General features: G+C 73.6%; 47 protein-coding genes, 1 tRNA gene, 2 pseudogenes and 1 riboswitch (2 of these 51 cut by a window edge). Of the genes and pseudogenes, 27 read left to right on the top strand and 23 right to left on the bottom strand.

Annotated features, from left to right (window positions below; genetic code table 11):
* Together QMF80_RS03810 and QMF80_RS03805 are read right to left on the bottom strand one after the other, a co-directional pair.
* On the bottom strand, positions 1–320 hold the 5' portion of the coding sequence (locus QMF80_RS03810) for a hypothetical protein (protein ID WP_283449416.1). The gene continues 232 nt to the left of window position 1, outside the view; only the first 320 of its 552 coding nucleotides appear in the window; its start codon is at positions 318–320; its stop codon lies beyond the left edge, outside the window.
* A 196-nt stretch (positions 321–516) separates the two neighbouring features.
* On the bottom strand, positions 517–1,227 hold the full coding sequence (locus QMF80_RS03805; protein ID WP_283449414.1) for a FadR/GntR family transcriptional regulator: 711 nt from the start codon (positions 1,225–1,227) through the stop codon (positions 517–519).
* A gap of 163 nt (positions 1,228–1,390) precedes the next feature.
* On the opposite strand from QMF80_RS03805, the gene QMF80_RS03800 reads away from it, so the two are divergent.
* Entirely contained in the window at positions 1,391–1,936 is a 546-nt protein-coding gene (locus QMF80_RS03800; RefSeq protein WP_283449606.1) for a gluconokinase, read from the top strand.
* A gap of 14 nt (positions 1,937–1,950) precedes the next feature.
* Positions 1,951–3,360, top strand: coding sequence for a GntT/GntP/DsdX family permease (locus tag QMF80_RS03795; protein WP_283449413.1), 1,410 nt, complete (start codon positions 1,951–1,953; stop codon positions 3,358–3,360).
* Between the two features lie 102 nt (positions 3,361–3,462).
* On the opposite strand, the gene QMF80_RS03790 is transcribed toward QMF80_RS03795, so the two are convergent.
* The 3 genes from QMF80_RS03790 to QMF80_RS03780 form a co-directional block, all read right to left on the bottom strand.
* Positions 3,463–4,260, bottom strand: a complete 798-nt coding sequence (locus QMF80_RS03790; protein WP_283449412.1) for a serine hydrolase — start codon at positions 4,258–4,260, stop codon at positions 3,463–3,465.
* A gap of 198 nt (positions 4,261–4,458) precedes the next feature.
* Positions 4,459–4,695 carry a S8 family serine peptidase gene (locus tag QMF80_RS03785; protein ID WP_283449410.1) on the bottom strand — a complete coding sequence of 79 codons (237 nt, stop codon included), beginning with the start codon at positions 4,693–4,695 and terminating at the stop codon, positions 4,459–4,461.
* Positions 4,696–5,029: 334 nt separating this feature from the next.
* Positions 5,030–5,524, bottom strand: coding sequence for a hypothetical protein (locus QMF80_RS03780; protein WP_283449408.1), 495 nt, complete (start codon positions 5,522–5,524; stop codon positions 5,030–5,032).
* Between the two features lie 96 nt (positions 5,525–5,620).
* Between QMF80_RS03780 and QMF80_RS03775 the strand changes: the two genes are divergently transcribed.
* On the top strand, positions 5,621–7,177 hold the full coding sequence (locus QMF80_RS03775; protein ID WP_349372171.1) for an MFS transporter: 1,557 nt from the start codon (positions 5,621–5,623) through the stop codon (positions 7,175–7,177).
* Positions 7,178–7,290: 113 nt separating this feature from the next.
* Here the strand turns inward: QMF80_RS03775 and QMF80_RS03770 are convergent.
* Positions 7,291–7,683, bottom strand: a pseudogene (locus QMF80_RS03770) (carbohydrate-binding protein); the annotation flags it as partial.
* A 163-nt stretch (positions 7,684–7,846) separates the two neighbouring features.
* Here QMF80_RS03770 and QMF80_RS03765 point away from each other — a divergent pair.
* Entirely contained in the window at positions 7,847–8,401 is a 555-nt protein-coding gene (locus QMF80_RS03765) for a DUF6629 family protein (RefSeq protein WP_283449406.1), read from the top strand.
* Here the strand turns inward: QMF80_RS03765 and QMF80_RS37985 are convergent.
* From QMF80_RS37985 to QMF80_RS03750, 3 genes are all read right to left on the bottom strand, one after another.
* The gene (locus QMF80_RS37985) at positions 8,365–8,586 is read right to left on the bottom strand and encodes a DUF6126 family protein (RefSeq protein ID WP_349372170.1); all 222 of its coding nucleotides are present in this window, start codon (positions 8,584–8,586) and stop codon (positions 8,365–8,367) included. The two genes, QMF80_RS03765 and QMF80_RS37985, sit on opposite strands and share 37 nt — an antisense overlap.
* A 19-nt stretch (positions 8,587–8,605) precedes the next feature.
* Positions 8,606–9,343: a helix-turn-helix domain-containing protein gene (locus QMF80_RS03755; RefSeq protein WP_349372169.1), complete on the bottom strand. Its 738-nt coding sequence runs from the start codon at positions 9,341–9,343 to the stop codon at positions 8,606–8,608.
* 76 nt (positions 9,344–9,419) lie between these two features.
* On the bottom strand, positions 9,420–11,027 hold the full coding sequence (locus QMF80_RS03750) for an ATP-dependent DNA ligase (RefSeq protein ID WP_283449405.1): 1,608 nt from the start codon (positions 11,025–11,027) through the stop codon (positions 9,420–9,422).
* 130 nt (positions 11,028–11,157) lie between these two features.
* On the opposite strand from QMF80_RS03750, the gene QMF80_RS03745 reads away from it, so the two are divergent.
* Entirely contained in the window at positions 11,158–13,893 is a 2,736-nt protein-coding gene (locus QMF80_RS03745; RefSeq protein ID WP_283449403.1) for an alpha/beta fold hydrolase, read from the top strand.
* Positions 13,890–14,753, top strand: a complete 864-nt coding sequence (locus QMF80_RS03740; RefSeq protein ID WP_283449402.1) for an ABC transporter permease — start codon at positions 13,890–13,892, stop codon at positions 14,751–14,753. Before QMF80_RS03745 ends, QMF80_RS03740 begins: the two co-directional genes overlap by 4 nt.
* Before the next feature lie 209 nt (positions 14,754–14,962).
* On the opposite strand, the gene galK is transcribed toward QMF80_RS03740, so the two are convergent.
* The 3 genes and pseudogenes from galK to QMF80_RS03725 all read right to left on the bottom strand — a co-directional run bounded on the left by galK (position 14,963) and on the right by QMF80_RS03725 (position 18,824).
* Positions 14,963–16,198 (bottom strand): galactokinase, encoded by a 1,236-nt coding sequence (gene galK / locus QMF80_RS03735; protein WP_283449401.1) that lies wholly within the window; start codon positions 16,196–16,198, stop codon positions 14,963–14,965.
* Positions 16,199–16,218: 20 nt separating this feature from the next.
* Positions 16,219–16,983 (bottom strand): annotated as a pseudogene (locus QMF80_RS03730) (galactose-1-phosphate uridylyltransferase); the annotation flags it as partial.
* 11 nt (positions 16,984–16,994) lie between these two features.
* Entirely contained in the window at positions 16,995–18,824 is a 1,830-nt protein-coding gene (locus QMF80_RS03725; RefSeq protein ID WP_283449398.1) for a glycoside hydrolase family 35 protein, read from the bottom strand.
* A gap of 189 nt (positions 18,825–19,013) precedes the next feature.
* Between QMF80_RS03725 and QMF80_RS03720 the strand changes: the two genes are divergently transcribed.
* The 5 genes from QMF80_RS03720 to QMF80_RS03700 all read left to right on the top strand — a co-directional run bounded on the left by QMF80_RS03720 (position 19,014) and on the right by QMF80_RS03700 (position 24,828).
* Positions 19,014–20,186, top strand: a complete 1,173-nt coding sequence (locus tag QMF80_RS03720; RefSeq protein ID WP_283449397.1) for a substrate-binding domain-containing protein — start codon at positions 19,014–19,016, stop codon at positions 20,184–20,186.
* A 127-nt stretch (positions 20,187–20,313) separates the two neighbouring features.
* The gene (locus tag QMF80_RS03715; RefSeq protein ID WP_502962757.1) at positions 20,314–21,639 is read left to right on the top strand and encodes an ABC transporter substrate-binding protein; all 1,326 of its coding nucleotides are present in this window, start codon (positions 20,314–20,316) and stop codon (positions 21,637–21,639) included.
* A gap of 416 nt (positions 21,640–22,055) precedes the next feature.
* A complete protein-coding gene (locus QMF80_RS03710) occupies positions 22,056–22,904 on the top strand; it encodes a carbohydrate ABC transporter permease (protein WP_283449598.1) in 849 nt (282 codons plus the stop codon).
* A gap of 158 nt (positions 22,905–23,062) precedes the next feature.
* Positions 23,063–23,812, top strand: a complete 750-nt coding sequence (locus QMF80_RS03705; RefSeq protein WP_502962765.1) for a carbohydrate ABC transporter permease — start codon at positions 23,063–23,065, stop codon at positions 23,810–23,812.
* Positions 23,813–23,838: 26 nt separating this feature from the next.
* Positions 23,839–24,828, top strand: coding sequence for a hydroxyacid dehydrogenase (locus tag QMF80_RS03700; protein ID WP_283449594.1), 990 nt, complete (start codon positions 23,839–23,841; stop codon positions 24,826–24,828).
* Here the strand turns inward: QMF80_RS03700 and QMF80_RS03695 are convergent.
* Positions 24,816–25,625: a sugar phosphate isomerase/epimerase family protein gene (locus tag QMF80_RS03695; RefSeq protein ID WP_283449396.1), complete on the bottom strand. Its 810-nt coding sequence runs from the start codon at positions 25,623–25,625 to the stop codon at positions 24,816–24,818. The genes QMF80_RS03700 and QMF80_RS03695 overlap by 13 nt on opposite strands.
* Positions 25,622–26,698, bottom strand: a complete 1,077-nt coding sequence (locus QMF80_RS03690) for a LacI family DNA-binding transcriptional regulator (protein WP_283449395.1) — start codon at positions 26,696–26,698, stop codon at positions 25,622–25,624. Before QMF80_RS03690 ends, QMF80_RS03695 begins: the two co-directional genes overlap by 4 nt.
* Before the next feature lie 184 nt (positions 26,699–26,882).
* Between QMF80_RS03690 and QMF80_RS03685 the strand changes: the two genes are divergently transcribed.
* From QMF80_RS03685 to QMF80_RS03660, 6 genes are all read left to right on the top strand, one after another.
* Entirely contained in the window at positions 26,883–28,034 is a 1,152-nt protein-coding gene (locus QMF80_RS03685) for a Gfo/Idh/MocA family protein (protein ID WP_283449394.1), read from the top strand.
* On the top strand, positions 28,031–29,185 hold the full coding sequence (locus QMF80_RS03680) for a dihydrodipicolinate synthase family protein (protein ID WP_283449393.1): 1,155 nt from the start codon (positions 28,031–28,033) through the stop codon (positions 29,183–29,185). Before QMF80_RS03685 ends, QMF80_RS03680 begins: the two co-directional genes overlap by 4 nt.
* On the top strand, positions 29,182–30,015 hold the full coding sequence (locus QMF80_RS03675; RefSeq protein ID WP_283449391.1) for a sugar phosphate isomerase/epimerase family protein: 834 nt from the start codon (positions 29,182–29,184) through the stop codon (positions 30,013–30,015). The genes QMF80_RS03680 and QMF80_RS03675 overlap by 4 nt, the downstream gene beginning before the upstream one ends.
* A gap of 33 nt (positions 30,016–30,048) precedes the next feature.
* A complete protein-coding gene (locus tag QMF80_RS03670; protein WP_283449390.1) occupies positions 30,049–32,442 on the top strand; it encodes a polysaccharide lyase 8 family protein in 2,394 nt (797 codons plus the stop codon).
* 61 nt (positions 32,443–32,503) lie between these two features.
* Positions 32,504–34,138 (top strand): N,N-dimethylformamidase beta subunit family domain-containing protein, encoded by a 1,635-nt coding sequence (locus tag QMF80_RS03665; protein ID WP_283449389.1) that lies wholly within the window; start codon positions 32,504–32,506, stop codon positions 34,136–34,138.
* Positions 34,139–34,259: 121 nt separating this feature from the next.
* Positions 34,260–34,706 carry a VOC family protein gene (locus QMF80_RS03660; RefSeq protein WP_283449388.1) on the top strand — a complete coding sequence of 149 codons (447 nt, stop codon included), beginning with the start codon at positions 34,260–34,262 and terminating at the stop codon, positions 34,704–34,706.
* On the opposite strand, the gene QMF80_RS03655 is transcribed toward QMF80_RS03660, so the two are convergent.
* The 5 genes from QMF80_RS03655 to QMF80_RS03635 all read right to left on the bottom strand — a co-directional run bounded on the left by QMF80_RS03655 (position 34,694) and on the right by QMF80_RS03635 (position 38,282).
* Positions 34,694–35,485 (bottom strand): ABC transporter ATP-binding protein, encoded by a 792-nt coding sequence (locus QMF80_RS03655; protein WP_283449387.1) that lies wholly within the window; start codon positions 35,483–35,485, stop codon positions 34,694–34,696. The genes QMF80_RS03660 and QMF80_RS03655 overlap by 13 nt on opposite strands.
* Complete coding sequence (locus QMF80_RS03650) at positions 35,482–36,510, bottom strand: FecCD family ABC transporter permease (RefSeq protein WP_283449386.1); 1,029 nt, start codon at positions 36,508–36,510, stop codon at positions 35,482–35,484. Before QMF80_RS03650 ends, QMF80_RS03655 begins: the two co-directional genes overlap by 4 nt.
* Complete coding sequence (locus tag QMF80_RS03645; protein WP_283449385.1) at positions 36,507–37,520, bottom strand: ABC transporter substrate-binding protein; 1,014 nt, start codon at positions 37,518–37,520, stop codon at positions 36,507–36,509. The genes QMF80_RS03650 and QMF80_RS03645 overlap by 4 nt, the downstream gene beginning before the upstream one ends.
* Positions 37,521–37,565: 45 nt before the next feature.
* A riboswitch (cobalamin riboswitch) is annotated at positions 37,566–37,693 on the bottom strand.
* A 326-nt stretch (positions 37,694–38,019) separates the two neighbouring features.
* Positions 38,020–38,092, bottom strand: a tRNA-Trp gene (locus tag QMF80_RS03640).
* A 58-nt stretch (positions 38,093–38,150) separates the two neighbouring features.
* A complete protein-coding gene (locus tag QMF80_RS03635; protein ID WP_283449384.1) occupies positions 38,151–38,282 on the bottom strand; it encodes a hypothetical protein in 132 nt (43 codons plus the stop codon).
* A gap of 1,232 nt (positions 38,283–39,514) precedes the next feature.
* Here QMF80_RS03635 and QMF80_RS03630 point away from each other — a divergent pair.
* The 5 genes from QMF80_RS03630 (at position 39,515) to QMF80_RS03610 (ending at position 47,304) form a co-directional block, all read left to right on the top strand.
* Entirely contained in the window at positions 39,515–40,027 is a 513-nt protein-coding gene (locus tag QMF80_RS03630; RefSeq protein WP_283449383.1) for a hypothetical protein, read from the top strand.
* A 219-nt stretch (positions 40,028–40,246) separates the two neighbouring features.
* A complete protein-coding gene (locus QMF80_RS03625) occupies positions 40,247–41,581 on the top strand; it encodes a glycoside hydrolase family 18 protein (RefSeq protein WP_283449382.1) in 1,335 nt (444 codons plus the stop codon).
* 34 nt (positions 41,582–41,615) lie between these two features.
* Positions 41,616–42,797: a serpin family protein gene (locus QMF80_RS03620; protein ID WP_283449381.1), complete on the top strand. Its 1,182-nt coding sequence runs from the start codon at positions 41,616–41,618 to the stop codon at positions 42,795–42,797.
* Between the two features lie 322 nt (positions 42,798–43,119).
* Complete coding sequence (locus QMF80_RS03615; RefSeq protein WP_283449380.1) at positions 43,120–44,748, top strand: sigma-70 family RNA polymerase sigma factor; 1,629 nt, start codon at positions 43,120–43,122, stop codon at positions 44,746–44,748.
* A 153-nt stretch (positions 44,749–44,901) separates the two neighbouring features.
* Positions 44,902–47,304, top strand: a complete 2,403-nt coding sequence (locus tag QMF80_RS03610) for a DEAD/DEAH box helicase (RefSeq protein ID WP_283449379.1) — start codon at positions 44,902–44,904, stop codon at positions 47,302–47,304.
* A gap of 29 nt (positions 47,305–47,333) precedes the next feature.
* On the opposite strand, the gene QMF80_RS03605 is transcribed toward QMF80_RS03610, so the two are convergent.
* Together QMF80_RS03605 and gad are read right to left on the bottom strand one after the other, a co-directional pair.
* Positions 47,334–48,236: a DUF1906 domain-containing protein gene (locus QMF80_RS03605; RefSeq protein ID WP_283449378.1), complete on the bottom strand. Its 903-nt coding sequence runs from the start codon at positions 48,234–48,236 to the stop codon at positions 47,334–47,336.
* 103 nt (positions 48,237–48,339) lie between these two features.
* A complete protein-coding gene (gad, locus tag QMF80_RS03600; protein WP_502962764.1) occupies positions 48,340–49,758 on the bottom strand; it encodes a glutamate decarboxylase in 1,419 nt (472 codons plus the stop codon).
* A gap of 200 nt (positions 49,759–49,958) precedes the next feature.
* On the opposite strand from gad, the gene QMF80_RS38220 reads away from it, so the two are divergent.
* The 3 genes from QMF80_RS38220 to melC2 all read left to right on the top strand — a co-directional run bounded on the left by QMF80_RS38220 (position 49,959) and on the right by melC2 (position 51,600).
* Positions 49,959–50,177, top strand: coding sequence for a histidine kinase dimerization/phospho-acceptor domain-containing protein (locus QMF80_RS38220; RefSeq protein WP_502962756.1), 219 nt, complete (start codon positions 49,959–49,961; stop codon positions 50,175–50,177).
* A gap of 197 nt (positions 50,178–50,374) precedes the next feature.
* The gene (melC1, locus tag QMF80_RS03590) at positions 50,375–50,764 is read left to right on the top strand and encodes an apotyrosinase chaperone MelC1 (RefSeq protein ID WP_283449377.1); all 390 of its coding nucleotides are present in this window, start codon (positions 50,375–50,377) and stop codon (positions 50,762–50,764) included.
* A complete protein-coding gene (gene melC2, locus QMF80_RS03585; protein WP_283449376.1) occupies positions 50,764–51,600 on the top strand; it encodes a tyrosinase MelC2 in 837 nt (278 codons plus the stop codon). Before melC1 ends, melC2 begins: the two co-directional genes overlap by 1 nt.
* Here the strand turns inward: melC2 and QMF80_RS03580 are convergent.
* Positions 51,567–52,298 (bottom strand): response regulator, encoded by a 732-nt coding sequence (locus tag QMF80_RS03580; protein WP_283449375.1) that lies wholly within the window; start codon positions 52,296–52,298, stop codon positions 51,567–51,569. The genes melC2 and QMF80_RS03580 overlap by 34 nt on opposite strands.
* Positions 52,295–53,878 carry a sensor histidine kinase gene (locus tag QMF80_RS03575; protein ID WP_283449374.1) on the bottom strand — a complete coding sequence of 528 codons (1,584 nt, stop codon included), beginning with the start codon at positions 53,876–53,878 and terminating at the stop codon, positions 52,295–52,297. The genes QMF80_RS03580 and QMF80_RS03575 overlap by 4 nt, the downstream gene beginning before the upstream one ends.
* Positions 53,879–53,983: 105 nt before the next feature.
* Here QMF80_RS03575 and QMF80_RS03570 point away from each other — a divergent pair, with 105 nt between their 5' ends.
* Entirely contained in the window at positions 53,984–55,393 is a 1,410-nt protein-coding gene (locus QMF80_RS03570; protein ID WP_283449373.1) for a cation:dicarboxylate symporter family transporter, read from the top strand.
* A 276-nt stretch (positions 55,394–55,669) separates the two neighbouring features.
* A protein-coding gene (locus tag QMF80_RS03565) for a S8 family serine peptidase (RefSeq protein ID WP_283449372.1) crosses the window boundary here: on the top strand, positions 55,670–56,397 show its 5' end (the start). It continues 1,030 nt past the right edge of the window; the window shows 728 of its 1,758 coding nt (coding positions 1–728); its start codon is at positions 55,670–55,672; the stop codon falls past the right edge of the window.

Here is a 56,397-nt window from a genome sequence, read left to right as displayed (position 1 = left end):
CTCGACGGCCACGGCATGGTCGGGCCGGTGCTGGGTGAGGTGCGCGACCGGCTCCTCGCCGCGTCCGCGCTGAAGCCGAGGTGACCGGCGTCGGGCGCGGAGGCGGCCGGGGCCGCTCCCGCCTCCCCCGGAAAACGGTCCGGCAGCTGTTGGCCGAGCAGTCGCGCGGCCAGCAGGGACGCCTGTTCGGCGACTTCGCCCGTGGCCAGCCGTAAGGAGGCCAGCAGCAGGGCGAGTCGGCGCGGCGTGGGCGGGGTGAGGCGGGGCCGGAGATCGTCCCACTCGGCGGCCGCGGTGGCCAGCCGCGCGTAGGGGTTCATCACGGGGAAATCCGTTCACCGGTACCGGAGTTGGCGGACGCGCCGGTACGCGCGCGGGTCCGGGCGTCGAAGGACCGCACCGCGCACGCACGCACGCCGACAACCCCGCCCCCTTGGGCCGGGTGGGGACCGGTCCGGTCGTTTCCGGCCCTTCCTCGCATCGCACCCCCGCACCGGAGCGGACCCCGGAGCGGACCTACGGCGCGAGCACGTCCAGCTCCTCCAGAGCCCCCGTCGCGATCTCCCGGGTCAGCGACTCCGCGCGGGCCGCATCCCCCTCGCGTACCGCCTCGGCCACCCGCACGTGCAGGGTGACGGCGGCCGGATCGGGATCGTGGAACATCACCGCGTGCTGGGTGCGGCCGGTCAGCACCTCGGCCACGACATCGCCCAGGCGGGCGAACATCTCGTTGCCGGAGGCGTTCAGCACGATCCGGTGGAAGGCCACGTCGTGTGCGAGGTAGCCCTCCAGCTGGTGCCCCCGCGAGGTGCGGACCATGCCGAGGGCCGCCTCGGTGAGGGCCGCGCACTGCTCGGGGGTGGCCCGTACGGCGGCGAGGCCCGCCGCGACGGGCTCCACGGCCGAGCGCAGCACGGTCAGCGAGCGCAGTTGGCGGGGCCGGTCGCTGCCGGCCAGTCGCCACCGGATCACCCGCGGGTCGTAGACGTTCCACTCCTCGGCCGGGCGCACGGTGACCCCGACCCGGCGGCGGGACTCGACCAGTTGCATGGATTCCAGCACCCGGACCACCTCGCGGACGACGGTGCGGGAGGCGCCGAAGTCCCGGGCGAGTTCGTCGGTGCGCAGCACGCTGCCCGGGGGGTGGCCGCCCTCGGTGATGGCGAGGCCGACGGCGTCGAGCACCTGTGCGTGGAGTCCCTGCGCGGGACCGCCGTCGATCGTCATGGCGCAAGCGTACGGGGGGCGCGTCGGGCAGCACCCGGCGGACAAAAGATGTGATGTTTTACCGACCACCTCTTGAATAAGTAGTACTTAATAGGTTTCAGTGGTCCCCAGATGTCGATGAGGACATCGCCGAGAACAGCGAGGTACCCCCATGGGCTACGGAGTGAGCACCGCGCGCGTCATCGTGGTGATGGGCGTGGCCGGGACGGGCAAGACGACCGTGGGGCAGCTGCTCGCCACCGCGCTCGCCCTTCCCTACGCGGAGGGCGACGCCTTCCACCCGGCGGCCAACGTCGCGAAAATGGCGTCCGGCGTCCCCCTGGACGACACGGACCGGTGGCCGTGGCTCGACGCCATCGGCGAATGGGCCCGCTGCCGGGGCGAGCGGGGCGGGGTGGTCTCGGCCTCCTCCCTCAAGCGCGCGTACCGCGACCGGCTGCGCGCCGCCGCGCCCGGCGCGCTCTTCGTCCACCTCACCGGTGAACGACCACTGATCGAGAGCCGGATGGCAGCCCGTACCGGCCACTTCATGCCCACCACCCTGCTGGACTCGCAGTTCGCCGCGCTCGAACCGCTCCAGGAGGACGAACCGGGCATCGGCGTCGACGTGTCCGGCTCTCCCGAGGAGATCACCGAACGGGTCCTGGCCGCCCTGCGCCGGACCACCACGCCGCCTCACCTCCCCACCCCCACCCACCCCAAGGGATGAAAGGAACCGTCACCGTGACCAGTCTCAGCGTCGAGACCCTGGCAGCGGCCGCCGAACCCATCACCTCGGCCGGAAACGCGCGCCTGGGCATAGCCGTCCTCGCGGGCATCGCCGTCATCGTCCTGCTCATCACCCGGCTCAAGGTGCACGCCTTCCTGGCGCTGACCATCGGTTCGCTGGCCCTCGGGGCCTTCGCGGGCGCGCCGCTCGACAAGACCATCGCGAGCTTCACCGCGGGCCTCGGATCCACGATGGCGGGGGTCGGCGTGCTCATCGCCCTCGGCGCGATCCTCGGCCGGCTGCTGGCCGACTCGGGCGGGGCCGACGAGATCGTCGACACGATCCTCGCCCGCGCCAAGGGGCGGGCCATGCCCTGGGCGATGGTGCTGATCGCCTCGGTGATCGGGCTGCCGCTCTTCTTCGAGGTCGGCATCGTGCTGCTGATCCCGGTGGTCCTGCTGGTGGCCAGGCGGGGCAACTACTCGCTGATGCGGATCGGCATCCCGGCGCTGGCCGGGCTCTCCGTGATGCACGGGCTGATCCCCCCGCACCCGGGACCGCTGGTGGCGATCGACGCCCTCCACGCCGACCTCGGCATCACCCTCGCGCTCGGCGTGCTGGTCGCGGTCCCGACCGTGGTCATCGCCGGGCCGCTGTTCTCCCGGTACGCCGCGCGGTGGGTGGACATCCCGGCCCCCGTGCAGCCGGCCGCCCCGCAGGGTGCCGCCGCGGGGAACGACGAGGCGCCCGTGCACCGGCCGCGCTTCGGCGCGACCGTGGCCACCGTGCTGCTGCCGGTGGCGCTGATGCTGGTGAAGGCGCTCGTCGACATCGTGGTCGACGACAAGGCCAACGGCGTGCAGAAGGTCACCGACGTCATCGGCTCCCCCCTGATCGCCCTGCTCGCGGCCGTCATCGTGGGCATGTTCACCCTGGGCCGCGCGGCGGGCTTCACCCGGGCCCGGCTGTCGGTGACGGTGGAGAAGTCCCTGGCCCCGATCGCGGGCATCCTGCTCATCGTGGGCGCCGGCGGCGGTTTCAAGCAGACCCTGATCGACGCGGGCGTGGGCCGGATGATCCTGGACCTGTCGCAGCACTGGTCCGTTCCGGCCCTGCTGCTCGGCTGGCTGATCGCGGTGCTCATCCGGCTGGCGACGGGCTCCGCGACCGTCGCGACCATCTCGGCCGCCGGTCTGGTCGCCCCCCTGGCGAGCGGCCTCCCGGCCACCCAGACCGCCTTGATGGTGCTGGCGATCGGCGCGGGTTCACTCTTCTTCAGCCACGTCAACGACGCTGGGTTCTGGCTGGTGAAGGAGTACTTCGGCATGAGCGTCGGCCAGACCCTGAAGACCTGGTCGGTGATGGAGACCATCATCTCGGTCGTCGGCCTGGTCTTCGTCCTGCTCCTCTCGCTGGTGCTGTGACCCTCCCGCCCTGATCCGCCCCGATGCCCTGCCGCGCCCACCGCGGCGGGGCATCGCGCCGTCAAGGGCTCGGGGCGGCGGGGCGCGGTCCGGTGGAAGCGGTCAGCCGAACACGGCCGCGCGGAAGGCGTTGCGGCCCTCGGCGCAGGCGGTGGGCGCGAGCAGGAGGGCCCAGCGGCCCCGGCGCGGGGAGACCCACAGGCAGGTGCCGTCGGGGCCGTGGTGCACCCAGGTGTCCTGTCCGCGGTCGGTGCCCGGGGCCGGGTGCCACAGCAGTCCGCGGGCGGGGACGAGTTCGCCGGTGCGGATCCGGAGCGATTCGGTGATCCAGGCGCGGGTGAGCGGCTGGTCGGGGCCGGCGAGCAGGTGGCGCAGGAACCGGCTGAGGTCGGCGACGGTCGAGTGGAGCCGTCCGGGCCCGCTGAGGACCGTACGGGCCATGCCGAGCGGATGCCAGACGCGGGTGGCGGCCAGCTCGGCGAGCGAGTGGCCCGTGAGGTGTTCGGCGATGCCGCCGAGGGTCACGCAGGAGCCCTGGTCAGCGGCGTGGGTGAGCAGGTGGTGCGCGGTGGCTCCGCCGGTGGCCTCGTCGCAGTAGGCGGCGAGGGGGGTGTGCAGGCTCAGCGTGCCCTCCGCCACCAGGGTGCCGATGACGGGCCAGAGGGCGACGGCGGCGCCCAGGCCGCCGACCTCGAAGGGGGTGCCGGGCGGGTCGGAGTCCGCGAGGGTGCCGTCCTGGTCGCCGACGGCCCATACGGCGCCGGGGCCCGCGGCAGCCGCGGCCGCGGCCGGGAGGTCCGCCGCGGCCGGTGGCTGCTCTACGCGGGGCTCCGGGTGCTCGGCCCGGTCGTCGGTCGGCGGCGTCGCAGGGGTGAGCGGCGTCAGCGGTGTCGGTGCCATGGAGGGGCCTCGGCTTTCCGATCCTGGACGGGCAGCGGTCGGGTCACGGTAGCCACGCCCCGGGCGCCGGTCCGGGCGCGCCTGCGCGCGTCGGCGGGTGCCACCCGAATGCCCGCACCGGCGGGGCGGGGTGCCGGGCGCCCCGCCCCGCCGGTTCCGGTCAGCCCTTGTCGGGCCGGTCGGTCACCCGCAGGGTGTTCAGCAGCGGCTGTACCAGTCGTCGTGCGTGGCGCTGCCCCAGGAGTTGTTGACGATGTCGGGGGCGAGGCCGGGGCGCGGGTTCTGGCCGTTCAGGTCGGTGGGGGCCACGACCCACTGGCCGGAGGCGAGGAGGGAGGCCTCGGAGCAGGAGTTGGTCTCGCAGCCCTTGGCCGCGATCCACTTCGCGCCGGGCGCCACACCGGTCTCGTTGGCGCCGCCGTCGTCGCCGACCATCGTGCCCATGGTGTGCGGTGCCGTGGTCGTTGTTGTCGCAGGGCGCGGCCGCGGCGCAGATCCCGCCGGGGTCGAACCAGTTGTAGTGGTGGTCGTAGGTGCCGTCGGCGGCCCGGCCCCGGTACTGGGCGGCCACGGCCGGGTGGGTGCAGTCCACGCCGCTGTCGATGTCGGCGACGACGACGCCCTCGCCGCGGACGCCGAACTGGTCCCAGACCTGCGGCGCCTTGATCCGGTCGATGTTCCATTCGACGGCGTCGGCGGCGGCCTTCTCCCGCTTGCCCTCGGCGGGCTCGGGGAGGGTGACCTCGTCATCGGCGTCGATGCGGGAGACCTATGGGCGCCGGGCGAGGGTGCCCGCGAGCTTGTCACCGCCGACGACGCGTACGGCGTTCACGATCCAGTACGAGGTGTACTCGGCCCTGGCTCCGTCGAGGGCCTTGAGCAGCTGGGCCTGGGTGCGGGCGGCGTGGTCCTTCTTGGCCCGGAACACCGCCTCGGCCTTCGTGGCGCGGGTGGGCTGCTTCGCGGCGGCGGTGAGGTCGGCCGCACTGCCGAGGCAGACCCAGGAGGCGGCCTTGCCGTCGTCGAGCCGGGTCCGGAGCGCGGGTTCGATCTTCTGCTCGGCCCCGCTCCCGGCGGGAGGGGTTCCGGCGCGGCGGCGGCGCCCGCGCCCAGGGGGAGCAGCAGGATCGAGGTGAGCGCGGCGAGTGCCGCGCTCGAGGGCCTGTTCGGCTGTGCCACGTGGGGTCTCCTCGTACGACGGGTGCAGGTGTGTGCCGGGTGTACGGGGTGTGCGGAAAAGGCGTGCGTGACGTGCGCGGGTCATGGTGATCCGACGGTCATGCGCATTACAAGGCAGCCTTTTGCGCCGTCCCGGTCCGCCGGGTGGCCCGTACCAGCCGCGCACGCCAGCCTTGGGGGCATGGACAACTCCGAGAGCGGAACCGGCCCGCACCGCGCGGCCGCGGCCGACGGCTCGACCACGCCCGACCGCCAGGACGGCGCGGGCGGGGTGCGCCTCGCCTCCGCGCGGGGCCGGTGGATCCTGCTCGCCACCGTCCTCGGCTCGTCCATGGCGCTGCTCGACTCGACCGTGGTCAATGTGGCGCTGCCCCGGATCGGGCGTGACCTGGGCGCGGACCTGGCGGTGCTCCAGTGGACGGTCAACGCCTATCTGCTCACCCTCGCCGGGCTGATCCTGGTGGGCGGGGCACTGGGCGACCGGTACGGACGGCGGCGGATCTTCGTGCTCGGCGTGGTGTGGTTCGCCCTCGGCTCGCTGCTCTGCGGACTCGCCCCGAACGCGGGGGTGCTGATCGCCGCCCGCGCCCTCCAGGGCATCGGGGGCGCGCTGCTCACCCCCGGCTCGCTCGCGCTGATCCAGGGTTCGCTGCACCCGGCGGACCGGGCCCGGGCGGTCGGCCTGTGGTCCGGGTTCGGCGGGGTGGGCGCGGCCGTGGGGCCGTTCCTGGGCGGCTGGCTGGTGGACGGGCCGGGCTGGCGGTGGGTGTTCCTGCTGAACGTGCCGGTGGCCGCGCTGTGCGTACCGGTCGCACTGCGCCACGTACCGGAGTCCAGGGATCCGCGGGCGCACGGGCACTTCGACGTCCTCGGGGCGGTGCTGGCCGCGGCCGCCCTGGCGCTGGTGACCTACGCGCTGATCGAGGCCCGCTCGGGCTCGGCCCTGGTGGTGGGGGCGGCGGTGGCGGGCGTGGCACTGGCCGTGGCGTTCGTCGTACTGGAGCGGCGCCGGGCGGATCCGATGGTGCCGCCCGGGATGTTCGCCTCGCGCCAGTTCACGGCCGTCAATCTGGTCACCCTGTGCGTGTACGCGGCCTTCGGCGGGTTCTTCTTCCTGGCCGTGCTCCAGCTCCAGGTGGCCGCCGGGTACTCGGCACTGGCCGCCGGGGCCGCCCTGCTGCCGACGACCGCGCTGATGCTGCTGCTGTCGGCCCGCTCCGGTGAACTGGCCCAGCGGATCGGCCCCCGCATCCCGCTGACGGCCGGTCCACTGCTGTGCGCGGCGGGGATGCTGCTGATGCTCCGGGTGGGGCCGGGGGCCTCGTACGCACGGGACGTGCTGCCCGCGCTGCTGGTGCTCGGGGCAGGCATGGTGACCCTGGTGGCCCCGCTGACCGCGACCGTCCTGGCCTCGGTGGACCCGGGCCGGGCGGGCCTGGCCAGCGGGATCAACAACGCGGCGGCCCGGGCGGCCGGCCTGCTGGCCGTGGCGGCGCTGCCGCTGCTGTCCGGGATGGGCCCGGGCGCCTACCGCTCGGCCGTTCAGTTCGACGCCGCCTTCGGGCGGGCGATGACCTGGTGCGCGGGGGTGCTGGTGGTCGGCGCCCTGGTGGCGTGGGCGACCGTACGCACTCCCGCGCCCGGGGCCGCCCGCCCGCAGTGCCGCACCCAGTGCGCGGTGAGCGCTCCGCCGCTGGAACCTCCTCGGGCGGCGGAGCGGCCGGACTCACCAGCCTGAGGGGGCGGGCGGGGCCACCACGGGCGGCCGGTCGTCGCAGGTGAGGGTGTTGGGCAACTCCCAGGAGGCGAGCCAGGGGCCGGTGGCGCCGCCGCCGTCGTTGCCGCCGAGGGCGGGGCGGTGATCCCGCCGCCCGTCGCCGCGTCCGGGAGGCTGTAGCGCACGGTGATCGCGTCGGCGGCCGCGGGCAGGGTGAACTCCACGTACCGGCCGGGGGGCAGTTTCACCGCCTTGCGGCCGGAGGCCTCGGCGGGCAGCGCATAGGCGGAGCGGTCGGGTCCGATGACCGATGCGTCGGTCACCGCGTTCTCCGCCTCCTGCTCGGCGAAGTCCACGCGGGCGCCGCGGCCTTCGACGAGTGCGGGGTCGAGGGCGGCCCGGGTGACCACGGGACCGGCGGCGGAGGTGGTGCTCGAGGCGGGCGCCGCGGGCGCGGTGGGAGCGCCGATGCCGAGCGCGGAAGCGGTGAGCGCCGCCAGCACGGCGGCCGTTCTTCTTCGTGACATGGCCCGGACAGTAGGGCGCTCGCCGCAATCACAGCATGGGTCCTGCCAAGAATTCTCTCGAACCTGTCGGGTTCTTGCGGTAATCTGTGGCGTGGCGGACGCCCGGAAGTATTCGTACGGTCTCGTACGGTGGAGGCCGTCCCCTACCTGGCGCGGGAGTCCCATGTGCTGGAGCGCGACGGCCGACCTCACGACCGGTACGGCGGTCTCCGCCGTCGGACTGCTCTGCCTGGCGCGGACCCGGCGTGTCCGCGATCTGCCCCTGGCCGCCCTGCCCCTGCTGGCGGTGTGGGTGCCGTGGGGAGCGCTGCTCGCGGCGGCCCCGGCGGCGCGGCGGCGGCTGCTCGGGCCCGCCGCCGTGGGGCTGGCCACGGCCGCGGTCCTCGCGTACTGCCTGACCGCCCGGCCGGTCACCGCCGAGATCCGGGGGCACGTCATCGGCTACGGCGTGAGCGTGCCGTACGTCCCGCTGGTGCTCGCGGGCTATCTGTTCGCCACCCTCGGCTCCCTGCTGCTGGCCGGGGACCGGACGCTACGGGTGCTCGGGACCGTACTGGGCGCCGGGGCGGTGGTGTGCGCGGTGGTGTGGCGGCTGGAGTTCGCCTCCACCTGGTGCGCCTTCGCCGCGATCGCGTCCCTGCTGGTCCTGGGCTGGGTGCGGCGCGACGGGGGCGGCCGGGCTCACTGGTTCTTGGCGCCCAGCACGAAGAGCAGGTAGACGAAGAAGGCGAAGAGGTGACCGACGAACAGGTAGACGGTCAGCCGTATGACCAGACCGCGCGGGAACTTCGACTCGATGCGCTTCTGCGCCGTCGGCGCCGCCGGGGCGGCGGGGGCGACCGCCGCTTCCTCGGGCGCTGCGGCGGCTGACACGTCGACCGGCACGTTCTCTCCTGGGGACACGGGTGCGACTCCTCGGCTCTCAGTGGTGCGTGGTGCTCGCGCCGCCGAGGCACAGCCCGGCGAGGCTGCTCTGCAGCAGGGTGTGGACGAACAGCAGATCGGCCCCGCCGGACGCGGCGGCCCCGATCCGGTGCGGGGTGAGCGAATCGAAGTGCGCGCTGTCCCCGGGTTCCAGCAGGTACCGGGTCTCCCCCAGGTACAGCCGCAGCCGCCCGGTGAGGACGTACAGCCACTCCTCGCCCGGATGTACGCGCACCAGCTCGCCCCGCTCACGGGCGTACGGCACGTGCACGCGCAGCGCCTGCATCCCGCGCCCCGAGCCGCCCGCCTGCCAGTACGTCCAGCCGTCGGCCTCGCGGGCACCCGGCCCCCCGGCCCGTACGATGGGGTCGGCGACCGCCGGTGTCTCGCCGAGCAGCTCCGAGACCGTCGTGCCGTAGGTGCGGGCGAGTTCCAGGAGCAGGGGCAGCGAGGGCTGGCGGCGGCCGGTCTCCAGGCGGGACAGGTGGGCGGGCGAGAGCCGGGCCCGCGCGGCGGCGGCCTCCAGGGTCAGCCCGGCGCGGCGGCGCAGTTCGCGCAGCTGGGGGGCCACGACGGCGGTGGCCGCGGGGGTGTCGGCGTCGGAGGCATCCGCGTCCGTGGTGGTGTTGGCGGCGGTGGCGGTGCTGATGGCGTCGTCGCCGCCGGTGGGCCGCTCGCCGACCGTGTCGGCCGGTGCGCCGTCGGGGCCTGTGACAGGTCCGGGACCGGGGTTCATGTCCCGATTGAGCCAGATTCATGCCCCGGGGGCAATTTTCTTGCCTCAGAGGCAAAATCGGCCTTCCGGCCGGACCTCAGCCCGCCGGATCCAGGGCCGTCCCGGACGCGGCCGCGGTATCCGCCCCGGTATCCACTCCGGTATCCGCCCCGGCTCCCGGCCCCTGGGCCAGTACGTTCTCCACGGTGTCCGCCTCCGCCGCCGACTTGTCCGGGCGGTAGCGGAGCACGCGCGCGAAGCGCAGCGCCACTCCGGCCGGATAGCGCGAGGAACGCTGGAGCCCGTCGTAGGCGATCTCCACCACCAGCTCGGGCCGCACCCGCACGGTGAACCCGTCGTCCTCGACGGCCAGCTCCCCGAGCCGTTCGGTCTGCCAGCGCAGCAGTTCGTCGGTCAGCCCCTTGAAGGTCTTGCCGAGCATCGCGAACGTACCGTCGGCGGCCCGGGCCCCCAGGTGCAGGTTCGACAGCAGGCCGGTGCGCCGCCCGTGGCCGCGCTCCACCGCGAGCACCACCAGGTCGAGGGTGTGCACCGGTTTCACCTTCAGCCACTGCTTGCCGCGCCGCCCGGCCGCGTAGGGGGAATCCAGGGCCTTGACCACCACCCCCTCGTGCCCCCGCTCCAGGGCCCCCGCCGAGAACTCCTCGGCCACCGCGCCCGAGGCCACCGGATCCTCCACCACCAGACGCCGGACCCGCGCGTCCTCGGGGACCAGCGCGGCCAGCGCCTCGTACCGCTCGCGCACCGGCAGGTCCAGCAACGGCTCGCCCCCGGCCGCCAGGACGTCGAAGAAGACCGGGGTCACCGCAAGCACCCGCCGGGCGGCCGCCACGTCCGTCCGCGAGCCGACCCGGCTCGCGACCTCCTGGAAGGGCACCGGCCGGCCGTCCGCGCCGAGCGCGATCACCTCGCCGTCCAGCACGAACCGGTCCCCCGGCAGCGACCGGGCCAGCTCCACCACCTCCGGCAGCCGGTCGGTGATCTCGTCCAGCGACCGCGTGTATACCCGGACGCCGTCCCCCTCCCGGTGCACCTGCACCCGGATCCCGTCCAGCTTCTCCTCCACCGCGCACGGCCCGAGCGCGGCGACCGCCTCCGCCACCGACCTCGCGGTCCCGGCGAGCATCGGCAGTACGGGCGTGCCCACGCGCAGCGTGAAGGCGCCCAGCGCTTCCGCGCCCCCGGCCAGCACCGCCCCGGCGACCCGGGGCAGCGACCCGTCCAGCATCACCGCCCGGCGCAGCGCGGCCTGCGGCACCCCCGCGGCCTGGGCGACGGCCGCCAGCGCCACCGCGTCCAGCGCCCCCTGGCGCACCTCCCCGGAGAGCAGGCTGCGCAGGAACCGCTGCTCGTCCGGGGTCGCCGCGCCCAACAGCTCCGCGAGGATCCGCCGCCGTTCCCCCTGGGCTCCCGCGCCGGCCACCGCGGCCAGCGCGGTCACCGCCGTGTCCACGGCGCGCACGGTCAGCGCGGGCTCCCCGGCGGGCGCCGTCTCCTCGCTCAGCGCCCGCCAGCCGATGCCGGGGCGGCCCTGCGGCAGCCGCCCGGAGAGGTAGGAGATGACCAGCGGCGCCTCGTCGGCGGGGGCAGCCTCGAAGAGGGCGGCCAGCAGCGCCACCTTCCCGGAGCGGGCGGAGGTTTCGGCGACTTCCCGGGACACGCGCGCGACGTCGGCCAGCAGCATGCGCCCATCCTGCCGTGACCCCGCGTACCGCGCCTGCGGTAGGCCCGGCGGCCGGAGTACTCCTGGAGGAGGTGCGCAGGTCCACCTCCGGTCGCTCCGGCGGGGGCGCCCTTACGTTTAGGGTCTCTGTATGAAGCTCCGACTGCCCCGGCGCCGCCGGGGCCGCCTGCTCGCGGGCGCGGCCGCGCTCGCGATCGTCGCGGTCGGCGGCACCTGGACCGCCGCCGCGTCCGACGACGCCCCGGCCGTGCACCGCCAGGACCGCGTGCTCGACCTGCCCGGCGCCGCCATCGACACCTCGTACTTCACCGCCGGGGGCGGGGAGAAACGCCCCGCCGTCCTGCTCGCGCACGGTTTCGGCGGGAGCAAGGACGACGTCCGGGCCCAGGCCGAGCAGCTGGCACGTGACGGGTACGCCGTCATGACCTGGTCGGCGCGCGGGTTCGGCCGCTCCGGCGGCAAGATCGGCCTCAATGATCCCGAGTACGAGGTCAAGGACGTCTCCCGGCTCATCGACTGGCTCGCCACCCGGCCCGAGGTCCGCCTGGACGCCGCTGGGGATCCGCGCGTGGGCGTCACCGGCGCCTCGTACGGCGGAGCGGTCTCGCTGCTCGCCGCCGCCTACGACCCCCGGGTGGACGCGATCGCACCGGAGATCACCTACTGGAACCTCGCGGACTCGCTCTTCCCGAACGACGTCTTCAAGAAGCTGTGGGCCGGGGTGTTCTTCACCACCGGTTCGGCGGGCGGTCTCCAGCCCGGCGGCCAGGCGGGCGCGGGGGCCGGGCCGGTGGATCCGCTCGCCGCGCCCGGCTGCGGGCGGTTCCAGCCGGAGCTGTGCGCGATGTACGAGCGCGTGGCGGTCGCGGGCGCACCCGACCCGCAGGCCCGTGAGCTGCTGGAGCGGCGCAGCCCGTCCGCGGTCGGGGACCGGATCAAGGTCCCCGCGCTGATCGTGCAGGGGCAGGCGGACTCCCTCTTCCCGCTGGACCAGTCCGACGCCATGGCGGCGGCCCTCGCGAAGAACGGGACGCCGTTCGCGGTGGACTGGGCGGCGGGCGGCCACGACGGGGGCATGCGGGAGAACGGGCGGATCCAGAGCCGGGTCACGTCCTGGTTCGACCGCTACCTCAAGCAGGACGCGTCGGCGGACACCGGACCGCGGTTCCGGGTCTCGCGCACCGGGGGAATCGATTCCACGGACGGCACGGTCACACTGCGCGGCGCCTCCGACGACAGCGGCTACCCGGGGCTGACCTCCCCGGGCCGGACCGTCGAGCTGACGGGCCGCGAGCAGACCTTCGCCAATCCGGCGGGCGGCGCGCCGCCCGCGCTCTCCTCGCTGCCGGGGCTCGGCGGCCAGCTCGCGGGCCTCGGCGCCGGCTTCGCCCTGGACTTCCCCGGGCAGTTCGCGAGCTTCGAATCGAAGCCGCTGGAGGAGGAACTGCGGGTCACCGGCACACCGACCGTGAAGCTCAAGGTGAGGTCGAGCGCCGCGGACGGCTCGGCGGTGCTCTTCGGCAAGGTGTACGACGTCGGACCCGACGGCCGCCAGCAGGTGCTGCCCAGCCAGCTGGTCGCCCCGCTGCGGGTGCGGAACGCCGGTCAGGGCGCCGAGGTGAAGCTCGCGCTCCCGGCCGTCGACTACGGCGTCCAGCCCGGCCACCGGCTGCGGCTGGTCATCGCCGCGACCGACCTCGGCTACGCCACCCCGGCCGCTCCGGCGACGTACACGGTCTCCGTCACCGACGGCGCCCTCACGGCGCCGGTCGCGGACGCCGTACGGACCGCCACGGCCGGGCTGCCCGCCTGGACCTGGGGGCTGCCGCTGGGCGCGGCCGTGCTGGCCGCCGCGCTGCTGGGCATCCGGCGCCGGGGCCCCGGCGCGGGCGCCCCGGGCGCCCCGGGCGGCGGCGCGCCCGGCGGCCCGGAGCGCGAGGACGCGCTGGCCGGCGTACCGCTCCAGATCACCGGTCTGAGCAAGCGGTACGCGAAGTCGCAGGACCGCTACGCGGTGCGCGACCTGTCGATGCGGGTGGAGAAGGGCCAGGTGCTCGGGCTGCTCGGGCCCAACGGCGCCGGGAAGACCACCACCCTGCGGATGCTGATGGGGCTGATCACACCGGACGCCGGAGAGATCCGGGTGTTCGGGCACGTGATCCGGGGCGGGGCCCCGGTGCTGTCCCGGGTCGGGGCGTTCGTCGAGGGCGCGGGCTTCCTGCCGCACCTGTCGGGCCGGGCCAACCTGGAGCTGTACTGGCAGGCCACCGGCCGACCGGTCGAGGACTCGCACATGGCCGAGGCGCTGAAGATCGCGGGGCTCGGCGACGCGCTGGAGCGCGCGGTACGGACGTACTCGCAGGGCATGCGGCAGCGGCTCGCCATTGCGCAGGCCATGCTCGGCATGCCGGACCTGCTGATCCTCGACGAGCCGACCAACGGGCTGGACCCGCCGCAGATCCGCGAGATGCGGGACGTGATGATCCGCTACGCGGCGGCCGGCCGGACCGTGATCGTGTCCAGCCACCTCCTGTCGGAGGTCGAGCAGACCTGTACGCACCTGGTGGTCATGGACCGGGGTCGGCTGGTCCAGGCGGGTCCGGTGGCCGAGATCACCGGCGGCGGGGACACCCTGCTGGTGACGTTGGCCGGGCCGGTGGACGACACGGCCGTCGAGAAGCTGTCGGCGCTGGAGGGAGTGGACTCCGTGGTCAGGGCCGAGGACGGGTTGCTCGTCCGGCTGGACGGGGCCACCGCGGGCCGGCTGATCGCCGAACTCGTCCGGCTGGAGGTGCCGGTGTCCGGAGTCGGACCGCACCGGCGCCTGGAAGACGCGTTCCTGACCCTGATCGGAGGTGCGGCGTGAGCGCCGTACAGGAGGTGGCTCCCGGATACCAGGCGAGCCGGACGCTGCCGCTGCGCGTGGAGGCGCTGCGGCAGTGGCGCAGGCGCCGCACCCTGGTGATGGGCGGGGTGCTGGCCGCACTGCCCTTCATCATGATCATCGCCTTCGCGGTGGGCGGTTCGCAGGACGGCGGGCGGGGCGGCGACGGCCGGGTCACCCTGATCGACACGGCGACGGCGTCCGGCGCGAACTTCGCGGCGACCTGCCTGTTCGTCTCGGCGGGCTTCCTGCTGGTGGTGCCGGTGGCCCTGTTCTGCGGGGACACCATCGCCTCGGAGGCCAGCTGGTCCTCGCTGCGCTACCTACTGGCCTCGCCCGTGCCGAGGGCGCGGCTGCTGTGGAGCAAGCTGGTGGTGGCCCTCGGGTTCAGCCTGGCGGCGATGGTGCTGCTGCCGGTGGTGGCGCTGGCGGCGGGTACGGCCGCCTACGGGTGGGGGCCGCTGAAGCTGCCGACGGGCGGGGCGCTGCCCGCCGCGGACACCGTGCCGCGGCTCGCGCTCGCGGTCGCCTTCATCTTCGTGTCGCAGTTGGTGACGGCGGGGCTGGCGTTCTGGCTGTCCACCCGCACGGACGCGCCGCTCGGCGCGGTCGGCGGGGCCGTCGGCCTGACGATCGTCGGGAACGTCCTGGACGCGGTGACCGCGCTCGGTTCGTGGCGGGAGTTCCTGCCCGCGCACTGGCAGTTCGCCTGGGCCGACGCCCTGCAGCCGCAGCTGGAGTGGGGCGGCATGGTGAAGGGGGTCGCGGTGTCGGTGTCGTACGCGCTGGTGCTGTTCGCCCTGGCCTTCCGGGGGTTCGCGCGCAAGGACATCGTGTCCTGAGAGGTCCGAGTGCCGCACGCACCTGCCATGAATAGCCAGGTACGTACCTGAAAAGTGCCTGAGGGCCCGGATAAGTACCTGAGGGCCCGGGGTGAGTGCTGAGGCCCGGGTGAGTGCCTGAGGGCCCGCGTACGCCGCCTTTCCCGGCCGGGGGAGGCGGCGCACGGCTTTTCCGCGTGGGCGGGGCGGCCCGGGCGGGCCCGTTTCGCTCAGGCCAGTCGCCCGGCCCCGGCGGAGGGAGCCGCGACCAGCGTCCGGGGCGAGGTGAAACCGGAGCGCGCGAAGGCCTCCGTCACCGCCCGGGCCACGGCCGCTTCGGCCTCCGCGTCGATCAGGGCGAGGGCGGAGCCGCCGAAGCCGCCGCCCGTCATCCGGGCCCCGTACGCCCCGGCCGCCGTCGCGGTGGCCACGGCCAGGTCGAGTTCCGGGCAGGACACCTCGTAGTCGTCGCGCAGCGAGACGTGCCCCTCCGTCAGCAGCGGTCCCGTCTCGCGCAGCCGCCCGGCCGTCAGCAGGGCCGCCACCCGGGCCACCCGGTCGTTCTCGGTGACGATGTGGCGTACGCGGGCCCGCTGCTCGGGGTCGGCGAGCCGGCCCAGCGCCTCCTCCAGCCCGGCCGGGGGCAGGTCCCGCAGGGCGTCCAGCCCGAGGGCGGCGGCCGCCGCGTGGCAGGACGCCCGGCGGCGCGCGTAGGCCCCGTCGGCGAGGTCGTGGGTGACCCGGGTGTCGATCACGAGCAGCGCCAGGCCCTCGGCGGCGCAGTCGAAGGGCAGGTGGCGCTCCGCCAGCGTGCGGGTGTCCAGGTGGAGGACGTGGCCGTCGGTGGCGCAGGCCGAGGCCGTCTGGTCCATGACCCCGCAGGGGACGCCCACGTACGCGTTCTCCGCGCGGCGGGCCAGCCGGGCCACTTCGGGGCGGCTGAGCCGCAGGCCCGCCGCCTCCGTCAGGGCCAGCGCCGTGGCCACTTCGAGGGCGGCGGAGGAGGAGAGTCCGGCCCCGGCGGGGACCTCGGAGCGGATGTGCAGGTCGGCGCCCGCGCTGACCGGAAGGTCAGCGTCGAGCAGGGCCCAGAGCACCCCGGCCGGGTAGCCCGCCCACCCGTCGGCGCCCTTCGGCGAGTGGGCCGGGTCGAGGCTGGAGACGTCCAGGGTGACCACCCCGGAGCGGGTGTCGGCCGAATGGATCCTGAGGATTCCGTCAGTGCGCCGGGAGGCGGCGACCTCGGTGCGCTGCGGGAGCGCGAAGGGCAGGACGAAGCCGTCGTTGTAGTCGGTGTGCTCCCCGATCAGGTTGACCCGGCCGGGGGCGGCCCAGACCCCCTCGGGCGCGGCTCCGTACAGCCGCTGGAACTCCCCGGCGGTCCGGCTCCCGGCGGTCCGGGGCGTGGTGGGGCCGCTCGACGCGGGGCCGGTCCGGGCGGGGCCGGTCCCGGTGGTCCGGGTCACGGGGTCGCCACCTCCCGCAGCCGGGCGGCCGCGTCCTCGGGGCGGACGTCGTTCATGAAGGCCTCCATGCCGGACTCCGTCCCGGCCACCCAGCGCGCGGCGTAGGGCACGAAGGCCGTCCAGTGCTCCCCCGCCAGCACCACGCGGCTGCCGTCGGCGCGTTCGGCGGCGAGGACCTCGTCGAAGAGGTTGCGACCGGTGCTCGCGCGGTGCGCGGCCACGGTGGCGGTCATCCGCGCGGTGCGCGGGGTGGCGAAGGGGAACGCGTAGATCTGGCCGTGCGGGTGGGCGACGGTGACGCCGATCTCGGGGCCCCGGTTCTCGAAGCAGTACACCTGGCGGACGCCCTCCCGCGCGGAGAGTCCGGCCGTGCGGTCGGTCCAGACCGCCAGGACGAGCGCGGCGCGCTCCTCGTCGAGTTCGGCGAAGGAGGTCAGGTGGTCGGGGGTGAAGCAGATGACCTCGCAACGGCCGGCGCCGCCCGCGAGGGAGGGGAACCGGTTCTCGAAGACGGCGACCTCGTAGTCGGGGGCCGGGATCTCGCTGGCGCGCTCCGGGGTGGAGGGGCAGAGGGGGCACTCGTCGGCCGGGGGGTGGTACGTGCGCTGCTGGCGGTGCGAGGCGATGACCACGGCGTCGCCGAGCAGCGGATCGCGGCGGACCTCCGAGGTGGTGACGGCCGCCTCCAGCGGGCGGGAGTCGGGAAAGGCCCGGGCCGGGCCGCCGTCGGCGTCGTAGTACATGATCTCGCGGCCGTGGGCGAGGCGGCTGCTCGTGCGCTTCACGCTGGTTTCTCTCACTGGAGGGTGACGACCTTCTGCGGGCCGAGGTCGGGCGTGTCGCGCAGCGGGAGAGTGGCGCCGGGGCGCTCCAGTTCCAGTACCACGATCTCGTTCTCGCCGGCGCGCCAGAGCGGCGCGGGGGCGTAGAGGGTGCGCTGGGGGCCGCGCGGGGTGTCGTAGTGGCCGAGGAGGAAACCGTTCAGCCAGATGAGGCCGGTGCGCCAGGCCGAGAGGTCGAGGAAGCCGTCGGCGGGGGCGGGGACGCGGAGCGCGAAGCGGTGGAAGGCGGGGTGGTGGAAGGCGGACTCCGGGGCTCCGGGCGCGTCGGGCGCGGGCCGGGCGTCGGGCGCCGGCCTCGGGGCCGACCAGGTGAGCGCGGTCAGGTCCGTGAGCGGCAGCGGCCTGATCTCCCACTCGAACAGGTGCTGGTGGCCGTGGCGTACGCCGCGCCAGATGCCCTTGCGGTCGTCGAGCAGCGGGCCGTAGTTGACCCGGCCCTGGGCGCGGACGAGCACGTCGAGGACCACCCCGGCCTCGCCCACCGCGAGGTCGAGTCCCTCGTCGGGCGCGTTCCGGTCGAGGATGCCGAGCGGTACGCCGTCGGCGAAGACGTAGGCCCGGTCGCCGAGCCCGTCGATCCTGACCGCCATCGCGGGGCGGGGCCCGGTGATCGACGTACGGTAATGGATCATCCCGAAGTCCTGGCCGAGCTTCTCCATGGGCTCCGGTGCGGGCCGGTGCAGCACGGTGGAGAGCGCGTCGAGGTGGGCCGCCAGCGGGGCGTGGCCCGTGGCGGTGGCGAGGGCGGCCGCGAGGCGGGGCCGGGGCTCGGGCAGCGGGCCCTCGGGCAGCGGCGCGTACTTTCCGATGATCTCGCGGAACGCGTGGAACTTGGGGGTCAGTTCACCGGCCTCGCCGATGGGGGCGTCGTAGTCGTAACTGGTGACGGTCGGCTGGTAGCCGGGCTCGCCGGGGCGGGAGCCGGTGTGGTTCGCGCCCGCCCAGAAGCCGAAGTTGGTGCCTCCATGGGCCATGTAGAGGTTGACGGAGGCGCCGGTGGCGAGGAGTTCGTCGAGCGATGCCGCCACTTCCTCGACGGCGCGGACGTGGTGCTCCTCGCCCCAGTGGTCGAACCAGCCGAGCCAGAACTCCATCGCGGCGAGCGGGCCGGTGCGCTGGTAGCGGCGCAGCAGTTCGAGGCGTTCGGCGGGGCGGGCGCCGAAGGTGGCGGTGGCGAGCCGGCCGGGGACCATGCCGCCCTGCTGCATCGCGTCCTCGGCGCCGTCGGCGGTGAACAGCAGGCAGTCCACGCCGCGTTCGATCAGGCCCCGCTCGACATGGGCGCGGTAGCGGGTGTCGTTTCCGTACGAGCCGTACTCGTTCTCTATCTGTACGGCGACCACCGGACCGCCCCGGCTCGCGAGCAGCGGCAGCAGCTCGGGGACGACGAGGTCGAACCAGCCGTCGACCTCGGCCTCGAACCGAGGGTCGGAGCAGCGCAGGCGCAGCCCGTCCTGGGCGAGCAGCCGGGCGGGCAGTCCGCCGAAGTCCCATTCGGCGCAGATGTACGGGCCGGGCCGGACGATCGCGTCGAGACCGAGACCCTGGGCGATGCGCAGGAAACGGGCGAGGTCGCGGGGACCGGTGAAGTCGGCCTTGCCGGGGGCGCTCTCGTGGAAGTTCCAGGGGACGTAGGTGTCCACGGTGTTGCAGCCGAGGGCGCACAGCCTGGTGAGCCGGTCCTCCCACAGGTCCGGGTGGACCCGGAAGTAGTGCAGGGCCCCGGAGATGACGCGGTGGGGCCGGTCTGCGCGGCGGAATCCGTCCTGGTCGTGCGTGAGCATGCGCTGACTCCCGTGCCGTGCGGTGCGAGGGTGCCGATCGATGCCGAATATATGAACGTGACGCACACCCCGTCAACGTCAACTTGATCGGAAACGATCGAATCGATCGTTTCGGCTCTCTCTGCTGCCTATGATGAGGTGCCGCCGCCGGGTCGACCGAGCCGGGCGGGCAGACCGCGGAGGGACCCCTTGAGACCACATGTAGACCAGCGCCAGGCCCAGGTGCTCGCGCTCGTCCGGGCCCGGGGCAGCGTCCGGGTGTCGGACGTGGCCCAGGAGCTGGGCGTCTCCCCCGTCACCCTGCGCCGGGACATCGAGGCGATGGCGGCGCGCGGCGAGATCCAGCGGATGCACGGGGCGATCAGCCGGGTCGAGCCGACGGCGGCGGAGGGACGCGGTCCGGGGCGCGCGGGCGGGACCTCGGCGCGGGCGGAGGCGGCGGCGTCCGGAGCGGACCGGGCCGGCCCGGGGGCAGCCGCGGGACTGGTGGTCGGGATGGTCGTGCCGACCACCGAGTACTACTACGCCGACGTGGTGCGCGGGGCCCGGGACGTGGTCGAGGCCCGGGGCGCGCGGTTGACCGTGGGGCTGACCCGGTACCTGCCGGGCGAGGACCGGACCCAGGCCGACCGGCTGCTGTCGACGGGCGCGGACGGGCTGCTGCTGACCCCGAACTGGGACGCCGGGTCGCCGGGGCCGGGCGAGGGGGCCTGGACCGCCGAGCTGGCGGTTCCCACGGTGCTGGTGGAGCGCTGGGCACCGCCGGGGCACCCGGCGGCCGCGCTGGACCGGGTGGTGTCCGACCACGCGCACGGCGCGGCGCGGGCGGTGCAGCACCTGGTGGAGCTGGGGCACCGGCGGATCGCGCTGGCCTGCCAGGAGACCCCGACGAGCCCGCGGCTGCGGGCCGGGTACGAGGCCGCGGTCGCCGCCCTGGGCCTGGCCCCGGCGCCCGCGTGGCCGCAGACCGGACCGGGCACGACACCGGTCGCGGCCCTGTCGGTGGCGGACCGGTTCGCCCGCACCCTGGAGTACCTGTGCGCGGCGGTGACCTCGGGCGGGGTCACCGCCGCGCTGATCCACAGCGACACGGACGCGATCATGCTGATCCCGCGGCTCCAGGCGCGCGGGGTGCGGGTGCCGGAGGACCTCGCGGTGATCACGTACGACGACGAGGTGGCGGGGCTGGCGGACGTACCGCTCTCGGCGGTCGCCCCGGCCAAGCGCGAGGTGGGTGCGCGGGCGGCGGAGCTGCTGCTGGAGCGGCTGGCCGGGGGCGGCGGGACGGCGTACGGGCCGCACGGCGGCGGCAGTCCGCGGCAGCACCTGGAACTGCTCCCCCGACTGACCATTCGCTCATAAAGGACGGATTGAACTGACTGTTTCGATCGAGTTGTGCGTTCGCTCTTGACGGTGTGCGTGTTCGCGCAAAAGATGGGCCGCGTTCTCCCATCCGCCGCCCGCAGCGGTCGTCCGTAGGAGTCGAACCATGTCGCGCAGCCTGCCTTCCTCCCGCCTGTCCCGCCTCGCCCTCACCGCCTCGGTGGCCTCCCTGGCCCTGCTCTCCACCGCGTGCGGCGGCCAGCAGAGGGAGGGCGCGGCGGCCGAGCCCGCGGGGTCGGCCGATCAGCCGGTCACGGTGACCTACTGGTCCTCCAGCGCGGGCGCCCAGCAGACCGCGGACGCCTTCAACAAGACCCACAAGAACGTGCGGGTCGCCTTCTCGGCGGTGCCGGGCGGACCGGACGGGGCGGCCAAGCTCGCCAACGCCGTCAAGGGCGGCAATGCCCCGGACGTCGCGACGATGGACTACTCCTCGCTCCCCGAGTTCGCGAGCGGCGGCAACCTCGAAGACCTGAGCGGGACCTCGGGCAAGCTCGTCGCCGAGAAGTTCCCCAAGGCGGTGCGGTCGCTGGTCAGCCTGGGCGGCAAGACCTGGGCGGTGCCCTTCGACATCACCCCGCTCGAACTCTTCTACCGCAAGGACATCTTCGAGAAGCACGGCGTCGCCGTGCCGACGACGTGGGAGGAGTACAAGCAGGCCGCGGAGAAGATCAACCAGGCCGATCCGTCGGTCCGCATCACCAACTTCGGCGGCGGCGACCCGGCCGTGCTCGCCGGGCTCTCCTGGCAGGCCGGTGGCCACTGGTACGGCACGGAGGGCGACAAGTGGAAGGTCGCCATCAACGACCCCGCCTCGCAGAAGGTCGCCGCGTACTGGAACGGCCTGCTGGCGGCCGGACTGACCTCCAAAACCCCGCTCTGGGGTGAGGGCGAGGCGAAGGAGCGCTCGTCCGGTCAGGTGGCGACCGTCATCGGCGCCGCCTGGACGGCCGGTACGTTCCTGGCGAGCTACCCGGACCTGAAGGGCAAGTGGGGCATCGCCCCGCTGCCGACCTGGGACGGGAAGGCGGCCACGGGCATGTATGGCGGCACCTCCTACATCGTGCCCAAGGGCAGCAAGAAGGCGAAGGCCGCGGCGGAGTTCATCGCGTGGGTGACCACCGACCCGGAGGCGGTCACGGCGCGGCTCAGCTCACTGAAAGCGCCCAGCAGCGCGCTCCCGGCCAATCCGGAGATGCGGGTGGCGGCCTCGAAGCTGTTCGACGCCTCGTACTTCGCCGGGCAGGACCCGTACGCCCTCGCGGGCGCTGCGGCGGACACCATCGTGCCCGGCTGGACGTGGGGCCCGGCCCAGCTCCAGGTCAACGCGGCCCAGAACGCGGCGGGCGCGGACCAGACCAAGGCCCTGACCGAGGGCCAGACGGCCGCCGAGAAGGCCATCACCTCCCGCGGCCTCGGCCTGGCCGGCTAATGCCCCCGACCTCCCAGCCCACGCCCGCCGACGCCTCGACGGGCCCGAACCCACCCAGCTCCCCGTCCCCCCGGACCGCCAGGCCGGGGGCGTCGGGAGTCCCGGACGCTCAGACCACAGGCCCGAAGCCGACCGGGGTCCGGGACAGCCGGGCCGCCGAGCCGGATCCGACGGGGGGCACGGCCCCCCGGGCCACCGAGCCGGAGCCGGAGGGGAACCCGGACCGCCGGGCCCTCGCCAAGCCTCAGGGCGCCCCGGACGCCTTGGCCGTCACGGGCGCGCCCGCACGGACACCGAGCCGGAAGGATTTGAGCCGGAAGGATCCGGGCGGGAAGGATCCGGGCGGGCCCGCCGCCGGGCGCAATCCCCACCGCACCCCGACCGGCAGGGGCACCCGCCTCGCTCCCGCCCTCTTCATGGCCCCCTTCTTCGTCCTCTTCGCCCTCGTCACGGTCGCCCCCATCGGATACGCCGCCTGGCTCAGCCTCTTCCACGACGAGCAGTCGGGACTCGGCTTCGGCGGCACCCGGCGCGTGTTCAGCGGATTCGGGAACTACACCAAGGCCCTCACCGATCCCCTCTTCCTCACCTCCTTCCGTCACATCGCCGTCTACTGCGTCCTCTACATCCCCGTCATGGTCGGCGGCGCCCTGCTCCTGGCCCTGCTGCTCGACTCGGCCCTCGCCCGCGCCAAGCGCTTCTTCCAGATCGCCTACTACCTGCCGCACGCCGTCCCCGGCCTGATCGCCGCCATGATCTGGCTGTACCTCTACACCCCCGGCCTCAGCCCGGTGCTCGACGTCCTGGACGGCGCCGGTCTCTCCTGGAACTTCTTCGGCCGGGACGAGGCCCTGCTGTCCGTGGTCAACATCTCGGCCTGGCAGTGGATGGGATACAACATGATCATTTTCTTCGCCGGGCTCCAGGCCGTGCCCCGCGAGACCTTGGAGGCCGCCACCATGGACGGCGCCGGAGCGATCCGTACCGCTCTTCAGGTCAAGGTGCCGAGCATCCGCCCCACCCTGATCCTCACCACCCTGTTCACCTGTGTCGGCGCGGTCCAGCTCTTCGACGCCCCGCAGTTGCTGCAACTGCGGGCCCATGAGATGGGCGAGTCCTGGTCCCCGACGATGTACATCTTCAGCGCCGCTTTCAAGGGCCACGACTACGGGCTCGCCGCCGCGAGCGCCCTGCTCCTCGCGCTGGTCGCGGGCGCGGCCTCCTACGTCGTCACCAAGCTCGGCAACCGCTGGAGGGCCGCGTGACCACCATCCCCGCCATCTCGACCCACGCGACCGACCCGACCCTCGCCGCGCCCGCCCGCGGCAGCGGCCGCGGCTCCGCCCTCCTCTCCAAGACCGCCGTCAACGCCGTCCTCCTGCTGGTCGCCGGGTACACGCTGCTGCCGCTCGCCTGGCTGGTCATGGCCGCGACCAAGGACCGGCGCGACCTCTTCGCCACCGACCCCTACTCCTTCGGCGACTTCAACCTCCTCGCCAACCTCCGCGACCTCTTCGCCTACAACGACGGCATCTTCGGCCGCTGGCTGGGCAACAGCCTCCTCTACACCGTCTTCGGATCCGCCCTCTCCGCCCTGATCAGCGTCGCCTGCGGATATGCCTTCCACGCTTACGACTTCCGGCACAAGGAACGCTTCTTCGGCGTCGTACTCGCCGGTGTCCTGGTCCCCGCGACCGTCATCCAACTCCCCCTGTACCTGATGGCCTCGGCCGCCGGAGCCGTCAACACCTACTGGGCGTACCTGGTGCCCGCCCTCGTCAACCCCTTCGGGGTCTACCTGGCCCGGGTGTTCGCCGAGGGGTACGTGCCCGACGAGGTGCTCGCCGCCGCCCGAATGGACGGTGCGAGTGAACTGCGCGTGTTCACCCACGTGTCGTTCCCGATGCTCCGGCCCGGCTTTGTGACCATCTTCCTGTTCACCTTCACCGCCATCTGGAACAACTTCTACGGCGCACTCACCATGCTGAACGACGAGCGTCTCTACCCGGTCAGCCTGGGCCTGTTCATGTGGAATCGCAGCGTCTATCAGCAGCCCGAGTTGTACCCCCTTCTCATCACCGGTTCGCTCGTCGCCGTCGTACCGCTGGTGCTGGCCTTCCTCAGCCTCCAGCGCTTCTGGCGCTCGGGTCTCACCGCGGGAGCCGTCAAGTGACCCACCGTCCCGTCACCCTGCTCGCCATGAGCCCGGGCACGCGCGCCGCCGTACTGGGCGACCCGGACACCCTGTCCGAACTCCACCGCGTCGCCGACGTGGACCCCGCCCTCCTCCTCTCCGACTCCCAGGACCTCGCCGCCTTCCCCGTGGACCGGCTGGGCGAGACCGAGGTGCTGTTCACCGGCTGGGGCTGTCCAGCGCTGGACGCGGTCGCGCTGGACCGGATGCCCCGGCTCCGCGCCGTGGTCCACGCGGCGGGCAGTGTCAAACACCATGTGACCGAAGCCTGCTGGGACCGCGGTCTGCTGGTGTCCAGCGCCGCCGGTGCCAACGCGGTCCCCGTCGCCGAGTACACGCTGGCCGCGATCCTCTTCGCCAACAAGAGGGTCCTGGAAGCAGCCCACTTGTACCGGTCCACCCGGGGGCCGATCGACCTGCTGAGCCGATACCCGGCCATCGGCAACTACCGGCGTACGGTCGGGCTGATCGGTGCGTCGCTGATCGGGCGGCGGGTGCTGGAGCTGCTCCGCCCCTTCGATCTGCGGGTGCTCGTCCACGACCCGTACGCCGACGCGGCCGAACTGGAGGCGCTGGGCGCCGAGGCCGTCGACCTGGACGAACTCCTTTCCCGTAGCGATGTGGTCAGCCTGCACGCCCCCTCCCTCCCCCAGACCCGGCACCTGCTCAACGCGGCCCGGCTCGCCCTGATGCGGGACGGCGCCACGCTCGTCAACACCGCCCGCGGCGCGCTGGTGGACACCGCCGCGCTGACCGGGGAACTGGTCTCCGGCCGACTGCACGCCGTGCTCGATCACACCGAACCCGAGGTGCTGCCCTCCGCCTCGCCGCTGTTCGACCTGCCGAACGTCCTGCTCACCCCTCATGTGGCCGGGTCCCTGGGCGGCGAGCTGGACCGCCTGGCGGCGACGGCCGTCGAGGAGCTGGAGCGCTACGCCCTGGGGCTCGGCTTCCGCTACGCCGTCGATCCGGGACGACTCGCCTACTCGGCCTGATCCGCCTCCTTCCGCACCGATCGCACCAGCCCCGCCAGGTACTCCCGGCCCGCCTCCAGCTGGCCGGGCAGTTCCTCGGCGCCGGGGTACCAGCGTCTCTCGTACTCCCAGCAGAGCCAGCCCCCGGGCGGCGCGGCGGCCACCGCGTCCGCGAGCGGCAGCGCTCCGGCTCCCAGCCCCAACGGGGTCAGGTCCTGGGCCGATGCCACGTCCTTCACCTGGAGGTAGCCGAGGTGTTCACCCAGTACCCACCGGGAGCGCGCCGGGCTCTCCCCGCCGAGCCAGGTGTGCAATACGTCCCACAGCGCTCCCGCCCCCGGATGGGCGACCCGGTCCAGCACCCTGGCGGCGGCGGCCGCGGTGCGGTGCGAATCATGGGTCTCCAACAGGATCCGGACGCCCTCGCGCGCGGCGAGCGGCGCGATGTGGGTGAGCCGCCGGACCGCGGTCGCGTCGGCTTCGGCGGTCGGCAGACCGCCGCCCCCGGGAAACACGCGGACGTAGGGGGCGCCGAGGTCTGCGGCGAGGGCGGTGAGCGCCCGGAGTTCGGCGAGGACGGGCTCGTCCGGACCCGTGGCCGCGACCTGGGCGTAACCCGCGACCGCGAGGATCCCGACCCCGGCGGCGGTGAAGGTACGGACAGCGGCGGCCCGGTCGCCGGCCGGTATCCCCGGATGGACGGGTTCCTCGGGGTGGGCGCGCAGTTCCACCGCGTCGTATCCGTGGGTGGCGGCCAGGGCCGCGGCCTCGGCGAGGGTGGCGCCGGGCAGGCCGAGGGTGGAGAAGGCGTACCTCATGACGGACTCGCGGTGGGCGGGGGCGCGGTGGAACCGCGCACCATCAGCTCGGTGGGCAGGGTGGTGATGCCCCCGGGCGGGAGCATTCTGCGGCGGGTGACCAACTGGGCGGCGAGTACGCCCGCTTCCCGCAGCGGCACGCGCACGGTGGTGAGGGCGGGCGCGGTGTCCACACAGAAAGGGAGGTCGTCGAAGCCCGCGACGGAGACGTCCTGTGGAATGCGTATGCCCTCTTCCCGCAGGGCCGCGGCGACTCCGGTGGCCACCGTGTCGTTGGCGGCGACCACCGCGGTGAAGGACGCGCCGCGGCGCAGCAGTTCGCGGGTGGCGTCATAGCCCGCGGCCCGGTCGAAGCTCGCGTGGACGGTCAGGGGTGCGCAGGCTTCGGGCAGGAAAGGATCCCGCTCCCGCAGCGCGGCGCGGTGCCCGGCGAGGCGCTCCCGGGTGGTGCTCAGTCCGGGCGGCCCGGCGACGTAGGCGATCCGGCGGTGCCCCAGGCTGAGGAGGTGTTCCGCGAGGCGGAAGGAACCTCCTCGGTCGTCGAACATGACGGTGGCGACGGGGAGTCCGGCCGGTACCGCCAGGGGAGGGCGCCCGCAGAGCACCACCGGCGCCCCGGTACCGGCGATCCGGGTGACGCGGGCGGTGAGCGCGGCCGTGTGGGCCGGGTCCTCGGCCGCCCCCCCGGTCAGCACGACTCCGCCCGCCCGCTGGCCTTCGAGCAGGGTCAGATAGGCGAGCTCGGTGGCGGGTTCGCCCTGGGTGTTGCAGACCACGGCGAGCCGGCCGCCCCCGTGGTGGCCGTTCTCCGGGCCGAGGGCGCTCTGCAGGGAACCCGCGAGGATCCCGAAGAAGCTGTCGGCCACGTCGTGGACGAGGACACCGACCAGGTCGGAGGTGGCGGCCGCGAGAGCGCGGGCGGGGCCGTTGGCGACGTACCCCAGCTCCTCGATCGCCCGCTCGACGCGGGTCCGGGTGCCCCCGGCCACCGGGTAGCCGCCATTGAGTACGCGCGAGACCGTCGCGGGCGACACGCCCGCGTGTCCCGCGACCTCTGCGAGAGTCACCGCCATCATTCCGCCCCTTCCGGTGTGCCCGGGTCATCGTCTCATCCGGGTGTGGATCTCCATCCTCGCAAATTTAGAAAGCGCTTTCTATCACCCGAAAGAGTCTTGTCACCGATCCTTCTCCCGTCCTAGCCTGATGACAGTGAAAGCGCTTTCTATCGAGCGTCCGACCACGGAGAAGGAGGTCAGCATGGAACGCAGGACGGTCAAGATCGCCATGAACGGCGTGACGGGACGGATGGGGTACCGCCAGCATCTGGTCCGCTCCCTGCTCGCCCTGCGCGAGCAGGGAGGCCTGGACCTCGGCGACGGCACCGTGCTGTGGCCGGAGCCGGTCCTGGTGGGCCGCCGGGAAGCGGCGCTCCGGTCCATCGCCGAGCGGCACGGCCTGCGGCACGTCAGTACGGATCTCGCGGCCGTCCTCGCCGACCCGGAAGTGGAGATCTACTTCGACGCCCAGGTGACCAGCGCCCGCGAGACGGCGGTCCGCCAGGCCATCGAGGCGGGCAAGCACGTCTACTGCGAGAAGCCGACAGCGATGAGCTTCGCGTCCTCGCTGGAACTGGCCCGGCTCGCGGCCGCCGCCGGGGTCAAGCACGGTGTGGTCCAGGACAAGCTGTTCCTGCCGGGCCTGCTGAAGCTGAAGCGGCTGATCGACGGCGGGTTCTTCGGCGAGATCCTCTCGGTGCGGGGCGAGTTCGGCTACTGGGTCTTCGAAGGGGACTGGCAGCCCGCGCAGCGGCCCTCCTGGAACTACCGTTCGCAGGACGGCGGCGGGATCGTGGCGGACATGTTCCCCCACTGGGAGTACCTGCTGCACGAACTGTTCGGTCAGGTCCGCTCGGTGCAGGCGCTCACCCGCACGCACATCGGCCGCCGCTGGGACGAGGACGGCACACCCTACGAGGCCACCGCCGACGACGCCGCGTACGGGATCTTCGAGCTGGAGGGCGGCGCGGTCGCCCAGATCAACTCCTCGTGGGCGGTGCGGGTCCACCGGGACGAGCTGGTGGAGTTCCAGGTCGACGGGACGCACGGTTCGGCGGTCGCGGGCCTGCGCGGCTGCCGCGTCCAGCACCGCGCGGCGACTCCCAAGCCGGTCTGGAACCCGGACCTGCCCCAGAGCGAACCGTTCCGGGCCCAGTGGCAGGAGGTCCCGGACAACACGTCCTGGGGCAACGGCTTCAAGACCCAGTGGGAGCTGTTCCTGCGGCACGTCGTGCGGGACGAGCCCTGGCCGTGGGACCTGCTGGCCGGGGCGCGCGGGGTGCAGCTGGCCGACCTCGGCCTGCGTTCGTCGGCGGAGGGGCGGCGCCTGCCCGTTCCGGAGGTGGCGCTGTGAGCATCAGGCTTCCTTCCGCGGACGGCGGGCTCCGGATCCATCATCCGTGCACCGATCCGCTGCCGCCACTGAACTTCCCCCCGGCCCGCAGTCGTAGCTTCTACGCCGCCGCGCATGTGGTCGCCGATCCGCTGGCCGCCTCGGCCGACGCCGCCGCGGTGGTCGACTGGGACACCACGCTCTCGTTCCGCCACCGCCTGTGGGCCCAGGGGCTGGGGGTGGCCGAGGCCATGGACACGGCCCAGCGCGGGATGGGGCTGGACTGGCCGACCGCGGCCGAGCTGATCCGCCGGTCCGCCGCCGACGCCCTGGCGACGGGCGGCCGGATCGTCTGCGGGGCGGGTACCGACCAGCTCCCGTCCGGCCCCCAGGCCCTCGCCGTGATCGCCGCCGCCTATGAGGAACAGCTGGCGCACGTCGAGGCGTGCGGAGCGCGGGCGGTCCTGCTGGCCTCACGTGCGCTGGCCGCCGCCGCGCGGGGTCCGGAGGACTATCTCGAGGTGTACGGAAGGCTGCTGCGACAGAGCGCACGGCCGGTCGTCCTGCACTGGCTGGGCCCCATGTTCGACCCAGAACTCAGTGGGTACTGGGGCCACCACGACCTGGATGACGCCACCGACGTCTTCTTGAAGATCGTGTCCAAGTATCCGGAGAAGGTCGACGGCATCAAGGTGTCGCTGCTGGACGCGGGGCGGGAGATCGACATCCGTCGGCGGCTGCCCGCCGGGGTGCGCTGCTACACCGGGGACGACTACCACTATCCGGAGCTGATCGCCGGGGACGGCGAGCACGCCAGCGACGCGCTGCTGGGCATCTTCGATCCGATCGCGCCGCTCGCGGCCCGGGCGGCGCAGGCCCTGGACCGCGGTGACCCGGCGGCCTTCCGGCAGGCGCTGGAACCGACGGTGGGGCTCTCGCGGCACCTCTTCGCGCCGCCGACCCGCTACTACAAGACGGGTGTGGTGTTCCTTGCCTGGCTGGCGGGCCATCAGGAGCACTTCACGATGGTGGGCGGCCTGCAGTCGGCGCGCTCGCTGCCGCATCTGGCGACCGCGTACGAACAGGCCGACCTGTTGGGCCTGTTGCCTGACCCTGAACGGGCCGAGCGCCGGATGAGACAGCTCCTCGCGGTCCACGGAGCGGCGTCGTGACGGGGGCACCGGCCCGGCTGAGCCTCAATCAGGAGACGGTCCGGCAGTGGTCCGTGCCCGAACTGGTGGCCGGGTGCGCGGCGGCCGGGGTGGCGGCGGTCGGGCTGTGGCGCGATCCGGTGCGGGCCTTCGGGGTGCGCAGGACGGCGAAGCTGGTCGCCGAGGCCGGGATCCGGGTCAGCTCCCTGTGCCGGGGCGGTTTCTTCACCGCCGCCGACCCGGCGGGGCGGGCGGCGGCGCTGGACGACAACCGCCGGGCCGTGGAGGAAGCGGCGGAGCTGGGCGCCGACACCCTCGTGCTGGTCTCGGGCGGGCTGCCCGACGGGGACCGGGACCTGATCGGGGCGCGGCGGCGGATCGTGGGGATCCTGGGCGAGCTGGCGCCGTGGGCGGCCGCGCACGGCGTACGTCTGGGCATCGAGCCGCTGCACCCGATGTTCGCCTCGGACCGCTGTGTGGTGTCCACCCTGGGCCAGGCACTGGACATCGCCGAGGAGTTCCCCGCCGATCAGGTGGGAGTGGTGGCCGACTCGTACCACCTGTGGTGGGACGAACGGCTCCCCACCCAGTTGCGCAGGGCCGGTGACGGCGGGCGGATCCTCTCCGTTCAAGTGGCGGACTGGGTCACCCCGCTCCCCGAGGGCGTGCTGCTCGGGCGGGGGCAGCTCGGCGACGGAAGCATCGACCTGCGGGGATTCCGGGAGCTGACCGACGCCGCGGGCTACCGGGGCCCGGTCGAGGTGGAGATCTTCCAGCCGGGCCTGTGGGCGCGGGACGGCGCCGAGGTGCTGCGGGAGGTGATCGAGCGCTATCGCGCACATGTCGGTTAGGGCGATCTTGGACCGGTTCGGAAGGAGTTGGCAATGACGGAAGTGTGGAGTCGGCGTACCTTTCTCTCCGCCGCGGGCGGGGGTGCGTTCCTGCTGGGGACACCCCCCGGGCGGGCGGCCGCCCAGGCGGCGGGGGACGTCCATGACGGCATGCGCGCCGTGTGGCGCGGCCTCGTGCTGGGCGGGGAACTGCCCACCGGCACGGAGCCGTTCCGGTCGCGGCTGGCCACGCTCGGAAAGACAGCCGGGGACTGGCGTGCCGCCATGGCCCCGGCCGACGGTTCCCTCTGGCCCGACCTGGGGTTCGCCACGGATCCCGAGATGCTGATGCAGAGCTACTACCGGCTGCGGACCATGGCCGAGGCATACGTCCGGCCCGGCACCGGGGTGAGCGCCGATCCCGTGCTGCGGTCGGCGCTGCTCACCGGGCTGGACCACCTCCACGCCCAGGCCTACCAAGCGGGCCGGACGCCGTACGGCAATTGGTACTGCTGGCAGATCGGTGCGCCGCAGGCACTGCTGGACCTGTGCGTGCTGCTGTACGGAGACCTGTCGGCGGAGCGGCTCGCCGCCTACTGCGAGGCAGTCGACCACTTCGTGCCGGATTCCGCGGTCACGTCCTACACCGGGACGAGTACGGGGGCGAACCGGGTGGACCTGTGCCGGGTGCTGGCCGTGCGCGGGGTGGTCGGCAAGCAGTCAGCCAAGATCGCCCTGGCCCGGGACGCGCTCGCGCCGGTCTTTCCCTACGTCACCTCGGGCGACGGCCTCTACCGGGACGGGTCGTTCATCCAGCACCTGTGGGTGCCGTATTCGGGGACGTACGGGGCGGTGCTGCTCGGCGGGCTGGGGATGCTGTCCGGGGTGTTGAAGGGGACGCCCTGGCAGCTCACCGATCCTGGGGCGCAGATCGTGTTCGACGCGGTGGAGAGGGCGTGGGCTCCGTTCCTCTTCAACGGTCTGATCATGGACTGCGTGTCGGGCCGGGCGATCAGCCGAGGCGTGGCCGCCGCGGACGTCCGGCAGCTGCGGCAGGACGACCACGCCCGGGGCCACGCCGTGCTCGCCGGGATACTGCTGCTCGGGGAGGGGGCGAGCAGTACCGAGCGGGCCCGCTGGCGGGCCCTGGTCAAGGGGTGGATGGCGCGGGACTACTACAGCCGTCCGCTCGCGGACGAGACGCTCACCCTGTCCTCCCTCGCCCGGCTCGCGGAGGTGGAAGCGGACCCGGCCGTCCCGGCCGCACCCGAGCCGGTCGGGCACCACCTGTTCGCCTCCATGGACCGGGCCACGCACCGGCGGCCGGGCTGGGCGGCCTCACTGGCCATGGCCTCCCGGCGGATCGCCCACTACGAGACCGGCAACGGAGAGAACCTGAAGGGCTGGCACACCGGCAGCGGGATGCTCTGCTGGTGGGCCGCCACCTCGGGGAACGGCCAGTACGCGGACGCGTTCTGGCCCACCGTCGACCCGTACCGGCTGCCCGGGACGACCGTCTCGCGCAAGGCCCTGGCCGATGGCGCGGGCGGTGACTGGGGGGCCTCGCGGCCGGACGCGGTGTGGGTGGGCGGCTCGACGGACGGGGAGTACGCCTCGGTGGGCCAGCACCTGAGGGGCCTGTCCAGCACGCTCACGGCCCGAAAGTCCTGGTTCTTCCTCGCCGACACCGTCGTGTGCCTCGGCGCCGGGATCCGGGCGACGGACGGTACCGCGGTCGAGACGGTCGTCGACAACCGCAATCTGGGCGCCACCGGAACGCACGCGCTGACCGTCGGCGGCGCGGCGCAGCCGACCGCCCTGGGCTGGTCGGCAGCCTTCCCCTCCCCCGGGTGGGCACATCTGGCGGGGTTCGGGGGGTACGTCATGTCGGGCGGCGGATCGTTCAAGGCCCTGCGGGAGCAGCGCACCGGGCGGTGGAGCGACATCAACCGGGGCGGGTCGAGCGCGGTGGTGACCCGGCGCTATGTGACGCTCTGGTACGACCACGGGACCGATCCCACCGCGGGTTCCCATGTCCACCAGATACTGCCCGGCGCCACGGCGGCGCAGACCGCGGCGCGGGCGGCCGACCCGGGCTGGCTGACCGTGCTGGCCAACTCGGAGGCGGCCCAGGGCGTGAGCGTCCCCTCGCTCGGATTCACCGGGGTCAACCTCTGGCAGGCCGGGACGGCAGGCGCCGTCGAGGGCGGCGGACCGTGCTCGGTGACCATCCGGGAGAGACCGGACGGGACGGCAACCCTCCACGTCTCCGATCCGTCCCGGACGCAAACCGCCCTGAACCTGGTGTGGCACCGGCCGGTCGCCGAGGTGCTGTCCCGGACCGCGGGGGTGAGCTCGGCCGTCCCCGGCTCGGCGCTGCGACTGGGGTTCGCCGACCTCACCTCGGCGGCGGGGGCGGGTCAGGAGGTGGTGGTGCGCCTGGGGTGACGCCGACAGGTCGCGACGCCCGGTAGGCGCTAGCCCAAACGGGTGACATAACGTGCCCTTCATGGATCAGGAGCACATAGCCGGGGACGGCGAAGGAGCGGGCAGGCGGCGGTTCCTCACCATCGCGACGGGCGCGGCGACCGTGGCGGGGCTCGGCGCCGTGGCCGGGTGCGCGGAGGGGACGGGGTCCGCCGACGGCGCGGGCGCGGGCCGCTCGCCGAGCGGTGGTCCGAAGCCTTCCGGGTCCGGCGCCTCCGACACGCCGTCCGGCCCGCGCGCCTTCGACGTCAAGGCCGAGAACGCGCGGCCCGGCCACGCCGACTGGGCCGTGACCAAGGCGGGGCCCGCCCGGGCGATCGAGGGGTTCGCGGACCGGGTGAGCGTGCTCCCGGGCGAGTCGTTCGGGCTCCATGTGTCGACGACCGCGCCCCGGTTCACCGTCTCCGCCTACCGGATGGGCTGGTACGGCGGGGCGCGGGCCCGGCTGGTGTGGCGTTCGCAGGCGATCACCGGTGCCCGCCAGCCCGAGGCCGCCGTGGAGCAGGGCACCCGGATGGTGCGGGCCCGGTGGGCGCGTACCACCACCGTCGACACCAAGGACTGGCCCGAGGGCAGCTACCTGATGCGCCTCGACGCACAGGGCGGCGAGGGGGGCCAGCGCTTCGTGCCGGTCACCGTACGGTCGGCGGCGACGAACGGCCGTACCGTCGTCGTCAACGCGGTGGCGACGTGGCAGGCGTACAACAAGTGGGGCGGTTACAGCAGTTACGACGGTCCGAGCGGTGGCTTCGGGACGCGTTCACTGTCGGTGACCTTCGACCGGCCGTACGAGTACGACGACGGCGCGGGCCTCTTCCTCGTCTACGAGGCTCCGCTGATCGCTCTGGCCGAACGCCTGGGCATCCCGCTCGCCTACACCACGACCACCGACGTGGCGCGGGAGAAGCGGCTGCTCGAGGGGGCCGTGGCGGTCGTGTCGCTCGGTCACGACGAGTACTGGTCGCCCGAGCAGCGCGCTCACATCACGGCCGCCCGCGACGCGGGGAGCAACATCGCGATACTCGGCGCGAACTGCTGCTACCGGCGGATCCGGCTGGAGGCGAGCGAGCTGGGCCCGGACCGTACGGTCGTCTGCTACAAGACGTCCTACGAGCAGGACCCGGGCTTCAAGCGCGGACACCCGGCGACCGTGGACTTCCGTACCGCCCCCGGGGCGGATCCGGAGAGTTCGCTGCTCGGCGTGATCTACGACGGCTATCCGGTGGACGCACCGTACGTGGTGACCAGCCCCGGGCACTGGCTCTTCGATGGCACGGGGGTCAAGACGACCGACCGCTTCCCGCACCTGGTCGGAGTGGAGTACGACAAGGTCAGCACCGGATTCCCGACCCCGCGGCCGATCGAGATACTGGCCCACTCCCCCGTGGTGTGCGAGGGGCGGCCCAGCCATCAGGACACCGCGTACTACACGGTCCCGAGCGGCGCCGGGGTCTTCGCCACGGGCACCATGCGGTGGGTGGAGGCCCTGGACGCCACCGGTGACGGGCACGGCGGAGGCAACCACGGGCTGGACGCGCGGGCGGGAGCGCTGACGACCCGGGTCACGGAGAACTTGCTGCGCGTGTTCGCGGCGGGCCCGGCGGGGCGGAGCCACCCGGCCCAGGACAACGTGAAGGCGGTATACGGCGGTTCGTGACGGATTCCGGTGGACCCGGACGGAACCGGCGCTTAGGATCACGCTCACGCCGTCGCGTGCCGGTCACCGTCCGGGTGAGGCATGGAGGTGGCCGTGAGATGCCTTGCGGAGGCATTCACCCATGTCAGTCGAGTTGAACCACACCATCATCTTCGCCCGTGACAGCCGGGAGTCGGCGGAGTTCCTGGCCCACATCCTGGGTCTCGACGTCGGAGCCGAGTGGGGCCCCTTCATCCCCGTCGCCACCGCCAACGGAGTCACGCTGGACTTCGCCACGCTGCCGACCGGAACCGTGGCCGCGCAGCACTACGCCTTCCTCATCTCCGAGGCCGAGTTCGACGCCTCCTTCGAGCGGATCCGGGCGGCGGGGATCACGTATTACGCCGATCCGTTCCGGAAGCGGCCCGGTGAGATCAACCGGAACGACGGCGGACGCGGACTCTACTTCCTGGACCCGTCCGGGCACGGGATGGAGATCATCACCCGGCCCTACGGCAGCGGCGAGGACCCGGAAGACGGTCAGGACGGGGAAAGCGGTCAGGACCCGGAGAGCGGTCAGGGAAGGTAGATGATGTTCGGCGCGCCCGTGGTCGGGTGGATCCCGACCCGGGTGCGTACGCCGTACACCGCCGCCAGCAGGTCCTCCGTCAGTACTTCGCCCGGCGTCCCGGACGCCACCGCGCGCCCGGCGTCCAGGACGTACAGCCGGTCGCAGAAGGAGGCCGCGAGGTTGAGGTCGTGGAGCACCAGCAGACAGGTGGCGGGGAGCCGCCGGACCAGGCCCAGGACCTCCAGTTGGTAGCGGATGTCCAAGTGGTTGGTCGGCTCGTCCAGGGCGAGCAGGCCCGGGTCCTGGACGAGGGCGCGGGCGATCAGCGCGCGCTGGCGTTCGCCGCCGGACAGTTCGTCGAAGCGGCGGACGGCCAGCGCGTCCGCGCCGACCGTCTCCAGCGCCTCGGCGACACGGCGCGCGTCGCGCGGCCCGTCCTGTTCCCAGAACCGCTTGTGCGGACTGCGCCCCATGGCCACCACCTCGCGCACGGTCAGCCCGAAGGTGCCGCCGGCGTCCTGCGGTACGACCGCCATCCGCCGGGCCCGTTCCTTGACACCCAGTGAGGCCGCGTCCACGCCGTCCAGCAGCACCCGTCCCGCGGTGGGCCGCAGAGTGCCGTAGACGCAGCGCAGCAAGGTGGTCTTGCCGCTGCCGTTCGGACCGACCACACCGACCGTCTCGCCGGGGCGGGCGGTGAGGTCGACGCCGTGCAGCAGGGTGCTCCCGTCGACCTCGTAACGTACGGCCTCGGCCCGCAGTTCCACCGGCGCGGCCCCTGCCGGCCCGGGGTTCATCCGGTCACCCCCTCGGTGCGTGTGGACCGTCTGAGCATCCACAGGAAGAACGGTCCGCCGACCAGCGCGGTGACCACGCCGACAGGTATCTCCTCGGGTGCGGCGGCGGTACGGGCGGCCAGGTCGGCCAGGGTCAGGAACACGGCCCCGCCCAGTGCGGCCACCGGCAGCAGGGCCCGGTGTCCGGCGCCGACCACCATCCGGGCGGCATGGGGAACCATCAGCCCGACGAAGCCGATCGCCCCGCTGAACGCCACCAGTACGCCGATCACCAGGGAAGCGAGGACGAACACGGCGGCCCGGAAGCGGCCGGTGTCGAGCCCGAGGGTGCGCGCGTCCTCCTCCCCGGCGAGCAGCAGGTCCAGCGGCCGGGCGAGGGCCAGCAGCAGCCCGGTGCCGACGGCCAGCACGACGGCGGGCAGTGCCAGTTCGCCCCAGCGGGCCCCACCGAGGCCGCCGAGCGTCCAGAACAGGATGGAGCGGACCTGTTCGGCCCGCGCGGACAGCACCAGCACCAGACTGGTGAGCGCGGACAGGATGTACTGCACGGCGACCCCGGCCAGGATCAGCCGCCCGGTGGTCATCGTTCCGCCGCGCCGGGCCAGGGCGTACACCGTGACCAGGGCGCCGAGCGAGCCGGCGAACGCGGCGAGCGGCAGGGTGACGCTGGTCGCGATCCCGGCGCCGAGACCGAGCACGATGACGGCCACCGCGCCCGCCGAGGCCCCCGAGGACGCGCCGAGCAGGAAGGGGTCGGCGAGCTGATTGCGTACGAGGGCCTGCAGCACGGCGCCGGTCACGGCCAGCCCGGCTCCGACGACCGCCGCGAGCAGTACGCGCGGCATCCTGACGTCCCACACGATGGAGGCGAACGCGCCGGGGCGCGGACCGTCGAGGACGATGCCGAGCACGCGGCCGGGGGCGATCCGCACGGGCCCCAGGGCCAGCCCCGCGACCGCGCTCGCGAGGAGCGCGGCGGCGAGGAGGGCGAGGACGAGCGGGGTCCGGCGACGGTCCGCCCTCACGCGGCGTCGGGGTGCAACTGGCGGGCCAGGGAATCGACGGCGTCGGCCACGCGCACCCCGAGGACGGCCGAGGACAGCGGCAGGACCACGAACCGCCGGTCCCTGATCGCGGGAACCCGCGCCAGCGCCGGATCGTTCACCAGACGCTGCTTCTTGGCTTCGACGCTGGTCCCGCCGTAGTCGTAGATCAGTACGGTTTCGGGCTGCCGCTCGATGACCTTCTCCCAGGACACGTCCCCGAAGGTGTCCTTGAGGTCGGCGAAGACGTTCGTTCCCCCGGCGAGGGAGACGATCTCGTTGCCGATGCCGTTGCCGCCGGAGGTGAAGGCCGCGGCGTCGCCGGAGTCGTAGACGAAGACGGCCGGACGGGCCTTGTCCTTGACGCGGGTGGTGGCGGCGTCGATACGGCGCTGCTCGTCCTCGATGAGGCGTGCCCCGCGCTCGGGTACGCCGAAGGTACGGGCCACCTCGGTGATCTCGGTCTTGAGCTGGTCGAACCGGACCGGTCCGGGGGTGCAGTACTCCACACTGAGCCGGGTGGGGATGCCGCTCTTGCCCAGGCCCTCGCGGTCGCGGCCCTGTGCCTTGTCGAAGGCGCTGGAGTAACCGCCGTAGACGAAGTCGGGGTTGGCGCCGAGGAGCAGTTCCTTCGACGGGTACTCCTTCGCCAGCACCTTGACCTCGTCGTAGGCGGGTCGGTACGCGGGGAGGATCGCGTCGTCGAGGTAGGCGGTGCCCGCCATCCGGTCCTGGAGCCCGAGGGCGAGCAGGATCTCGGTGGCGTGCTGGTTCATGGCGACGGCGCGCCGGGGCGGGGCCTGGTACGTCGTGGTCACACCGCAGTTGGTCACGGTGTACGGGAACCCGGCGCCCCGGCCATCGGCCGGGGCGGCCGCCGCCGGGGTGCCGTCCCGGTCCGGGTCGGCACCCCCGCACGCGGCGAGGGGTATCAGGAGGCCGAGGGCGGCAAAGGGGGTGAGCGCGCGCAGGGCGGCGCGGAAACGCGGCATGGCGAAGCCTCTCCGGGGGATCCTCGTCCCCTGGTCGAACTGCGAATGAAGAGGCGGCGCTTCAGTGTCTGACTCCCGGGGCCCGCGAAGGCTCCGGTCACAGTGGCGGGACCGCACCGGATTCGCACCGGTTTCCTGGTTCGCGCCGCCTGGGGTGACCTGGCCCAGTCTGCCAGACCGTCCGTTCTCCTCCGGAATGCCCGTTCACGGGCCGTGGGCAGGAGGCGGCGCGTGGATGCGGAGAAACGGGGACGGCGCGGGCTCGCGGCCCGTTGTCAGTCAGTGGCAGAGCCACGACCACCGGAACCCGCTACGAGTATCAATGTCAGAGGTCGCGTCTAGCGTGGTCCTCGTCCCCATCGCGCTCGCTGGCTGCGGCGCTACTCGGACTCCGTCCGTCGGGCCCTTCGGGCACAGCGACCGACGGCGGACATGCGAATGCCCAGGGGGGAGAAGGCTCCCACCTGGGCATTCGACGGATCCTGCTGATCACACGAAGCAGGGGCGGCAGGACTCGAACCTACGACATTTGGTTTTGGAGACCAACGCTCTACCAACTGAGCTACGCCCCTTCGGCGGCACCAGTTTCGCACGGCGCGCGCCGATGATCCAACGACTTCCAGCATGTGGTCACCCGATGAGATCAGCGACGGGGTGTGCGGCTCGGGTCAGCGGCCAGGCCGTCAGCTCGCGCGCCCCGTCGGCGTCCTGGGCGACGGCGATGTCGAGCAGGGTCATGCCGTCGTGGCCGAACCGGTCCACGTCGGCTTTGTGGGCGGGGAGTTGACGGACCGTAGCCGGCCGCCCACCCTGGCGGGCACCCCCGCATGCGCCCCCGTATGCGCTCGGGACCCCTTCCGGTGCCGGTGGGTCCGGGGCGGCAAGGAATTCCTCGAGCCGGTCCGGGAAACCGAGCGCGGACGTGTCCTGGAATTCGGCGTGGGCGGCGTGGTCCAACAAGCGCCGATCGGCACGGCGCTGGCCGAAGGCCCGCGCGTCGGCGAGCGGGGTGCCGCCGCCGACGGACCCGCCCGGGGCGTGCGGCGCGGCGCCGCAGCCGACAAGGACGGTCGATCGCGTAGACGTCGCCGTCTGCCGGGGGCCCAGTTCTGCGGGGTCCCAGCGGAGAGCCCCACGAACCGGGCCGCCGGGTTGGCGAGCGCCCGGATGGCTTCGGGGCCGCGCGGCCGGTGCCCGGAGCAGGCCGTCTCCGGCGATGTGCGGCAGGCTCCGGCGCCCGCGGCGACCCCGGCCCTGACGAGGGTGACACGAGCCAGACCGGGGTGCCGGTCAGGGAGTTCCCGCCGCCGTGCGAGGGCACTGGCCCGGATGGCCGCGGTGACCGACGTGACCGACGTGACCGCCACGGTGAGTGGGTCCGCGGAGCGGAGCGCGCGCCCAGGGGCGCGGGAAGGGGCGGGAGTCCATGCGGGCACCAGCGGTGGCGACTTCGGGGGCGGAGGGGGTCCATCGGGTCCGGCCTTTCCTGCCGCGCCGTAGGCCCCCGCTTGGTCGCCGGGCGGGCGGTCGGACCGCCGCCGACCAGCTGGTCGGACGGTCCGTCGGTCGGTCGCCCGATCAGGCCGTCGGTCGGCGGTCGGGCCGTCGGCCAGCGGGGCTGTCGGTCCGTCGTCGTCGGCTGACCCGACCGGTCCGTCGATCGGCCGGTCCGTCCCAGATCAGGCCGTCGGCCGGATGAGGCCGTCGCCAGGTCAGGCCGTCGGCCGGTCAGCCCCGATCGGGCCGTGGGTCCCCGATCGGGCCGTGGGCCGTCGGTCGGCAGGTCGGGCCGTGGGTCGTCGGTCGGTCCGTCGGTCGGTAGGTCGGTAGGTCGGTAGGTCGGAGCGTCGCCCGATCAGACCGTCGCCCGGTCGGACCGGCGGTCGGGCGGGTAGGCGGCCGGCTAGCCAGGAGCAAGCCCACGGCCCGTGCGGGTGGCGGGGTCCGGGGCCGAGGGGATCGTGGAGGTGCCCCGCGCCCCAGGAGGTGGCCCCATGCGCCGTTTCCGGGCTCCGCTGGCCGCGCTCGTGCTGCTGGTCCCGGCCCTGTTCGGGGCGGGTCCCGGGGCCGCGGTCCCGGGGCCGTCCGGCTCGGGAGCGACCGGGGAGACCATCTCGCTGCGCGGCAACCTGCCCGGTGAGCTGCTCGACGTCACGCTGACCGACCTCACCGACCCCGCGGCCCCCCTCGGCGCGGGCTCCGCCGCGGATCCGGCCGACCGGCTCGTGGCGGTCGGCTTCCGCCTGCGGAACACCGGGACGGCCACCTACACCGACGCCCCGCGCGGCGGCTCGTACCTCCTCGGCCTCGACGGGACGCGCTACCGGGGCGTCGCCGTACCGACGACGGCCGGGGATCCCTTCCCGGACCCGCTGCCACTCCCGCCCGGGGCTTCCGCCGAAGGATCCGTCACCTTCGAACTGCCTCAGGACGCGCGGCTGTCGGCGGTGCAGTTCGCGTGGAACAGCGGGTCGGCCGACGACATCGGCCAGTGGAACCTCTCCTGATCTGATCCCTGATCCGGTCCCTGATCCGGTCCCTGATCTCGAGCAACTGATCCTCTCCCCTCACGCACGCCCTCTTGACCCACTCTGGTCCAGACCAATAGTTTCCGCATGCACGCCAGCACGACGCCCGGCGCCACACGCACCACACGCGCCGCACGCGTACGGCTCGCGCACAGCACGGCTCAGGAGCACCACTCCCCGCGTCCGCAAAGGAAGCCCATGCGCCGCAGCATGCTCGGCAGGATGGCCGTCGCCGCCTGCTCCTTCTCCCTCCTGGCGGCCTTCGCCCCCGCCGCCGGAGCGACCACCGTCCACGCCGACGGCGATCTCGGCCACGGGCGCACGTACAACCGTGTCGGCTATTTCACCCAATGGGGCGTCTACGGGCGCGACTTCCAGGTCAAGAACCTCGAGACCAGCGGCACCGCCGCCAAACTCACCCACATCAACTACGCGTTCGGCAACATCGGCGCGGACGGAAAGTGCTTCACCGGCAACGTTCCCGGCGAGGCGGACGCCTGGGCCGACTACGCCCGGCCGCTCGACGCCGCGGGTTCGGTCGACGGCGCGGCCGACACCCGGGACCAGCCGCTCGCCGGGAACTTCAACCAGCTGCGCGAGCTGAAGGCCAAGCACCCGGTACTCAAGGCCCAGATATCGCTGGGCGGTTGGAGCTGGTCGACGTATTTCTCGGACGCCGCCCGCACCCCCGCCTCGCGCGAGGCGCTCGTCCGGTCCTGCATCGACCTCTACATCAAGGGCAACCTGCCCCAGGACGGCACGCGCGGTGGCGCCGGTGCCGCCGCCGGCCTCTTCGACGGCATCGACCTCGACTGGGAGTGGCCCGGTTCGGCCGGGGACACCGACACCACGCACCGGCCGGAGGACAAGCGCAACTTCGCGGCGCTGGTCCGGGAGTTCCGTACCCAGCTCGACGCCTACGGCCGCACCCAGAAGAAGAAGTACCAGCTGACGGCCTTCGTCCCGACCGCCCCGGCCAAGATCGACGCGGGCTTCGACGTCCCCAGGATCATGCGGGACCTCGACTTCGTCACGCTCCAGGGTTACGACTTCCACGTGTCCGGCGAGAAGACCACGGCCCAGCAGTCCGCCCTGTACGCACGGGGTGACTTCAGCGTCGACGGCACCGTGGACGCCTGGCTGCGGCGCGGGGCCCCAGCGGGCAAGCTCGTGATGGGCATGCCGTTCTACGGCCAGGGCTGGACCGGGGTCAGCGGCGGCGGGGACGGTATGGGCCGCCCAGCGACGGGCCCGGCGCCCGCGACCTGGTCCGCCGGGTACGAGGACTACAAGGCGCTGAAGGCACTGGCCGGTTCGGGCGCGTACACCCTCCACCGGGACCGCCGCGCGGGCAGCGCCTGGCTGTTCGACGGCGCCACCCTGTGGACGTACGACGATCCGCAGGTGCTGCGCACGAAGTCGGCGTACATCCGTGAACGCGGCCTGGGCGGCGCGATGTTCTGGTCCCTGGACGGGGACACCGCCGACGGTGAACTGATCACGGCGGTGGACCGGGGCCTGCGCGGCCGCTGAGCCACCGGAGAAGACCGGCCCGTACCCTCGCCGCATGAGGAATTCGACGGTACGCGCGGTCAACCGGCTCACCGGGCTCTGGGCCGGGGCCGTGCGCCCCGGCCCGGAGGGCACGGTGTTCACCGCGGCCGGGGTCTGGCCGCTGCTGGCCCTGCTCGCGGACGGCGCCGACGGGCCCGCCCGGGCGGAACTCGCCCTGGCCCTCGGCATACCCGCCGACCACGCGGCCGAGGCCGGGCGCGAACTGCTGGCCTGGATCGGCCCGATCCAGGGTCTGGAGGCGGCGACCGGCCTGTGGACCCGGGCCGGGCTGCCCCTGGAGGAGCCCTGGGTCTCCCGGCTGCCGGAAGCCGCCCGGGGCACGCTGACCGGAGACCCGGACACGGACCGGCATGTGCTCGACGGGTGGGCGGCGCGGCACACGCGCGGGCTGATCGAACACATGCCGGTGACGGTGACGCCCGAGGCGCTCATGGTCCTGGCCTCGGCGCTGGGGCTGCGGGTGGACTGGCAGCAGCCCTTCGCCGCGTATCCGGTCCGCCTGCGGCAAGGCCCCTGGTCCGGTCGGACGGTGGCCGCGCTGTCCCGGCACACCACCCTCGTGGACCAGGCCCGGGTGGCTTCGGCCCCCTCCGGTCCGCTCACCCTGCTGGAGGTGGCGGGCAAGGAATCCGTCGACGTGCACCTGCTGCTCGGCGGTCCGGACGCCACGCCCGGCGAGGTGCTGGGCGCGGGCATCGGCGCCGTCACCGGGGACCTCGCCTCCGTGGGCATCGGCGCGCTGCCCGAGGGGCAGCCCGGTCCTGGCCTCACCGTCCGCACGGTGGAGTCGGCGGCGCCGACGTCCGTCCTCGCCGTCCGTACGGTGGCCTTCGACGTCCGCGCCGAGCACGATCTCCTCGAAGAGGCGCGGCTGTTCGGGCTGGAGACCGCGTCCGACGACTCCTCCGGCCACTTCCCGGGGATCAGCGCGGTCCCACTGGCCGTCGGCTCGGCGCGGCAGTCCGCGCTGGCCCGGTTCCACGCGAAGGGCTTCGAGGCGGCCGCCGTCACGGCCGTGGCCATGGCGGCCGGAAGCGCGCCGCCGCCGGCCTCGTACCGCGTGCGCTACGCCGAGGTCTCCTTCCAGCGGCCGTTCGGCTTCCTGGCCGTACACCGCTCCTCGCGGCTCGTCCTCGCGGCGGGCTGGGTGAACGAGCCGCTCGCCGCCGGGTGAGCGACGCGCCACCCCGTCGGCCGCGCGCCTGCCTGCCATCCGCTCGCCCCTCCATCCACCGCGCGCCACCCCGCCCCCAGGGCCGCCCCCTCCCTGAAAGCCGGTACCCGGCCGGTGCCCCCGCGCCCGGCCACGGAGAGGGACACGGCCGCCACGCCGCCGGCTCCCGGCGCCCCCCTGCGCCCCCCGCGCCCCCCGCGCACTTGTGCGAGTATCCGACCGCCGACAAGTGTTACGGCCGATAAGTGTTATCGGAGCCCCGCTCGCCGGTCTCCCATGCATGGGGCATCATCGGCCGCCGGTACGGACAGGGAAACTTCACATGACCTCACAGCACACCGCAGCACTGGTGGCAGCCGCCCGCGCGGGCGATGCGCGGGCCCAGGACGAACTCGTCGGCGCGCACCTGCCGCTCGTCTACAACATCGTCGGGCGGGCCCTGAACGGGTCCGTGGACGTCGACGACGTGGTCCAGGACACCATGCTGCGCGCCCTCGACGGACTGGACGGGCTGCGCTCGGACGAGAGTTTCCGCTCGTGGCTGGTGGCCATCGCGATGAACCGGGTACGGGCGCACTGGCAGGCCCGCAGCACCGGCCCGGACGCGAGCGGGCTGGACGCGGCGCGCGAACTCGCCGACCCCGGGGCCGATTTCGTGGACCTGACCGTCGTACAGCTGAACCTGACCGGTCAGCGGCGCGAGACGGCCCGGGCCACGCGGTGGCTGGAGCCGGACGACCGGGCGCTGCTGTCGCTGTGGTGGCTGGAGTGCGCCGGTGAGCTGACCCGGGCGGAGGTGGCGGCGGCGCTGGAGCTGTCCCCGCAGAACACGGCGGTACGGGTGCAGCGGATGAAAGCCCAGCTGGAGTCGGCGCGGGTGGTGGAGCGGGCGCTGGACGCCCAGCCGCCCTGTGACGCGCTGCGGACGGTGGCGGGCGGCTGGGACGGGAGGCCGTCCGCGCTGTGGCGCAAGCGAATAGCCCGGCACGCGCGCGAGTGCCTGCGCTGCGCGGGCCTGTGGAACGGGCTGGTCCCGGCTGAGGGCCTGCTGGCCGGGCTGGCCCTGGTCCCGGTCGCGGCGGCCGTGCTGTCCGGGGTCCACCGGGCGACGGCGGCCCCGGTCGCCTTCTCGTACGACGCCCCCGTCCCCGGCGCCGCGAAGACCCCCGGAACCCACGCGGGCCGGAGCCGGAGCGACGCGGGCCGGAGTGCTTCCCGCAAGCGGCGCCGCACGCGCCGCAGGGTCATCGCGGGTGGCGTGGTCGTCGCCTGCGTCGCCGGTGGCGGGGTGCTGTACCTGGGCCTCGTGCCGGGGTCGGGCGAGACCGCGACGACCGCGTCGGCGCCCGGCGCGCCGCTGGCCGCGCTGTCCACGGGCGGGGCGGCCACCGCCTCCGCTTCGCCGTCCGCCTCCCCCTCGGCCTCCGCGTCCCCCTCCCCCTCCGCTTCGCCCTCCGCGTCCCCTTCGCCGTCCGCCTCCGCTTCGGCCTCCGCGGACCGTGGCGACGTGGTCGCCTCGAAGTCCGCCTCCGCCCCGGCCGCTCCGCGCCCGGCGGCCGCGCCCCCGCAGGGGACCGTGGCCCAGGTGATCTCGCTGGTGAACTCGGAGCGGTCGGCTGCCGGGTGCGGCCCGCTCAAGGACGACGCCGAACTGCGCGCCGCCGCGCAGGACCACTCCGACGACATGGCCGCCCGCGACTTCTTCGACCACACCAACCCCGACGGAGCCGACCCGGGGAAGCGGATCACCGCCGCCGGGTACCGCTGGTCGACGTACGGCGAGAACATCGCCAAGGGGCAGCAGTCTCCCTCGCAGGTGATGGACTCCTGGATGAAAAGTCCGGGGCATCGCGCGAACATCCTCAACTGCTCGTTCAAGGACATCGGCGTGGGCGTGCACCAGGGGCCGGGCGGGCCTTGGTGGACGCAGGACTTCGGCGCCCGGATGTGATCCGTGCGGGGCCTCGCTCCCGTCTCCGTTCCGCTCACGGCTCAAGAGCCGGTCGACGACACCGCCCGCGTGGGCACTGAATGCTTCAAACTCGGGGCAGGATAGTGACAGGAGTCGAATGAGCTGATCAGGCGGGGCAGGTGAAGCGAGCGGATGGCGAGAAAGGTACTGCGTCCGCATCAGCGCGAGGCCGTCGACGCGGTCGTGCGGGCGCTGGAGCCGCCCGCCGCGGGGCCGCTGCCCGAGGCCGGACTGCGTACCCAGGTGATCATGGCCACCGGATCCGGCAAGTCGCTGGTGGCTGTCCGCGCGGCGGAGGAGCTGGGAGCCGGCCGGGCGCTGGTCCTGGTCCCCTCCCTCGACCTGCTGGTGCAGACGGCGGCGGCCTGGCGGGAGGGCGGGCGCACCGGGCGCGCGCTCGCCGTGTGCTCGCTGCGCGGCGCGGAAGCGGGCGTGCCCTCCACCACCGATCCGGAGCGGATCGCCGAGTGGTGCCGCCCGGTGGACCGGGTCACGGTCTTCGCGACGTACGCGGCCCTCGGGCTCGGCATAATCGAGCGGGCGCACCTCGCCGGGCTGCCGGGCTGGGACCTGATCGTGGTCGACGAGGCGCACCGGACGTCCGGGCGGCTCGGCAAACCGTGGGCGGTGGTGCACGACAACACCCGGATCCCGGCCGTCCGCAGGCTGTACATGACCGCCACGCCCCGGATCTGGCAGGACCCCGAGTCCGCCGACGAGCACGGCGGCGCCGGGGCCCGGCCGCCGGGCGGGGCGCTGGTCGCCTCGATGGAGGACGACCCCGAGGGACCGTTCGGCGCGCGCTGTCACACCCTGACCCTCTCCGAAGCCATCGACCGGGGCATCTGCGCCCCGTACCGGGTGGTATGCGTGGACGTCAGCGACCCGGAGTTCCAGGCGGCGGTGCTGCTGGGGCCGCAGGGGCGTTCGGACGCGGTGCGCGGGGCGCGGCTGGCCGCGCTGCAGGCCGCGCTGGTGAAAGCGGCGGCCGACCAGGGATTCCGGCGGACGCTGGTCTTCCACCACCTGACCCGGGAGGCCGAGGCGTTCGCGGCCGGGCTGCCCGCGGTGGCGGCGCGGCTGCGGATGACCAGCCGGGCCCCCCGCCCGGTCTATCCGCGGACCGTGTGGGCGGACTGGCTGGGCGGCCGCCATCCGGCGGCGCACCGGCGGCGGGTACTGGACGCGTTCGCGGCCGAACGGATCGCGGACAAGGCCTTCCTGGGCAGTGTGCGGGTGCTCGGCGAGGGGGTCGACACCAAGGAGTGCGACTCCGTGTACTGGGCGGACGTCCGCGACTCCATGCCGGACCTGGTCCAGGCCGTGGGCCGGGCGCTGCGGATCCGGCCCGGGGAGGGCAAGGTCGCCTCCCTGGTGGTGCCGGTGCTGCTGGGGCCGGACGAGACCCCCGACACGATGCTGACCTCACGGGCGTACGGGAGCCTCGCGCGGCTGCTGGAGGCGCTGCGGGCGCACGACAGCAGGCTGGTGGAGTCGCTGGCCCAGCCGCAGCGGCCGCGCTCCGGCGCGGCGGCGGCCGGGACCGGTGGCGGGGCGCGGGAGTTGCTGAGCTTCTCCACTCCGCGGGATCCGGCGCTGCTGGCCGCCTTCATCCGGCTGCGGGTGCTGCACCCCGAGCACGAGCACTGGCGGCGCGGGGTCGAGGCCGCGCGCGTCTACGCCGCCACGACGGGGGACCTCAAGGTGCCCTTCGGGTTCAAGGTGCCCGGGGACGCGGGGACGTGGCCGCCGGGGCTCGCCCGGTTCCCGCTCGGCCAGTGGATCTCGGACGCGCGGCGCACGTACCGGCGGGGCGCCCTGGGGCGGCAGCGGACCGCGGAGCTGGACGCGCTCGGGATGGTGTGGAGCGCCTTCGACGTGGCCTTCGAGGAGGGGCTGACGGCGGCGCGCGCGTGGGCCGCCACGCACGGGCACCTGCTGCCGCCGGTGGACGCGACCTGGCACGGGTCCCCGGTGGGGGTCTGGGCCAAGAACCAGCGGGCCGCGGCCCGGCGGGAGGGGCCCGGGGCCCTGTCGGCGGAACGCCGCGAGGCGCTGGCCGACATCGACCCGGCCTGGTGCCCGGACTGGGAGATCTCCTGGCAGCGGGCCTTCCAGCTGGCCCGGACCCGGCTGCGGGCGGGCGGCGCGCTGCCGCGGGTCCCGGGCGAGGTCCTGGTGCAGGGCGAGGACCTGGGGCTGTGGGTGCGCGCGCAGCGGCTCGGCTGGGACCGGCTGAGCCCGGCGCAGCGCTGGCTGCTGGAGCACGGCCTGGGGCTGGGGCCGGCCGCGGAGTCCGAGCGGCCCCGGCCCCGGCGCTCGCACGCCGAAGCGTGGGCGGCGCACTTGGCGGCGGCCCGCGTGTTCCAGGAGCGCGAGGGACACCTCCGGGTGCCGCGCACGCACGTCGAGCCGCTCGCGGACGAGGAGGTCCGGCTGGGCTCCTGGATCGCCAACCAGCGGTCCCGGGCGTCCTCGCTGACGCCGGAGCGGGTGGCGGCCCTGTCGGACCTGGGCATGCGCTGGGCGTCCTGACCGCGCCGCGCGCCCCGCGGGGCCGGGGGTCAGGGGCGGTGGAGGGCGACCGGGGCGTCGAGGAGGTCGCGGTCGATGGTGAGGGTGACGCCGCCGTAGGTCTCGCGGACGTTGCCCCGGTACTGGTGGATCCGGCGGTGGCCCGGCCACAGGCCGCGGGACAGCGCGCCGTTGTCGGCGGTGTCGGCCCGCTGGTCCCAGCGGGCGTACCAGACCGCGTCCGGCAGGGGTGAGGTGCCCGCTCGGGCCGCGTCGGCCAGGTCGGCCAGGCCGGAGCCGAGGCTGGAGTAGTAGCCCGCCCGGTGACCGGACTCGTGCAGGCGCTGGGTCCAGCCCGAGGCGAAGTCCACCACGGCCCGCGCGCACCCCAAGTCGGCCGAGTGGTAGGCCTCGACGTCCAGGTACACCGGGCTGCCGGCGCCCAGGCCCAGTGCCCGGAGCCCGGCCAGCGCCTCGCCGGCCTCCTGGCGGCCCTGCTCGACCGCCCGCGCGGGATCGATCCGGCGCGGCTTGTGCGCGTACGACGTGCAGGGCGCCTGGAGGCCGACGTGGACCGGAATCAGCCGCCAGCCCATGGCCTGGACCCGGCGGACCCAGTCGGCCGTGAGCCGGGGCTGGGCGCAATGGCGTTGGGCGCCGCTGGTGTAGATGCCGACGGCCCCGTACGGCGAGTGGTCCCACCAGGCCCGCATGGCCGCCGCGGAAGGGGCCGCGCAGGCGTCGAAGCCCTCGCCCCGGAACACCTCGGGGCGCCGCGGGGGCGGCCCGTGGTCGGGCAGTACCCGCGGGGTGAGCCCCCGGGCCGAAGCGGGTCCGGGGGCGGGGTCCGGGCCCGCCCCGGCCGGGGTCTCCCGGGCGTGGGCGGCCGCCGGGCCGAGGAGCGCGAGGGCGAGGCCGAGGGCTGCGAGCGCGGTCGCGCGGATGCGGGTCACGGTACTCACGGTCGGCGCGCGGCCCCGGCCGCCCGGGCATCCCGCGCCGGGGGAGGGGGAAGTTCATCCCTGTGCGGACGCCCGGGGCCGCGCGGCGGGCGCCTCAGTGGTGGAAGCCCGGCTGCTGCGTGGACACGGCCGTCGGCGGAGCCTGGGTGAGGTGTTCCACGGCCCGGCGCAGATCGTTGACCAGCAGGGCGATCTGGTCGAGGGTCACTCCGTGCCGGATCAGGACGCGCTGGACGACGGTCTCGCCCCGGTCGGCGGGCAGCGGGTAGGAGGGCACCTGCCAGCCCCGCATCCGTAGCCGGTCGGACAGGTCGTAGAGGGTGAAGGGACTCACCTCCGGGTCGGCGAGGGCGTAGCAGACGGCGGGGAGGCCGCCCTGGCCGTCGTACAGGAGGGTGAAGGGACCCATCTCGCCGATCTGGCGGGCCAGGTAGGCCGCGGTGTCGGCGCAGGCCTGCTGGACCCGCCGGTAGCCCGCCCGGCCGAGGCGCAGGAAGAGGTAGTACTGGGCGATGATCTCGCCGCCGGGGCGGGAGAAGTTCAGGGCGAAGGTCGGCATGTCGCCGCCGAGGTAGTCCACCCTGAAGACGAGTTCCTCGGGGAGCAGGTCGGCGGTCCGCCAGACGATCCAGCCGACGCCCAGGGGCGCGAGCCCGTACTTGTGGCCGGAGGTGTTGACGGAGGCCACCCGGGCGAGGCGGAAGTCCCAGACCACGTCGGGGTGCAGGAAGGGGGCGACGAACCCGCCGCTGGCCGCGTCCACGTGGATGGGGACGTCCCAGCCGTGCTCGGCCTGGATCCGGTCGAGTGCGGCGGAGAGGTCGGCGACCGGCTCGTAGTCGCAGGTGTAGGTGACGCCGAGGATGGCGACGACACCGATGGTGTTCTCGTCCACGTGCTCGGCGAGCTGGTGGGGGCGCAGTCCGGTGGCGCCGGGTTCCAGCGGGACCTGGCGCAGTTCGACGTCGAAGTAGCGGGCGAACTTCTCCCAGCAGATCTGCACCGGTCCGCAGACCAGGTTGGGCCGGTCGGCCGGTTTGCCCTCGGCGCGGCGGCGGGCCCGCCAGCGCCATTTGAGGGCGAGGCCGCCGAGCATGGCGGCCTCGCTGGAGCCGGTGGTGGAGCAGCCGGTGGCGGCGCCTCCGGGCGGGGCGTGCCAGAGGTCGGCGACGATGTTGACGCAGCGTGCCTCGATCTCGGCGGTCTGCGGGTACTCGTCCTTGTCGATCATGTTCTTGTCGATGCACTCGTTCATCAGACGGCGGGCGCCGTCGTCCGACCAGGTGGTGCAGAAGGTCGCGAGGTTCTGCGCCGCGTTGCCGTCGAGCAGCAGCTCGTTGTGGAGCAGCGAGTAGACGACCTCGGTGGGCGAGTGCTCTTCCGGCATCCGGTACTTGGGCAGCACCCGGCCGCTGAGCGGGGACGCGAACACGTCCGTGGCGGCGTCGTCGAGGTGCGCGTCCCGGGTCCGGGCGGCATCGGCAGATACGTCCTTCATCTTATGAAGTGCCATATCGGGACTATAGGGTCGCGCGGTCGACACGGCCCGGCCGGTCGCCGACTCCTCCCCCGCGCCCACCGGGGAGACGAGCCGGGCGCAGGCCGCCGGGGCCCCGGCCGAGCAGGGCGGCCCGAAGTCCGCGCGCATCGAGGCCACCGCCGCCGCCGAGAAGTCGGTGTCGGGCGGCGAGGTCACCAGCATGGTCGCGGTCGATGGACCGCCAGCGGCGGTTCGTCGCCGACGCCTCGCACGAGCTGCGCGATCCCATCGCCGCCCTGCGCGCCCATGCGGAGGCGGCCATCGCGCATCCACGACTGCTGGGGCTGGCGATCGCACGTGACATCGCGGTGGCCCACGGCGGAACCCTGGATGCCGAACCGAGTCCCGGCGGTCATTTTGTCCTACGTCTTCCGGTCGAGTCCGCGATGTGACCCCTCACATAGGGACCCACCGCGGCAGGAGATATTACGGTCACGTAGGGTTATTGCAGGTGATCTTCCCGTCCTTGCCACTGGAGACGGTTCGGACGGGAAGATCACCAATCTTGTTTTCCGTGAAACTTATCCGGAGATGTCCGGATCGGAGCCAACCGGTTGAACGGGCCGCGCACGGTGATCATTCTCCTCTCATGAACCAGATCACCCGCCGCCGGGCCCTCGGGACCACCGCCGGCGCACTCACCGTCCTCGGCCTCGCCGCCACCGCGCACGCGGCCACCCTGCCCGCCACCGCGGCCGTGCCCGCACCCCGCACGGGCGACACCGTCGACGAGGTCTACCAGGGCCGCCGGATCGAGATAACCCCGGCCCAGGGCGGTGGCCACCACGGCGGCCACCACTCCCCCGGCACCCCGACCGTCCGGATCGACGGCGCCGAACTGCACGTCATGTCCAACGCCGACGGCAGCTGGATCAGCGTCGTCAACCACTACGAGACCTTCCCCGACCTGCCCGCCCTCGCCCGCGCCGCGGTCCGCGAACTCCAGGGCTCCGCCCTCGTCCCGATGGGCGGCATGTAATGACCGTGCGCAAGAACCAGGCCACCCTGACCGCCGCCGAGAAGCGCGCCTTCACCGCCGCGCTGGTGGAACTCAAGCGGACCGGCGGCTACGACCGGTTCATCACCACACACAACGGCTTCATCATGGCCGACACCGATACGAGCGACCGGGTCGGACACCGCTCGCCGTCCTTCCTCCCCTGGCACCGCCGCTTCCTCATCGAGTTCGAGACGGCGCTCCAGAGAATCGATCCGGCCGTGACCCTGCCCTACTGGGACTGGACGGCCGACCGCACCTCCCGCTCCTCCCTGTGGGCCGCCGACTTCCTCGGCGGCACCGGCCGGGCGCGCGACGGCCAGGTGATGGACGGGCCGTTCTCGTTCGCCGGCGGGAAGTGGCCGGTGAACGTACGCGTCGACGGGCGCTCCTACCTGCGCCGCGCGCTCGGCACCGGAGTCGCCGAGCTACCGACCAAGGCCGAGGTGGAGTCCGTACTCGCCATGGCCGTCTACGACACGGCCCCCTGGAACAGCGCCTCCAGCGGCTTCCGCAACAACCTGGAGGGCTGGCGCGGAGCCAACCTGCACAACCGGGTGCACGTGTGGGTGGGCGGGCAGATGGGCACCGGGGTCTCGCCCAACGACCCGGTGTTCTGGATGCACCACGCCTACGTCGACAAGCTCTGGGCCGAGTGGCAGGCCAAGCACCCGCAGTCCCCGTACCTGCCCGCCGCGGGTACCCCGGACGTGGTGGACCTGCACGACGCGATGCGGCCGTGGAACGACGTGACCCCGGCCGACATGCTGGACCACCGGAAGTTCTACACCTTCGACACCGAGCCCGCCGCCGTCTGACCGGTGGCGCCCAGCCAGCGGTAGTGCAGTTCGGGGCGGCCGACCTGGCCGTATCGGGGCGCGCGGGCGGCCCTGCCGGTGTCCACCAGGTGCTCCAGATAGCGCCGGGCGGTGATCCGGGAGGTGCCCGCCGCCTCGGCCGCGCCGGCCGCCGTCAGCCCCTCGGGGGCCGCCCGCAGCAGGGCGGCCACCCGGTCCAGGGTGGGCGCGCTCAGCCCCTTGGGCAGCTCGGCGGGCCGGGGCGGGCGCAGCGTGGCGAGGGCCCGGTCCACATCGTCCTGGCCCGCCGCCTCACCCGCGGCCGCGCGGAACTCGGCGTAGCGCAGCAGCCGGTCGCGCAGGGTGGGGAAGGCGAAGGGCTTCAGTACGTACTGCACGACGCCGAGGGAGACGCTCTCGCGGACCACCGCGAGGTCCCGGGCCGAGGTCACCACGATCACGTCGACGGGATGCCCGGCGGCGCGCAGGCCCCGGGCGAAGCGCAGCCCGTTGCCGTCGGGCAGGCCGAGGTCGAGCAGCAGCAGATCGACCCGGGTCCGTTCCAGCGCCCGGGTGGCCTCCGCCAGGGAGTGGACGGTGGCGACGGCCGTGAAGCCGGGCACGCGGCCGACGTACAGGGCGTGCGCGGCGGCGGCGACGGGGTCGTCCTCGACCACCAGTACGCGTACGTCCGCCACCGGCCCGGGCCCCGCGCTCATCCGCCCGCCCCCCGGGCCAGCGGCAGCCGTACGGTGAACTCCGCGCCCCCGTCGGCCACTTCGGCCGCGCTCACGGTCCCGCCGTGCCGGTGCGCGGCCTGCCGCACCAGCGCGAGGCCGAGCCCGCGCCCGGCTCCCTTGCCGGACCAGCCGCGCCGGAACACATCGGCGCCCGCGGGCAGCCCGGGCCCGTTGTCGGCCACCCGCAGCAGCAGCTCCCCGCCCTCGGGGCGGACGGTCACGCTGATCCGCGCCCCGGGCGTTCCGGTGAGCGCGTCCACGGCGTTGTCGATCAGATTGCCCAGCACCGTGACCAGGTCCCGGGCCGGGGGCGCGGTGTCCGCGGCGGTGAGCTGCCTGCTGTCGGGGGTGACCACGAGGGCGACCCCGCGCTCGTGCGCCTGGGCGGCCTTGCCCAGCAGCAGGGCGACGAGGACGGGTTCACCGACGGCGGTGACCACCTCGTCGGTGAGGGCCTGGGCCAGCTCCAGTTCGGCGGTCGCGAACTCCACGGCTTCCCCGGCGCGGCCGAGTTCGATCAGCGAGACCACGGTGTGCAGCCGGTTGGCGGCCTCGTGGGCCTGGGAGCGCAGCGCCTCCGTGAAACCCCGTTCGTGGTCGAGTTCCCCGGTCAGCGACTGGAGTTCGGTGTGGTCGCGCAGCGTGACGACGGTGCCGCGGCGGCCGCCGCCCGCGACCGGTGAACTGTTCAGCACGAGGACCCGGTCGGCGCTCAGGTACACCTCGTCCACCCGGGGGTGGTCGGCGAGCAGGGCGCCGGTGAGCGGGGCGGGCAGGCCGAGATCGGCGACGCCCAGCCCGCGCAGCTCGCCGCGCAGGCCCAGGAGTTCACGGCCCGCGTCGTTGACGAGGGTGACCCTGCGCTGCCCGTCGAGCATCAGCAGTCCCTCGCGGACGGCGTGCAGGGCGGCCTGGTGGTAGTCGTGCATCCGGCTCAGTTCGGCCGCGTTCATGCCGTGGGTGTGACGGCGCAGCCGGGCGTTGACGATGTACGTGCCCGCGCCGCCCAGGGCGAGGGCGCCCGCCGCGACCCAGACCAGCATGGCCAGCTGACCGCCGAGCCGGTCGCTGATGGCTCGGACCGTGATCCCGGCGCTGACCAGGGCGGTGACCCGGCCGTTGTCGGTGACCGGGGTGACCACCCGGATCGAGGGGCCCAGGGTGCCGGTGTAGGTCTCGCTGAAGGTCTCGCCGCGCAGGGCGGGGGCGGTGTTGCCGAGGAAGGGTTCACCGATCCGGCGCGGGTCCGGATGGGTCCAGCGGCGGCCGTCCAGGGCCATGATCGTCACGAAGTCCACGCCCGCGTCGGCCCGTACCCGCTCGGCGTAGACCTGGAGCGCGGCGGACGGATCCGGGCCGCGCACGGCCTCCCGGACCGAGGGCGAGTCGGCGACCGCCCGGGCCGCGGCGCCCGCCTGGCGCTCGGCCGCCTCCTCGGCCTGGCTGCGCGCGGTGGCGTAGGCGAAGACCGCGCATCCGGCGACGACCAGCGCGACCAGCACCACCTGCATGGCGAAGAGCTGGCCCGCGAGGCTGCGCGGACGAGGGAAACGGAACATGACGCTCAGTGTGCACCCGGCCGTGAACTCAATGAACGCAAGGGTGACCGGGGTCACAGGGTGGGCCATGGTCGCCCCGGGACACATTCATCTTCAGGAGGCGACGTGGCCGCCAGGCGCGACAGAACCCACTATCTCTACATCGCGGTGATCATCGCGGTGGTGCTCGGCATCGTGACGGGCCTGGCCGCGCCCGGCACGGCCGTCGAGCTGAAGCCCCTGGGCACGGGCTTCGTGAATCTGATCAAGATGATGATCTCGCCGGTGATCTTCTGCACGATCGTGCTGGGCATCGGCTCGGTCCGCAAGGCCGCCAAGGTGGGCGCCGTGGGCGGGCTGGCGCTCGGCTACTTCATGGTGATGTCGACGGTCGCGCTGGGCATCGGCCTGGTGGTGGGCAACCTGCTGCAGCCCGGCAGCGGGCTGCACCTGACCGAGGCGGTGCGCGGCGCGGGAGAGGCGCAGGCGAAGGCGGGCGGCGCGCAGAGCACCGCGGACTTCCTGCTCGGGATCATCCCGAAGACGATGGTGTCGGCCTTCACGGGGGGCGAGGTGCTCCAGACCCTTCTGGTGGCGCTGCTGTGCGGTTTCGCGCTCCAGGCGCTGGGTACGGCGGGCGAGCCGGTGCTGCGCGGGATCGGACACCTGCAGAAGCTGGTCTTCCGGGTACTGGCGATGATCATGTGGGCTGCGCCGGTGGGCGCGTTCGGGGCGATGGCGGCGGTGGTCGGCGCGACCGGCGTCGACGCGCTGAAGTCACTCGCGGTCATCATGATCGGCTTCTACACGACCTGCCTGCTCTTCGTGGTCGTGGTCCTGGGCACGCTCCTGCGGGTGTGTACGGGCGTCAGCGTCTTCGCGCTGCTGCGCTATCTGGGCCGGGAGTTCCTGCTGATCCTGTCCACGTCCTCGTCGGAGTCGGCGCTGCCGCGGCTGATCGCGAAGATGGAGCACCTGGGGGTGTCCAGGCCGGTGGTCGGCATCACGGTGCCGACGGGGTACTCCTTCAACCTGGACGGCACCGCGATCTACCTGACGATGTCCTCGCTCTTCATCGCCGAGGCGATGGGCAAGCCGCTGGCACTGGGCGAGCAGATCTCACTGCTGCTGTTCATGATCATCGCGTCCAAGGGCGCGGCCGGGGTGACCGGCGCCGGGCTGGCCACCCTGGCCGGCGGGCTCCAGTCCCACCGCCCCGAACTGGTCGACGGCGTGGGCCTGATCGTGGGCATCGACCGGTTCATGAGCGAGGCGCGGGCGCTGACGAACTTCGCGGGGAACGCGGTGGCGACCGTACTGATCGGGACCTGGACCAAGGAGTTCGACCAGGACCGGGCCACCGAAGTGCTGGCGGGGCGGCTGCCGTTCGACGAGAGCACCCTGAGCGAGCACGGGCACGACGACCACGGGGACGGCGACCACGGGGAGACAGAACCGGAGCCCGCCACTCCAATGCCCCCGCGGTCCGCTCGGCCCGCGCAGCCCGTGGGCGGCAAGGACGGCGTACCGGTGTAGAGCGGCTCCACCGGTACGCGTAGCGGACCGGCCGGGCAGGGCTCTCCCCCCACGGTGCCCAGCCCGGCCGGAACCGACACCTCTGAGAGAGGGTCGGTTCCAGCCAACCCTTGAATAACCCTCGTGCGGTAAAAGGTACTTCCATACCGGGGCACGCTTCTGACATCTTGCGTCCACCACTCGTTTCGTACGGCCCGGTAGGCACCACCAGCACCACCGGGCCCATCGGAGGACGCATTGATACCCCACATATCCAGCCGACCTCGACGTACCCTCGTGCTGGCCGCCGCCCTCGGCGCCGCACTGGCCTTCGGGGCCCCCGCCGCACTCGCCGGCACGGCCCCCGTCTCACCGTCCGGGGTACCCACCCCGGCTCCCCGGGCCGCGGCCCCGGCTTCCCAGAGTGCGACCTGGGCTGCCGGTACCCGTGCCTACCTCGTGATCACCGCTCCCGGTGACAGTTCGGCCGTCCGCTCGGCCGTCACCGCCAACGGCGGCACCGTGTTCTCCGCCTACGACGCCATCGGCGTGATCGTCGCCCACTCGGCCTCCGCCTCCTTCGCCACCACCATGCGCGGGGTCAGCGGGGTCCAGCAGGTCGGCGCCACCCGTACCTCGGACGTACCGGCCGACGCCTACAACCCGGCCCTGCCCGCCAATCCGGCGCAGTCCGCGACGGCCACGGGCGAGCCGGTCCGCGTGGACATGAGCCAGATCAAGGCCGACCAGGCCTGGGCCGTCAACCCCGGCTCGTCCTCGGTCAAGGTCGGCATCCTGGACACCGGTGTGGACGACCAGCACCAGGACCTGGCCCCGAACTTCAACGCGGCCGACTCGGTCTCCTGCGCCTACGGCAAGGCGGACACCCGCACCGGCGCCTGGCGTGACGTGGACACCCACGGCACCCACGTCGCGGGCACCATCGCCGCGGCGAAGAACGGCAAGGGCGTCGTCGGCGTGGCCCCGGGCGTGAAGATCTCCGCGGTCCGCGTCGCCGAGCCGGG

It is taken from the genome of Streptomyces sp. G-G2 (genome assembly GCF_030063135.1).
Lineage (GTDB): Bacteria > Actinomycetota > Actinomycetes > Streptomycetales > Streptomycetaceae > Streptomyces.
This window is presented reverse-complemented; position numbering and strand designations above follow the sequence as displayed.

Excerpts from the sequence above, each read along its gene's own strand:
- QMF80_RS03655 (WP_283449387.1), bottom strand. The coding sequence starts at position 35,485 with ATGAACCCCGGGCCGGCAGGGGCCGCGCCGGTGGAACTGCGGGCCGAG.
- melC1 (WP_283449377.1), top strand. The coding sequence starts at position 50,375 with ATGAACCAGATCACCCGCCGCCGGGCCCTCGGGACCACCGCCGGCGCA.
- QMF80_RS03615 (WP_283449380.1), top strand. The coding sequence starts at position 43,120 with ATGACCTCACAGCACACCGCAGCACTGGTGGCAGCCGCCCGCGCGGGC.
- QMF80_RS03780 (WP_283449408.1), bottom strand. The coding sequence starts at position 5,524 with ATGACCCGCGCACGTCACGCACGCCTTTTCCGCACACCCCGTACACCC.
- QMF80_RS03645 (WP_283449385.1), bottom strand. The coding sequence starts at position 37,520 with ATGCCGCGTTTCCGCGCCGCCCTGCGCGCGCTCACCCCCTTTGCCGCC.
- QMF80_RS03660 (WP_283449388.1), top strand. The coding sequence starts at position 34,260 with ATGTCAGTCGAGTTGAACCACACCATCATCTTCGCCCGTGACAGCCGG.
- QMF80_RS38220 (WP_502962756.1), top strand. The coding sequence starts at position 49,959 with ATGGACCGCCAGCGGCGGTTCGTCGCCGACGCCTCGCACGAGCTGCGC.
- QMF80_RS03790 (WP_283449412.1), bottom strand. The coding sequence starts at position 4,260 with ATGGCACCGACACCGCTGACGCCGCTCACCCCTGCGACGCCGCCGACC.
- QMF80_RS03715 (WP_502962757.1), top strand. The coding sequence starts at position 20,314 with ATGTCGCGCAGCCTGCCTTCCTCCCGCCTGTCCCGCCTCGCCCTCACC.
- QMF80_RS03670 (WP_283449390.1), top strand. The coding sequence starts at position 30,049 with ATGACGGAAGTGTGGAGTCGGCGTACCTTTCTCTCCGCCGCGGGCGGG.
- QMF80_RS03725 (WP_283449398.1), bottom strand. The coding sequence starts at position 18,824 with ATGCTCACGCACGACCAGGACGGATTCCGCCGCGCAGACCGGCCCCAC.
- QMF80_RS03685 (WP_283449394.1), top strand. The coding sequence starts at position 26,883 with ATGGAACGCAGGACGGTCAAGATCGCCATGAACGGCGTGACGGGACGG.
- QMF80_RS03710 (WP_283449598.1), top strand. The coding sequence starts at position 22,056 with ATGGCCCCCTTCTTCGTCCTCTTCGCCCTCGTCACGGTCGCCCCCATC.
- QMF80_RS03665 (WP_283449389.1), top strand. The coding sequence starts at position 32,504 with ATGGATCAGGAGCACATAGCCGGGGACGGCGAAGGAGCGGGCAGGCGG.
- QMF80_RS03765 (WP_283449406.1), top strand. The coding sequence starts at position 7,847 with ATGTGCTGGAGCGCGACGGCCGACCTCACGACCGGTACGGCGGTCTCC.
- QMF80_RS03700 (WP_283449594.1), top strand. The coding sequence starts at position 23,839 with ATGAGCCCGGGCACGCGCGCCGCCGTACTGGGCGACCCGGACACCCTG.
- gad (WP_502962764.1), bottom strand. The coding sequence starts at position 49,758 with ATGGCACTTCATAAGATGAAGGACGTATCTGCCGATGCCGCCCGGACC.
- melC2 (WP_283449376.1), top strand. The coding sequence starts at position 50,764 with ATGACCGTGCGCAAGAACCAGGCCACCCTGACCGCCGCCGAGAAGCGC.
- QMF80_RS03750 (WP_283449405.1), bottom strand. The coding sequence starts at position 11,027 with ATGCTGCTGGCCGACGTCGCGCGCGTGTCCCGGGAAGTCGCCGAAACC.
- QMF80_RS03620 (WP_283449381.1), top strand. The coding sequence starts at position 41,616 with ATGAGGAATTCGACGGTACGCGCGGTCAACCGGCTCACCGGGCTCTGG.
- QMF80_RS03745 (WP_283449403.1), top strand. The coding sequence starts at position 11,158 with ATGAAGCTCCGACTGCCCCGGCGCCGCCGGGGCCGCCTGCTCGCGGGC.
- QMF80_RS03785 (WP_283449410.1), bottom strand. The coding sequence starts at position 4,695 with ATGGTCGGCGACGACGGCGGCGCCAACGAGACCGGTGTGGCGCCCGGC.
- QMF80_RS03805 (WP_283449414.1), bottom strand. The coding sequence starts at position 1,227 with ATGACGATCGACGGCGGTCCCGCGCAGGGACTCCACGCACAGGTGCTC.
- QMF80_RS03610 (WP_283449379.1), top strand. The coding sequence starts at position 44,902 with ATGGCGAGAAAGGTACTGCGTCCGCATCAGCGCGAGGCCGTCGACGCG.
- QMF80_RS03625 (WP_283449382.1), top strand. The coding sequence starts at position 40,247 with ATGCGCCGCAGCATGCTCGGCAGGATGGCCGTCGCCGCCTGCTCCTTC.
- QMF80_RS03695 (WP_283449396.1), bottom strand. The coding sequence starts at position 25,625 with ATGAGGTACGCCTTCTCCACCCTCGGCCTGCCCGGCGCCACCCTCGCC.
- QMF80_RS03630 (WP_283449383.1), top strand. The coding sequence starts at position 39,515 with ATGCGCCGTTTCCGGGCTCCGCTGGCCGCGCTCGTGCTGCTGGTCCCG.
- QMF80_RS03575 (WP_283449374.1), bottom strand. The coding sequence starts at position 53,878 with ATGTTCCGTTTCCCTCGTCCGCGCAGCCTCGCGGGCCAGCTCTTCGCC.
- QMF80_RS03755 (WP_349372169.1), bottom strand. The coding sequence starts at position 9,343 with ATGAACCCCGGTCCCGGACCTGTCACAGGCCCCGACGGCGCACCGGCC.
- QMF80_RS03705 (WP_502962765.1), top strand. The coding sequence starts at position 23,063 with ATGGCCGCGACCAAGGACCGGCGCGACCTCTTCGCCACCGACCCCTAC.
- QMF80_RS03690 (WP_283449395.1), bottom strand. The coding sequence starts at position 26,698 with ATGGCGGTGACTCTCGCAGAGGTCGCGGGACACGCGGGCGTGTCGCCC.
- QMF80_RS03580 (WP_283449375.1), bottom strand. The coding sequence starts at position 52,298 with ATGAGCGCGGGGCCCGGGCCGGTGGCGGACGTACGCGTACTGGTGGTC.
- QMF80_RS03775 (WP_349372171.1), top strand. The coding sequence starts at position 5,621 with ATGGACAACTCCGAGAGCGGAACCGGCCCGCACCGCGCGGCCGCGGCC.